At 62.7% G+C, this 55,580-nt stretch carries 54 protein-coding genes (2 of these 54 running past the window's edge); 33 read left to right on the forward strand and 21 right to left on the reverse strand.

The genetic code is table 11. The features are described 5' to 3' along the window. Positions 1–277, forward strand: partial view of an aldo/keto reductase gene (locus Tal182_RS04250; RefSeq protein WP_085858186.1) — the end only. 773 nt of this gene lie to the left of the window's left edge; the window shows 277 of its 1,050 coding nt (coding positions 774–1,050); the start codon falls outside the window, past its left edge; the stop codon is at positions 275–277. Between the two features lie 240 nt (positions 278–517). Here Tal182_RS04250 and Tal182_RS04255 read toward each other — a convergent pair whose 3' ends face one another. The 3 genes from Tal182_RS04255 to Tal182_RS04265 form a co-directional block, all read right to left on the reverse strand. Beyond that, positions 518–877 (reverse strand): DUF305 domain-containing protein, encoded by a 360-nt coding sequence (locus tag Tal182_RS04255; protein WP_085858188.1) that lies wholly within the window; start codon positions 875–877, stop codon positions 518–520. 76 nt (positions 878–953) lie between these two features. Beyond that, positions 954–1,322, reverse strand: coding sequence for a hypothetical protein (locus Tal182_RS04260; protein ID WP_064809670.1), 369 nt, complete (start codon positions 1,320–1,322; stop codon positions 954–956). A gap of 60 nt (positions 1,323–1,382) precedes the next feature. Beyond that, entirely contained in the window at positions 1,383–2,147 is a 765-nt protein-coding gene (locus Tal182_RS04265) for a hypothetical protein (RefSeq protein ID WP_085860816.1), read from the reverse strand. A 129-nt stretch (positions 2,148–2,276) separates the two neighbouring features. Between Tal182_RS04265 and hisS the strand changes: the two genes are divergently transcribed. The 3 genes from hisS to hisG all read left to right on the forward strand — a co-directional run bounded on the left by hisS (position 2,277) and on the right by hisG (position 5,842). Then, positions 2,277–3,848 (forward strand): histidine--tRNA ligase, encoded by a 1,572-nt coding sequence (gene hisS / locus Tal182_RS04270; RefSeq protein ID WP_085858190.1) that lies wholly within the window; start codon positions 2,277–2,279, stop codon positions 3,846–3,848. 180 nt (positions 3,849–4,028) lie between these two features. After that, complete coding sequence (locus Tal182_RS04275; protein WP_085858192.1) at positions 4,029–5,150, forward strand: ATP phosphoribosyltransferase regulatory subunit; 1,122 nt, start codon at positions 4,029–4,031, stop codon at positions 5,148–5,150. Next, a complete protein-coding gene (gene hisG / locus Tal182_RS04280) occupies positions 5,147–5,842 on the forward strand; it encodes an ATP phosphoribosyltransferase (RefSeq protein WP_064800809.1) in 696 nt (231 codons plus the stop codon). Before Tal182_RS04275 ends, hisG begins: the two co-directional genes overlap by 4 nt. Before the next feature lie 77 nt (positions 5,843–5,919). On the opposite strand, the gene Tal182_RS04285 is transcribed toward hisG, so the two are convergent. Continuing rightward, on the reverse strand, positions 5,920–6,339 hold the full coding sequence (locus tag Tal182_RS04285; RefSeq protein ID WP_085858194.1) for a DoxX family protein: 420 nt from the start codon (positions 6,337–6,339) through the stop codon (positions 5,920–5,922). Positions 6,340–6,542: 203 nt separating this feature from the next. Here Tal182_RS04285 and Tal182_RS04290 point away from each other — a divergent pair, with 203 nt between their 5' ends. After that, positions 6,543–7,253: a glutathione binding-like protein gene (locus Tal182_RS04290; RefSeq protein ID WP_085858196.1), complete on the forward strand. Its 711-nt coding sequence runs from the start codon at positions 6,543–6,545 to the stop codon at positions 7,251–7,253. A gap of 214 nt (positions 7,254–7,467) precedes the next feature. On the opposite strand, the gene Tal182_RS04295 is transcribed toward Tal182_RS04290, so the two are convergent. From Tal182_RS04295 to groES, 3 genes are all read right to left on the reverse strand, one after another. Next, complete coding sequence (locus Tal182_RS04295) at positions 7,468–7,914, reverse strand: hypothetical protein (RefSeq protein WP_085858198.1); 447 nt, start codon at positions 7,912–7,914, stop codon at positions 7,468–7,470. A gap of 608 nt (positions 7,915–8,522) precedes the next feature. Then, positions 8,523–10,160 (reverse strand): chaperonin GroEL, encoded by a 1,638-nt coding sequence (gene groL / locus Tal182_RS04300; protein ID WP_016734675.1) that lies wholly within the window; start codon positions 10,158–10,160, stop codon positions 8,523–8,525. A 70-nt stretch (positions 10,161–10,230) separates the two neighbouring features. Continuing rightward, on the reverse strand, positions 10,231–10,527 hold the full coding sequence (gene groES / locus Tal182_RS04305; protein ID WP_004675403.1) for a co-chaperone GroES: 297 nt from the start codon (positions 10,525–10,527) through the stop codon (positions 10,231–10,233). 343 nt (positions 10,528–10,870) lie between these two features. Here groES and Tal182_RS04310 point away from each other — a divergent pair, with 343 nt between their 5' ends. The 4 genes from Tal182_RS04310 (at position 10,871) to Tal182_RS04330 (ending at position 16,668) form a co-directional block, all read left to right on the forward strand. Then, positions 10,871–11,719 (forward strand): TIGR01459 family HAD-type hydrolase, encoded by an 849-nt coding sequence (locus tag Tal182_RS04310; protein WP_064800814.1) that lies wholly within the window; start codon positions 10,871–10,873, stop codon positions 11,717–11,719. Between the two features lie 14 nt (positions 11,720–11,733). Then, positions 11,734–12,717, forward strand: a complete 984-nt coding sequence (locus Tal182_RS04315; protein ID WP_085860817.1) for a bifunctional riboflavin kinase/FAD synthetase — start codon at positions 11,734–11,736, stop codon at positions 12,715–12,717. A gap of 283 nt (positions 12,718–13,000) precedes the next feature. Then, positions 13,001–15,907 (forward strand): isoleucine--tRNA ligase, encoded by a 2,907-nt coding sequence (ileS, locus tag Tal182_RS04325; RefSeq protein ID WP_085858201.1) that lies wholly within the window; start codon positions 13,001–13,003, stop codon positions 15,905–15,907. A gap of 131 nt (positions 15,908–16,038) precedes the next feature. Then, complete coding sequence (locus Tal182_RS04330) at positions 16,039–16,668, forward strand: hypothetical protein (protein WP_064800815.1); 630 nt, start codon at positions 16,039–16,041, stop codon at positions 16,666–16,668. A 273-nt stretch (positions 16,669–16,941) separates the two neighbouring features. Here Tal182_RS04330 and Tal182_RS04340 read toward each other — a convergent pair whose 3' ends face one another. After that, positions 16,942–17,379: a nucleoside deaminase gene (locus Tal182_RS04340; protein ID WP_064809677.1), complete on the reverse strand. Its 438-nt coding sequence runs from the start codon at positions 17,377–17,379 to the stop codon at positions 16,942–16,944. A gap of 90 nt (positions 17,380–17,469) precedes the next feature. Between Tal182_RS04340 and Tal182_RS04345 the strand changes: the two genes are divergently transcribed. Genes Tal182_RS04345 through Tal182_RS04355 form a run of 3 tightly spaced genes read left to right on the forward strand, consistent with a single transcriptional unit; the run spans position 17,470 to position 20,845 of the window. Then, positions 17,470–19,407, forward strand: coding sequence for a pseudouridine synthase (locus tag Tal182_RS04345; RefSeq protein ID WP_085858205.1), 1,938 nt, complete (start codon positions 17,470–17,472; stop codon positions 19,405–19,407). Then, complete coding sequence (gene rsmD, locus Tal182_RS04350) at positions 19,388–19,948, forward strand: 16S rRNA (guanine(966)-N(2))-methyltransferase RsmD (protein ID WP_085858207.1); 561 nt, start codon at positions 19,388–19,390, stop codon at positions 19,946–19,948. Before Tal182_RS04345 ends, rsmD begins: the two co-directional genes overlap by 20 nt. 15 nt (positions 19,949–19,963) lie before the next feature. Next, positions 19,964–20,845, forward strand: coding sequence for a patatin-like phospholipase family protein (locus Tal182_RS04355; protein WP_085858209.1), 882 nt, complete (start codon positions 19,964–19,966; stop codon positions 20,843–20,845). Here Tal182_RS04355 and Tal182_RS04360 read toward each other — a convergent pair. The 3 genes from Tal182_RS04360 to Tal182_RS04370 form a co-directional block, all read right to left on the reverse strand. Then, positions 20,834–21,313: an EVE domain-containing protein gene (locus Tal182_RS04360; RefSeq protein ID WP_064800820.1), complete on the reverse strand. Its 480-nt coding sequence runs from the start codon at positions 21,311–21,313 to the stop codon at positions 20,834–20,836. The two genes, Tal182_RS04355 and Tal182_RS04360, sit on opposite strands and share 12 nt — an antisense overlap. Positions 21,314–21,316: 3 nt before the next feature. Then, positions 21,317–21,688 carry a VOC family protein gene (locus Tal182_RS04365; protein WP_064800821.1) on the reverse strand — a complete coding sequence of 124 codons (372 nt, stop codon included), beginning with the start codon at positions 21,686–21,688 and terminating at the stop codon, positions 21,317–21,319. Between the two features lie 121 nt (positions 21,689–21,809). Then, entirely contained in the window at positions 21,810–23,624 is a 1,815-nt protein-coding gene (locus Tal182_RS04370; protein ID WP_085858211.1) for a monovalent cation:proton antiporter-2 (CPA2) family protein, read from the reverse strand. A 119-nt stretch (positions 23,625–23,743) separates the two neighbouring features. Between Tal182_RS04370 and Tal182_RS04375 the strand changes: the two genes are divergently transcribed. The 6 genes from Tal182_RS04375 (at position 23,744) to lpxK (ending at position 29,579) form a co-directional block, all read left to right on the forward strand. Beyond that, positions 23,744–25,090, forward strand: coding sequence for a TldD/PmbA family protein (locus tag Tal182_RS04375; protein WP_085858212.1), 1,347 nt, complete (start codon positions 23,744–23,746; stop codon positions 25,088–25,090). A gap of 29 nt (positions 25,091–25,119) precedes the next feature. After that, a complete protein-coding gene (locus tag Tal182_RS04380) occupies positions 25,120–25,929 on the forward strand; it encodes a 3'(2'),5'-bisphosphate nucleotidase CysQ (RefSeq protein ID WP_085858213.1) in 810 nt (269 codons plus the stop codon). A 62-nt stretch (positions 25,930–25,991) separates the two neighbouring features. Then, the gene (locus Tal182_RS04385) at positions 25,992–26,240 is read left to right on the forward strand and encodes a DUF4170 domain-containing protein (protein WP_064800825.1); all 249 of its coding nucleotides are present in this window, start codon (positions 25,992–25,994) and stop codon (positions 26,238–26,240) included. Positions 26,241–26,399: 159 nt separating this feature from the next. After that, the gene (waaA, locus tag Tal182_RS04390; RefSeq protein ID WP_064800826.1) at positions 26,400–27,719 is read left to right on the forward strand and encodes a lipid IV(A) 3-deoxy-D-manno-octulosonic acid transferase; all 1,320 of its coding nucleotides are present in this window, start codon (positions 26,400–26,402) and stop codon (positions 27,717–27,719) included. A 9-nt stretch (positions 27,720–27,728) separates the two neighbouring features. After that, complete coding sequence (locus Tal182_RS04395) at positions 27,729–28,451, forward strand: HAD family hydrolase (RefSeq protein WP_085858215.1); 723 nt, start codon at positions 27,729–27,731, stop codon at positions 28,449–28,451. Between the two features lie 90 nt (positions 28,452–28,541). Continuing rightward, positions 28,542–29,579: a tetraacyldisaccharide 4'-kinase gene (lpxK, locus tag Tal182_RS04400; protein ID WP_085858217.1), complete on the forward strand. Its 1,038-nt coding sequence runs from the start codon at positions 28,542–28,544 to the stop codon at positions 29,577–29,579. Here lpxK and Tal182_RS04405 read toward each other — a convergent pair. The 3 genes from Tal182_RS04405 to mutL all read right to left on the reverse strand — a co-directional run bounded on the left by Tal182_RS04405 (position 29,569) and on the right by mutL (position 32,762). Beyond that, positions 29,569–30,517 (reverse strand): IS630 family transposase gene (locus Tal182_RS04405; protein ID WP_094299087.1). Its coding sequence is split into 2 segments (ribosomal slippage): positions 29,569–30,180 and positions 30,182–30,517, totalling 948 coding nucleotides; the frame shifts between segments, so codons are not numbered across the junction. The two genes, lpxK and Tal182_RS04405, sit on opposite strands and share 11 nt — an antisense overlap. Before the next feature lie 114 nt (positions 30,518–30,631). Continuing rightward, positions 30,632–30,862 (reverse strand): DUF2093 domain-containing protein, encoded by a 231-nt coding sequence (locus Tal182_RS04410; RefSeq protein ID WP_010010632.1) that lies wholly within the window; start codon positions 30,860–30,862, stop codon positions 30,632–30,634. A gap of 67 nt (positions 30,863–30,929) precedes the next feature. Next, a complete protein-coding gene (mutL, locus tag Tal182_RS04415) occupies positions 30,930–32,762 on the reverse strand; it encodes a DNA mismatch repair endonuclease MutL (RefSeq protein WP_085858219.1) in 1,833 nt (610 codons plus the stop codon). A 183-nt stretch (positions 32,763–32,945) separates the two neighbouring features. Here mutL and Tal182_RS04420 point away from each other — a divergent pair, with 183 nt between their 5' ends. After that, positions 32,946–34,673, forward strand: a complete 1,728-nt coding sequence (locus Tal182_RS04420) for a response regulator (RefSeq protein ID WP_085858221.1) — start codon at positions 32,946–32,948, stop codon at positions 34,671–34,673. A 145-nt stretch (positions 34,674–34,818) separates the two neighbouring features. Further along, complete coding sequence (locus tag Tal182_RS04425; RefSeq protein WP_085858223.1) at positions 34,819–36,183, forward strand: EAL domain-containing protein; 1,365 nt, start codon at positions 34,819–34,821, stop codon at positions 36,181–36,183. A 117-nt stretch (positions 36,184–36,300) separates the two neighbouring features. On the opposite strand, the gene Tal182_RS04430 is transcribed toward Tal182_RS04425, so the two are convergent. The 5 genes from Tal182_RS04430 to Tal182_RS04450 form a co-directional block, all read right to left on the reverse strand. Further along, positions 36,301–36,906, reverse strand: coding sequence for a PRC-barrel domain-containing protein (locus tag Tal182_RS04430; RefSeq protein ID WP_085858225.1), 606 nt, complete (start codon positions 36,904–36,906; stop codon positions 36,301–36,303). Between the two features lie 219 nt (positions 36,907–37,125). Beyond that, positions 37,126–38,013 carry an SMP-30/gluconolactonase/LRE family protein gene (locus Tal182_RS04435; protein ID WP_064800833.1) on the reverse strand — a complete coding sequence of 296 codons (888 nt, stop codon included), beginning with the start codon at positions 38,011–38,013 and terminating at the stop codon, positions 37,126–37,128. 4 nt (positions 38,014–38,017) lie between these two features. After that, positions 38,018–38,650, reverse strand: a complete 633-nt coding sequence (locus Tal182_RS04440) for a 2-dehydro-3-deoxy-6-phosphogalactonate aldolase (RefSeq protein WP_064809688.1) — start codon at positions 38,648–38,650, stop codon at positions 38,018–38,020. Positions 38,651–38,663: 13 nt separating this feature from the next. Next, positions 38,664–39,578, reverse strand: coding sequence for a 2-dehydro-3-deoxygalactonokinase (locus tag Tal182_RS04445; RefSeq protein ID WP_064809689.1), 915 nt, complete (start codon positions 39,576–39,578; stop codon positions 38,664–38,666). Then, positions 39,578–40,375 carry an SDR family oxidoreductase gene (locus Tal182_RS04450; RefSeq protein ID WP_064809690.1) on the reverse strand — a complete coding sequence of 266 codons (798 nt, stop codon included), beginning with the start codon at positions 40,373–40,375 and terminating at the stop codon, positions 39,578–39,580. The genes Tal182_RS04445 and Tal182_RS04450 overlap by 1 nt, the downstream gene beginning before the upstream one ends. 103 nt (positions 40,376–40,478) lie before the next feature. On the opposite strand from Tal182_RS04450, the gene Tal182_RS04455 reads away from it, so the two are divergent. From Tal182_RS04455 to Tal182_RS04510, 11 genes are all read left to right on the forward strand, one after another. Then, complete coding sequence (locus Tal182_RS04455) at positions 40,479–41,273, forward strand: IclR family transcriptional regulator (RefSeq protein ID WP_064809691.1); 795 nt, start codon at positions 40,479–40,481, stop codon at positions 41,271–41,273. A gap of 216 nt (positions 41,274–41,489) precedes the next feature. Further along, positions 41,490–42,224, forward strand: a complete 735-nt coding sequence (locus Tal182_RS04460) for a LuxR family transcriptional regulator (RefSeq protein WP_064809692.1) — start codon at positions 41,490–41,492, stop codon at positions 42,222–42,224. Positions 42,225–42,839: 615 nt separating this feature from the next. Beyond that, entirely contained in the window at positions 42,840–44,006 is a 1,167-nt protein-coding gene (locus tag Tal182_RS04465; RefSeq protein WP_064800838.1) for an Mrp/NBP35 family ATP-binding protein, read from the forward strand. A 454-nt stretch (positions 44,007–44,460) separates the two neighbouring features. Then, the gene (locus Tal182_RS04475; protein ID WP_064809693.1) at positions 44,461–45,435 is read left to right on the forward strand and encodes a magnesium transporter CorA family protein; all 975 of its coding nucleotides are present in this window, start codon (positions 44,461–44,463) and stop codon (positions 45,433–45,435) included. An 18-nt stretch (positions 45,436–45,453) separates the two neighbouring features. Next, complete coding sequence (locus Tal182_RS04480; RefSeq protein WP_064800841.1) at positions 45,454–47,355, forward strand: potassium transporter Kup; 1,902 nt, start codon at positions 45,454–45,456, stop codon at positions 47,353–47,355. Positions 47,356–47,636: 281 nt separating this feature from the next. Further along, positions 47,637–48,848: a cell wall hydrolase gene (locus tag Tal182_RS04485; RefSeq protein WP_064809694.1), complete on the forward strand. Its 1,212-nt coding sequence runs from the start codon at positions 47,637–47,639 to the stop codon at positions 48,846–48,848. A gap of 272 nt (positions 48,849–49,120) precedes the next feature. Further along, positions 49,121–49,459, forward strand: a complete 339-nt coding sequence (locus tag Tal182_RS04490) for an AtpZ/AtpI family protein (protein ID WP_064800843.1) — start codon at positions 49,121–49,123, stop codon at positions 49,457–49,459. A 62-nt stretch (positions 49,460–49,521) separates the two neighbouring features. Then, positions 49,522–50,274, forward strand: coding sequence for a F0F1 ATP synthase subunit A (locus Tal182_RS04495; RefSeq protein ID WP_064800844.1), 753 nt, complete (start codon positions 49,522–49,524; stop codon positions 50,272–50,274). A gap of 68 nt (positions 50,275–50,342) precedes the next feature. After that, positions 50,343–50,570 (forward strand): F0F1 ATP synthase subunit C, encoded by a 228-nt coding sequence (locus Tal182_RS04500; RefSeq protein WP_003588243.1) that lies wholly within the window; start codon positions 50,343–50,345, stop codon positions 50,568–50,570. 77 nt (positions 50,571–50,647) lie between these two features. Then, positions 50,648–51,271: a F0F1 ATP synthase subunit B gene (locus Tal182_RS04505; RefSeq protein WP_064800845.1), complete on the forward strand. Its 624-nt coding sequence runs from the start codon at positions 50,648–50,650 to the stop codon at positions 51,269–51,271. A gap of 3 nt (positions 51,272–51,274) precedes the next feature. Then, a complete protein-coding gene (locus Tal182_RS04510; protein ID WP_011424215.1) occupies positions 51,275–51,766 on the forward strand; it encodes a F0F1 ATP synthase subunit B in 492 nt (163 codons plus the stop codon). 447 nt (positions 51,767–52,213) lie between these two features. On the opposite strand, the gene Tal182_RS04515 is transcribed toward Tal182_RS04510, so the two are convergent. Both Tal182_RS04515 and Tal182_RS04520 read right to left on the reverse strand, forming a co-directional pair. Continuing rightward, the gene (locus tag Tal182_RS04515) at positions 52,214–52,903 is read right to left on the reverse strand and encodes a ribonuclease HII (RefSeq protein WP_064809695.1); all 690 of its coding nucleotides are present in this window, start codon (positions 52,901–52,903) and stop codon (positions 52,214–52,216) included. A gap of 167 nt (positions 52,904–53,070) precedes the next feature. After that, entirely contained in the window at positions 53,071–54,228 is a 1,158-nt protein-coding gene (locus Tal182_RS04520; protein ID WP_064800848.1) for a PA0069 family radical SAM protein, read from the reverse strand. 139 nt (positions 54,229–54,367) lie between these two features. On the opposite strand from Tal182_RS04520, the gene Tal182_RS04525 reads away from it, so the two are divergent. Further along, positions 54,368–54,886 carry a glycosyltransferase family A protein gene (locus Tal182_RS04525; RefSeq protein ID WP_064809696.1) on the forward strand — a complete coding sequence of 173 codons (519 nt, stop codon included), beginning with the start codon at positions 54,368–54,370 and terminating at the stop codon, positions 54,884–54,886. A gap of 408 nt (positions 54,887–55,294) precedes the next feature. Next, positions 55,295–55,580, forward strand: partial view of a hypothetical protein gene (locus Tal182_RS04530; protein ID WP_064800850.1) — the 5' portion only. It continues 50 nt past the right edge of the window; 286 of the gene's 336 nt are visible here — the first part of the coding sequence; the start codon lies at positions 55,295–55,297; the stop codon falls past the right edge of the window.

The raw sequence follows: 55,580 nt of genomic DNA on the forward strand, positions 1-55,580 counted from the left end.
CGCCGTCATGCGCGAGATCGCCGAAAAGCACGGCGTCAGCGTCGCGACCGTGGCGCTCGCCTATATTCTCGCCAAGCCTTTCGTCACGACGGTGATCATCGGCGCCAAGCGCGTCGACCAGCTCGACCAGAACCTCGCTGCCGTCAAGCTGAAGCTCGATGAAGACGATTTGAAAAAGCTCGACGAGGTGAGTGCCCTTGCTCCGGAGTATCCTGGCTGGATGCTGTCGCGGCAGGGCGCGGGCCGCCGGCCGGCGGATTTCGAGGCGAAGGACTGAGGTCGCTCGAACCAGTAGGGAACGCCTGATATAAGGCGTTCCCTAGTTTGTTGACTACTTCTCCTCCGTCATGCCCGGCCTTGTGCCGAGCATCTGAGCACAGCAATTATTTGACGGGAAAACAAATATTTTCCAATCGCTTAATTCGATCGCAGCAGATCCTCGGCACAAGGCTGCACAAGGCCGAGGATGACGTCGTGGGTGTTGCAGTGGTTGTTAGCAGCCTCTGGCAGCGATCGTTTACTTGCCGTGGGCCTTGAGCCAGGCGTTCATCTCGGCGATCTCGGCTTCCTGCGCCTTGATGACCGTTTCGGCGAGCTTGCGGATTTTAGGATCCTTGCCGTATTGGAGCTCGACCTTGGCCATGTCGATCGCGCCCTGATGGTGCGGGATCATGCCGCGCACGAAATCGACATCGGCATCGCCGCTATACTCGATCATCATATTCTTGTGCATTTTGTCGTTCGCCTCGCTGAAGGCGTGGCTCGCCGCGTCGTGGCTGCCCATTGGCTTGCTCATATCCATGGGCTTGTCTTCGGCAAAAACGGGGGCGGCAAAAGCGGCAAGCATTGCGGTAAGCGTGATGATTTTCAAAGACATGAGAGTTCCTTCCTCTGTCTGACAATAGAGTTTTCCGGGCAGCCGAAGCCGCCCATTCTGCATGGAAAATCCGGGATCAGACCAGTCGGGGAGGGGGCGCCTGTGGAGCAGGCCTGTTGTCATCGAGGGCGCGGGCAAGCGGCGGCGCGGGATAGCCGAAATCGGCTTTTCCGCCGGCGACGGCCATTGCTCCCGGCGGCAGCAGAAGACAGGCGGCGCAAAGCGGCATATGTGCGGAGTTTCCGCTGGCGCAGGGGTCTTTCAAGGGAGCGGCCTGGCCCGCTTCTTTCGGCTTATGCATGCCAGCCATTTCGTGGTGCATGCTGCCGCTGTCGACGGCAACCGGCGCATTCATCGACGCGCATGTCGGACAGCCCGCCCATGCCGACATGGCGCCGTAGACCAGCCAGCCGAGAAACATCGTGATGAGGGCGAGCATGCGCATGGCGTCTGATATAGGTGAATGCCGGCTGCAAGCCAAGTACCGCCGGGGGTCACATCCCGATCACCAGCCGGCAATGACCTTGTGTTCGATCCGGTAATCCCTGCTCTCCTCGCCGAGCGGAGCGACCGGCCATGTCCAGACCGCTTTCGCCGGCGGCGGGGCGACGCCGTGCAGCAGGTCGGCCTCCTCATGTGTTTTACCGTTGCGATCGATGACGGCATAGGCGATGTCGGTCACGAGGCAGTGCCGGCAGGAAAGTCCGGAAAGGCCGCTGAGATGCGCCGCGATCAGCCTCTCCACCGTGTCTTCAGGCATTCGACCGGCCGCCTCGGCTTCATGGCGCCGCTTCACGCCGCGGCCGATCTGGGACAGGAGATTGGCGGAAACCACGAAATCGAGATAGGGCACGTTGCGCAGAAAGCCGAGCGGTTCGGGCTCCTGACCGGCGGCGAGATCGTCGTAGCCGGAGAGATCGCGCTCGATCAGCCGGACGTTGCGATAGCTCTTGGCCGCAAGCCAGAGCCGCACCGAGGCGAGATGAACGAGATCGACAAGCACGACGGTATCGAAGCTTTTCGCCAGTTCCTCGATCGGCACGTCCCGCAACAGGCCGGAGCCGAGCACGACGGCCGTCCGCTTCTGCCTGAGGCCGGCCGCCGCTGCACGGATAGCGTTACGGCTCTGCTCCTCGTGGTCGGCCCAATCCCCGGCGCAACGCCCGGCCCGCGACCAGAGATTGACGGAATAGCGGATGAACTTCCGGTGGGGCTTGCCGGTCAGCGGCAATGTCGCGGCATAGAGGAGCGCCTCGGTGATCATGAGCATATCCGCATTCTGAACAAGGCCGCATTGTTCAATCGATTCTGGTAGCGCCATCAAGGCCCTTCGCCCTTGCCGCTCCCCGCCCAATCCGCTAGGACACCGCCACTGTCACAGTCAGCGGAATTCCCGGAAATGAACGACAAGCAGAAGAAACCGCAAAAGCTCAAGGCCCGCCTGCCGCGCGGCTTCGTCGACCGCTCGGCCGACGATATCCGCGCCGTCAACGAGATGACGGCAAAGATCCGGGAAGTCTATGAGCATTATGGTTTCGATCCTGTGGAAACGCCGCTGTTCGAATATACCGATGCGCTCGGCAAGTTTCTGCCCGACAGCGATCGGCCGAACGAGGGCGTCTTCTCGCTGCAGGATGATGACGAGCAGTGGATGTCGCTGCGTTACGACCTGACGGCGCCGCTCGCCCGCCATGTCGCCGAGAACTTCAACGAGATCCAGCTTCCCTACCGCACCTATCGCGCCGGTTACGTCTTCCGCAACGAGAAGCCGGGCCCGGGCCGTTTCCGTCAGTTCATGCAGTTCGATGCCGATACGGTCGGCGCGCCAGGTGTTCAGGCGGACGCGGAAATGTGCATGATGATGGCCGATACGCTGGAAGCTCTCGGCATCAAGCGCGGCGACTACGTCATCCGCGTCAACAACCGCAAAGTTCTGGACGGCGTGCTGGAGGCGATTGGCCTCGGTGGCGACGACAAGGCTGGCCAGCGGTTAGCGGTGCTGCGCGCCATCGACAAGCTCGACAAGTTCGGCCCGGAAGGTGTCTCGCTGCTGCTCGGTCCCGGTCGCAAGGATGAATCCGGCGATTTCACCAAGGGCGCCGGGCTCAACCAGGAGCAGATCGACAAGGTTCTGTTCTTCGTAGGCATCAAGGATTACACCGAAAGCGCCGGCCGCCTCGCCGAACTCGTCGCGGGAACCTCGAAGGGCGGCGAAGGCGTCGAGGAGCTGAATTTCATCGGTGCGCTCGTTTCAAGCGCCGGCTATGGCGCCGATCGCATCAAGATCGATCCCTCCGTCGTGCGCGGCCTCGAATATTATACCGGCCCGGTCTATGAGGCGGAGCTTCTTTTCGACGTCACCAACGAGAAGGGCGAGAAGGTCGTCTTCGGTTCCGTCGCCGGCGGCGGCCGTTATGACGGCCTGGTTTCCCGTTTCATGGGTCAGCCGGTGCCGGCGACCGGCTTTTCGATCGGCGTCTCCCGCCTGATGACGGCGCTGAAGAACCTTGGCAAGCTCGGAGCCAACGCGGTGATCGAGCCGGTGCTGGTGACCGTCATGGACGGTGATGTCGAGGCGATGGGCCGTTATCAGAAGATGACGCAGCAACTGCGCGCCGCCGGCATTCGTGCCGAGATGTTCCAGGGCAACTGGAAGAAATTCGGCAACCAGCTGAAATATGCCGATCGCCGCGGTTGCCCCATCGCCATCATCCAGGGCGGCGACGAACGCGCCGACGGTGTCGTGCAGATCAAGGATCTGATCGAGGGCAAACGGCTTTCCGGCGGGATCGAGGACAATGCCAGCTGGCGCGAAGCCCGCGTGGCCCAGGAGACTGTGCCGGAAGCCGACTTGGTCGCCAAGGTGAGGGAGATCCTTGCGGCGCAAGCGGAGGATCGGAAGAGGGCTGCCCTCGGCCTCGAAATTCCCTATGATCCCACCCAAGCCGGTGACACCGATGACGACATTTGAGAAGGATCTCCCCTTCTCCCCTCGGGGAGAAGGTGGCCCGAAGGATCGGATGAGGGGGCGACATAGCAGAAGCTGTCCTTCGCTCGCCGCTCAGGACATTCGTCGTTTCCACTCCTCATCCCCCTCATCTGCCCTGTCGGGCATCTTCTCCCCGCTGGGGAGAAGAGGGAAGTTCAGCCTATGCCCCTGATCAATCTCCCCGAATTCTCCACGGACCTGCTCTCCGAATTTGACGCCCGCAACGCCGAGCGCATCGATACGCCTGTCATTCAGCCGGCCGAGCCGTTCCTCGACATCGCCGGCGAGGATCTGCGCCGCCGCATCTTCATGACCGAGAGCGAAACCGGCGCCAGCCTCTGCCTGCGTCCGGAATTCACCATCCCTGTCTGCCTGCGCCACATCGAGACGGCAACCGGCACGCCGAAGCGTTACGCCTATCTCGGCGAGGTCTTCCGCCAGCGGCGCGATGGCGCCAATGAATTCTACCAGGCAGGCATCGAGGATCTCGGCGACATCAACATACCGGGCGCCGATGCGCGCGCCATCGGTGACGCCACAGGCATTCTCGGCCGCCTGCTGCCGGGCCGGCGCTTAGCCGTGACGTTGGGCGATCAGGCGGTGTTCGAGGCAGTCGTCCAGGCGCTCGGCCTGCCGCTCGGGTGGCAGAAGCGGCTGATCCACGCTTTCGGCAACATGACGCAGCTGGAGGCGCTGCTGGCCGGCCTCGTCAGCCCGCAATTCGTCACCGGCCTCGACGACGATATCGCCAGGCTTGTTGCCTCAGGCAACGAGCCGGCGCTGGTCGCCCATATCGAGCACGAGATGCAGGCGACTGGTTATTCGACGAATGCCAGCCGCTCGCCGCTGGAAATCGCCCGACGCCTCAAGGAAAAGCTCGTCCTGTCCGAGACGCGTCTCGACAATGCCGCCTTCCATGTGCTGGAAGAGTTCCTGTCGCTGCATGTGCCGCTCGTCAATGCGTCCGCAGCCCTTGCCGGCTTTGCCGACGCTGCCGGCCTGAAGCTCGGTAATGCGCTGTCGCGCTTCAACGGTCGCGTCGCCGCCCTTGCCGATACCGGCGTCGATCTGTCCTGCCTGGACTACCGCGCCGCTTTCGGACGTCCGCTCGACTATTACACCGGCCTTGTCTTCGAGGTGACGGTGGAAGGCTCGAGCGCGGTTCTGGCCGGCGGCGGCCGCTTCGACCGGCTGTTGACCTTCCTCGGCGCGACGGACCGCATTCCGGCCGTCGGCTTCTCCTTCTGGCTCGACCGCATCGAAACCGAAAGGGCAGCCGCATGACCATAACCATCGCGCTTCCCTCCAAGGGCCGGATGAAGGACGACGCTTCGGCCATCTTCGAACGGGCCGGCATGCCGATATCGGCTGTCGGCAACGACCGCTCCTATCGCGGCCGCGTCGAAGGCTGGGACGATGTCGAGGTTGCCTTCCTGTCGGCGTCGGAAATCTCCCGCGAGCTCGGCAACGGCACCGTCGATTTCGGCGTCACCGGCGAGGATCTGATGCGGGAAGGTTTTGCCGAAGTCGACAAGCGTGTCGAATTCTGCGCCCGGCTCGGCTTCGGCCACGCCGATGTCGTCGTCGCGGTGCCCGAGATCTGGCTCGATGTCGAGACCATGGCCGATCTCGGCGATGTCGCCGCCGATTTCCGCGCCCGCCACTCCAGGCGCCTTGCCATCGCCACCAAATACTGGCGCCTGACCCAGCAGTTCTTTTCGAGCCAGCACGGCATTCAGCTTTATCGCATCGTTGAAAGCCTGGGCGCAACCGAGGGCGCTCCGGCGTCCGGTTCGGCCGATATCATCGTCGATATCACCTCCACCGGTTCGACCCTGCGCGCCAATCATCTGAAGGTGCTCCAGGACGGCGTCATCCTGCATTCAGAGGCTTGCCTCGTGCGCGCCCGCAAGGAGAGCCATGCAGATCAACCCGTGGTGCAGGCGATCGTCGACGCGGTACGCGCGGCCCTCTGATCTCCACTGTCAACGCGTAAGAAAACCCGCCGTCAGTTCAATGACGGCGGGTTTTGCATGCTTGGGAGGAGATGGAATTAGCGGGCAGCGACGGCCTGCAGACCACGCCGCGCGTCAATCGAATAGGCACCGGCACCGACGGTGGCGAGCAAGATGTACGCGCCGGCCAGCGTGATGTTCTTCATGACCATGATCTGGTTGAGAATGTTCACGAGTTCCGTGCCACTTGCGTAGGGCAGATGGAAGGCAACGCCCGTAAAGACGCAGAAGGCGGCGAGCAGCCAGCCGGCAATGCGGACCTGGAAGCCGGTGAGAACCGCAAGGCCGGCGAGCAGTTCGAAAAGGCCTGCGACATAGGCCAGCAGGGTTGCTGCCGGCAGGCCGGCACCGGCGATCATACCCGCAGTACCGGCAGGATCGGTTAGCTTCATGAAGCCGGAAAGGATGAACATGAAAGACAGAAGAATGCGGGCAATCAGGATGATGGCGTTCGACATGGATGTTGTCTCCGTTTGAAGGGCTCTGGAGATCTTGGTGCCCCCGGCACGCTGTGGATCTCTGATACCCCTATCTCGCCTATTTCTTCCGTCATGGAAAGATAAACAGAAGGGGACGCTTCGTTCAATAATCTGGAACGATACCCTCGCTTGCTTTTCCGGAGCCTCGTCTCCTATGGTCGGCTGTTAATATGGAGTCTCTTATGGCAGATCTTTCCGCATTTCCGATCACCACACGCTGGCCGGCGAAAAACCCCGACATCATCCAGCTCTATTCCCTTCAGACGCCGAACGGGGTGAAGGTATCGGTCGCCCTCGAAGAGCTCGGGCTCCCCTATGAGCCGCACTATATTTCCTTTGCCGCCAACGAGCAGAAGTCGCCGGAATTCGAATCTCTCAATCCGAACGGCCGCATTCCGGCGATCATCGATCCGAACGGGCCTGGGGGAAGGCCGATCGGCCTGTTCGAATCCGGCGCCATCCTGCTCTATCTTGCCGAAAAGACCGGCAAGCTCATCCCCGCCGATGCCGCCGGCCGCTATGAATGTATCCAATGGGTGTTTTTCCAGATGGCCGGCATCGGCCCGATGCTCGGTCAGTTCGGCCATTTCCACAAATTCGCCGCCGACAAGGTGGCCAACAATTCCTATCCGGTGGAGCGCTACCGCGATGAATCCAAACGCCTGCTCGGCGTGCTCGAAGGCCGGCTGCAGGGTCGTCAATGGATCATGGGCGATCAATATACGATCGCCGATATCACCACTTTCACCTGGGTTCGCGGCGCCGACATCTTCTATGGCGGCCGCGAGGTGCTCGAATATGCGAAATTCCCCGCGGTTTCCGATTGGCTGGAACGCTGCATCGCCCGTCCGGCCAGCGAAAGGGGTCTGAATATTCCGGTCAAGCCGGAGTAACGGAAAGCACAAAGCCGCCCTTGCCGCAGGCGGCTGCCATGAGGCTGCCCCTCACCTTAGCCTCGTAAACCGGGCGAGGGGACGTGCCCAGCACGAGGTTGGTGGGAAACGGAGAGGTCGCGGCATGGTCCCGCAAGCGGGGAGAAGATGGCGGCAGCCGGATGAGGGGCTGATCCGCCCTCGGGAGCGGCCTTTTCATCTTGTACTGGCGGTCTTATTGCCGGCGTGTGATCTGCCTTGCGCCTTCCAGCTTGAAGCGGGGAAAGATGAAGACGCCGGTCATGCTGCCGCTGTATTTCTCCTCGAGCCCGTTCGACTCGCCCATGCAGAACAGCGGCTGGCGCAAGCCGTTCGGCATGATGATCGTCGTCGAAAAGCAGAAGGAGGAGCAGTGCGTCGCCGCCTGCTCGAACAATTCCAGCACGCGGGAGCGATCCTTGCTATCGTAGCAGCGGATCAGGTTCAGCAGCCCGCATTCCTCGGCGGTGAGGCCGTGCAGCATCGCGCTCCATTTGCCGAGACGGATCAGGCCGCTCGAAAAATCTCCGGTCCAGCTTTCGGAAACCGACAACTGCGCCAGCATCTGGTGATTTTGATGGTTGTCGTTCAGCGAGCCAGTCATCAAGGGCACGGCTGCATTGGCTTTGGCGATCTTAAACAAGGCGTTCCCCAGTTCGGATGCGGCTCCTCCGCCGCACGCACGTCAAACACAAGAAACAGGATCATGTAGCAGCGGACATTATGTCCGCGCCGGCATTCGCCGCTCATCGCCACAGCCATCGGGCTTCCGAAACGGAACCTTCAAACCGAACGTTCTGGCGTCGCTTTTTCGCGCTCCGGCCTCGTTTGAGGCGAAAATTATCGCCGGGGCGCACGTCAGTTGCTGCGCGGATTTATAGGAGCTTTTAAACAAACGGCAACGCCTTTTTCAGAGACGGTGCGGCGGCTATTTTCTAGAGGCTCCCGCATTCCCCCGGCCGGTTTCGTCAGAAAAGTAGCAAAAAATTGCTGTTTTTGGCACTTTAAAGGCGTTTTCACCCGATGGTGCACAGCAGACGACGGCAAGATACCGACCTCCTCCTCCCGTTTCGTGGGATCGAAAATAGGCGGTGACGCAAGCCTGACGAAAGCTTCGAGGTCGGCTGACGCGCTGCACGGCATAAAATAGTGCGCAACGGATCGAATCGCCGCGGCCAAAAGAAAAGGGCGACCCGAGGGCCGCCCTTCCTGTCCAGTTTCATGGATGATGTGCGAAAGGCCTTTGGCCTATCACATCATGTCCATTCCACCCATGCCGCCCATGCCGCCCGGCATAGCCGGAGCGTCCTTCTTCGGCAGCTCGGCGATCATGGCTTCGGTGGTGATCAGCAGCGATGCGACGGAAGCCGCGTCCTGCAGGGCGGTGCGAACGACCTTGACCGGGTCGATGATGCCCATGCCGATCATGTCGCCATATTCGCCGGTCTGGGCGTTGTAGCCGTAGTTGTCCTGATCCTTGTCGAGGATCTTGCCGACGACGATCGAAGCTTCGTCACCAGCGTTTTCAGCGATCTGGCGGGCCGGAGCCTGCAGAGCGCGGCGAACGATGTTGATGCCGGCTTCCTGGTCGTCGTTGACACCCTTGGAGGTGATCTTGACGGAAGAACGCAGCAGGGCAACGCCGCCGCCCGGTACGATGCCTTCCTGAACGGCAGCGCGCGTCGCGTTGAGGGCGTCGTCGATGCGGTCCTTCTTTTCCTTCACTTCGACTTCCGTCGAACCGCCGACGCGGATGACGGCAACGCCGCCGGCGAGCTTGGCAAGGCGTTCCTGCAGCTTTTCGCGGTCGTAGTCGGAGGTGGTTTCTTCGATCTGGGCCTTGATCTGGGCAACACGGCCTTCGATGTCGGACTTGGCGCCCGAACCGTCGACGATCGTGGTGTTTTCCTTGGAGATCGAAACCTTCTTCGCACGGCCGAGCATGTCGAGCGTGACGCTCTCGAGCTTGATGCCGAGGTCTTCGGAGATCACGGTGCCGCCCGTCAGGATGGCGATATCTTCGAGCATGGCCTTGCGGCGGTCGCCGAAGCCAGGCGCCTTGACGGCAGCGATCTTCAGGCCGCCGCGCAGCTTGTTGACGACGAGCGTTGCAAGGGCTTCGCCTTCGACGTCTTCAGCGATGATGAGGAGCGGCTTGCCGGTCTGGACGACGGCTTCGAGAACCGGGAGCATCGACTGCAGGTTCGAGAGCTTCTTCTCGTGGAGGAGAATGAAGACGTCTTCGAGGTCGGCGACCATCTTTTCCGGGTTGGTGACGAAGTAGGGGCTGAGGTAGCCGCGGTCGAACTGCATGCCTTCGACGACTTCGAGTTCGGTCTCGGCGGTCTTGGCTTCTTCAACCGTGATGACGCCTTCGTTGCCGACCTTCTGCATGGCTTCGGCAATGTCGAGGCCAACCTGGCGCTCGCCGTTTGCCGAGATCGTGCCGACCTGAGCGACTTCTTCCGAGGTGTTGATCTTCTTGGCCTTGGCCTGGAGATCCTTGACGACTTCGGCGACGGCGAGATCGATGCCGCGCTTCAGGTCCATCGGGTTCATGCCGGCGGCAACGGCCTTCGCGCCTTCGCGAACGATCGCCTGGGCAAGAACGGTTGCAGTGGTCGTGCCGTCGCCGGCGATGTCGTTGGTCTTCGAAGCAACTTCGCGGACCATCTGGGCGCCCATGTTTTCGAACTTGTCTTCGAGTTCGATTTCCTTGGCGACCGAAACACCGTCCTTGGTGATGCGCGGCGCGCCGAAGGACTTGTCGATGATGACGTTACGACCCTTCGGGCCGAGCGTGACCTTGACTGCGTCGGCGAGAATGTCGACGCCGCGCAGCATCTTTTCGCGCGCGGTGCGGCCAAACTTGATTTCTTTAGCTGCCATGTTTGTGACTCCTGAATTCGATTTGTTCGGGCAAAAGCCCGTCAGTCATTTCGGGAAAGCGGATCGGCAATCAGCCGATGATGCCCATGATGTCGGCTTCCTTCATGATCAGAAGGTCTTCGCCGTTGATCTTGACTTCGGTGCCGGACCACTTGCCGAACAGCACGCGGTCGCCAGCCTTGACGTCGAGAGCGACGACCTTGCCGGACTCGTCACGAGCGCCGGAACCGACGGCGACGATTTCGCCTTCCTGCGGCTTTTCCTTGGCGGTGTCGGGAATGATGATCCCGCCCTTGGTCTTCTCTTCGGACTCGACGCGACGAACGACGACGCGGTCGTGAAGCGGACGGAAATTGGTGCTTGCCATTGTCTAATCCCTCGATCGAATGACATTCGCGGACCGGAGCGGTCCACATGGATAAGTGTTAGCACTCCTCTAAGGTGAGTGCTAGCGCTCGAGCATTTAGGGATGGCTCCGAGAGGAGTCAATGAGAGCAATCACGAATTTTTGTGCCGGAATTGTGAAGAGGCGGCGAATTATCGGAGATTGCCGTTGAAATGTTCTCTAACCGTTGCGTTTGGCAACGTCGCCGGACCTTGCCGTCCGCTCTCACGGGATTGCCGGCGATCTTGTGTGTGAAGAAAATGCCTTGCCATCGCGTTGCGCCTTTGCAATGTCACCGGTGACTGAAGCAAATCGGGAAATCGGAATGGCCAGGCGGATAGAAAACTTCTCGCAGATATCAGCTCACTATGATGTGGTGCTCTGCGACGTCTGGGGCGTGGTTCACAACGGCGTCGATCCGTTTCCAAAGGCTGCAGCCGCCCTTCAAGCCGCGCGTGAGAGCGGCCTTGCCGTCGTCCTCATTACCAATTCGCCGCGCCTTTCCTGGCAGGTGGTCGAGCAGTTGCGCCATATCGGCGTTCCCGACGGCGCCTATGATCGAATAGTCACCTCGGGCGATGTCACCCGCGGGCTGATTTCTGAGGGGCCGAAGACGGTTTTTCTGCTTGGCCCCGAGCGCGACAAGGCGCTTCTCGAAGGCATTGGCGTCGAGCGTCGGCCGGCGGGCGAAGCGCAATCGCTTGTCTGCACCGGCTTTTTCGACGACGAGACTGAGAAGCCCGAGGATTACACCGACATGCTTCTGGATTTCCAGGCGCGCGATGTGCCGATGATCTGCGCCAATCCCGACCTCGTCGTCGAGCGCGGCCATCGCATCATCCCGTGCGCCGGCGCCATGGCCGCCTATTACGAGCAGCTCGGCGGCAAGACCCGCATCGCCGGCAAGCCGCACCGGCCGATCTACGAGGCGACGCTTGCGGCTGCCCGGGAGCTTCGCGGCGATTTCCCCACCGAGCGGGTGCTCGCGATCGGCGACGGCATGCCGACCGATGTACGCGGCGCCTTGAATTTCGGCCTCGACCTTCTCTACATCAGCGGCGGTATCCACGCCAAGGAATATACCCTGAACGGCGAGACCGACGAGGCGATCCTCAATGCCTATCTCGAACGGGAAAAGGCGGCGCCGAAATGGTGGATGCCGCGCCTTGCATGAAGAGAAGCCAGCCGATGACCGTCTTCCACCGCAATGAAACCCGGGAACCCTTGCCCGCCCATCTGAAGGGCGGGGTGATTGCCATCGGCAATTTCGACGGCGTCCATCGCGGCCATCAGTCGGTGCTGAACCGCGCGCTCGAGATCGCCAAGGCGCGCGGCATTCCTGCCCTGGTGCTGACCTTCGAACCGCATCCGCGCACGGTGTTCCGGCCGCAGGCGCCGGTCTTCCGCCTGACGCCCGCGCCGCTCAAGGCCCGCATCCTGGAAACGCTTGGTTTCAATGCGGTCATCGAATATCCCTTCGACTACGAATTTTCACAGCGCTCGGCCGACGATTTCATCCATTCGATCCTGAAGGATTGGCTCGGCGCCTCCGAAGTCGTCACGGGCTTCGATTTCCATTTCGGCCGCGGCCGCGAAGGCGGTCCTGCCTTCTTGATGAATGCCGGCCAGACCTATGGTTTCGGCGTCACCCTGATCGATGCCTTCCGCGACGAGAACGCCGACGTCGTCTCTTCGAGCCACATCCGGGCGCTGCTGAAGGACGGCAATGTCAGCGAAGCCGCGGGCATGCTGGGCTACCGCTATACGGCGGAGGCCGAGGTGATCGACGGCGAAAAACTCGGCCGCCAGCTCGGTTTTCCCACCGCCAACATGCGCCTGCCGCCCGAGGCCGAACTTGCCGCCGGCATCTACGCCGTCCGCTTCCGCCGCCAGGACGGAACGCTCCACGATGCGGTGGCCAGCTATGGCCGCCGGCCGACGGTGACGGAAAACGGCGCGCCGCTGCTTGAAACCTATCTCTTCGATTTCAGTGGCGATCTCTATGGCCAGCTCTGCGCCGTCTCGTTCTTCGGTTTTCTCCGACCCGAACTGAAATTCGATGGTCTCGATCCGCTGGTCGCCCAGATCAGACGCGACGAGGAAGAGGCGAGGGCGCTGCTGGCGGGTGTCGTGCCGCTCGGCGAACTCGATCAGAAACTTTGCTTTTCCTGAGGCCGTGATCAGCGCAGCGTCCTTCGAGCGCAAAAACTGCGGGCGCCGCGGCGATCGCATCGCAGAATTCTTCTCTTCCTTTTCCGGCGAAAAACGCCTATGAACCGGCCCGATGAGAAAATTTCGGCTGGCGATCAAGATACGAATTATCGGCCCGGCCTTCCGCGCGCGCTAAGCGGCCGGGAGGTCCGGGTTTTCGGCGCTTGGATACAAGCGCTTCCGTCACCAGCTTTTTCATACCCGTTGCGCCCCTTTCTGGGCCGCCAGAAACGATTGTCCCGATATGACCGACACAGCCGAAAAGATCGATTACTCGAAGACCCTCTATCTGCCTGAAACCGATTTCCCGATGCGCGCCGGTCTGCCGCAGAAGGAGCCGGAACTCGTTGCCCGCTGGCAGCAGATGGACCTCTACAAGAAACTGCGCGCCTCCGCCGCCGGCCGCGAGAAATTCGTCCTGCATGACGGCCCGCCCTATGCCAATGGCAACATCCACATCGGCCATGCGCTGAACAAGATCCTCAAGGACGTCATCAATCGCTCGTTCCAGATGCGCGGCTACGACGCCAACTACGTGCCCGGCTGGGATTGCCACGGCCTGCCGATCGAATGGAAGATCGAGGAGGAGAACTATCGCGCCAAGGGCAAGGCTAAGCCTGACCTGACCGAGCCGGCTGCAATGATCGAATTCCGCCGCGAGTGCCGCGCCTATGCCGAAAAGTGGATCAAGGTCCAGGGCGACGAGTTCCAGCGCCTCGGCATCGTCGGCGACTTCGAAAACCCCTACCTGACGATGAACTTTCATGCGGAAAGCCGCATCGCCGGCGAGCTCCTGAAGATCGCCGCAAGCGGCCAGCTCTACCGCGGCTCCAAGCCGATCATGTGGTCGGTGGTCGAGCGCACCGCGCTGGCCGAGGCCGAGGTCGAGTACCACGACTACGAGAGCGACACGATCTGGGTGAAATTCCCCGTCGCGAAAGGCCCCGATGGCGTCAACGATGCCTTCGTCGTCATCTGGACGACCACGCCATGGACGATCCCCGGCAACCGCGCGATCGCCTATTCCTCGCGTGTTGCGTACGGCCTCTACGAAGTCACGGCTGCCGAGAATGATTTTGGCCCGCGCCCGGGCGAGAAGCTGATCTTCGCCGACAAACTGGCGGAAGAGTCCTTCGCCAAGGCGAAGCTGCAGTACAGGCGCTTAGCCGATGTCACGGCTGCCGATCTCGCCGGCATGGCCTGCGCACATCCGCTCAAGGGCCTGGAAGGCGGTTACGAATTTGTCGTGCCGCTGCTCGAGGGCGACCATGTCACCGATGATGCCGGTACCGGTTTCGTGCACACCGCACCCAGCCACGGCCGCGAAGACTTTGACGTCTGGATGGCGCATGCCCGTGAGATCGAGGCGCGCGGCATCGAGACCAAAATCCCGTTCCCGGTCGACGACGGCGGCTTCTACACAGCTGATGCGCCGGGCCTCGAAGGCGCCCGCGTCATCGACGATAACGGCAAGAAGGGCGATGCCAACGACCGCGTCATCAAGGCGCTGATCGAATGCCGCGCGCTCTTTGCCCGCGGCCGCCTGAAGCACCAGTATCCGCATTCCTGGCGCTCGAAAAAGCCGGTGATCTTCCGCAACACGCCGCAGTGGTTCGTCTATATGGACAAGACACTGCCGGATGGAACGACGCTGCGCACCCGTGCGCTCGGCGCGATCGACGATACCCGTTTCGTGCCGGCTGCCGGCCAGAACCGCCTGCGCGCCATGATCGAGCAGCGCCCGGACTGGGTGCTTTCTCGTCAGCGCGCCTGGGGCGTGCCGATCTGCGTCTTCGTCGATGAGCATGGCGCCGTGCTGCAGGACGAGGCCGTCAACGCCCGCATCCTCGAGGCATTCGACGCCGAGGGCGCTGACGCCTGGTTTGCCGAAGGCGCCAAGGAACGCTTCCTCGGCAATGAGCATGACCCGGCCAAGTGGTCGCAGGTCATGGATATCCTCGACGTCTGGTTCGACTCGGGCTCGACGCACACCTTCACGCTGGAAGACCGCCCAGACCTGAAATGGCCGGCCGACCTTTATCTCGAGGGCTCCGACCAGCATCGCGGCTGGTTCCATTCCTCGCTGTTGGAATCTGCTGCCACCCGCGGCCGCGCGCCCTACGACGCCGTCCTCACCCATGGTTTCACCATGGACGAGAAGGGCGAGAAGATGTCGAAGTCGAAGGGCAACGTCACCGCCCCGCAGGAGGTGATGAAGGACGCCGGCGCCGACATTCTGCGCCTCTGGGTGATGACCTCGGACTATGCCGACGACCTGCGCGTCGGCAAGACGATCATCCAGACCAATGTCGATGCCTATCGCAAGCTGCGCAACACCATCCGCTGGATGCTCGGCACGCTTGCCCATGACAAGGGCGAGGAGATCGCGCTTGCCGATCTGCCCGAGCTGGAGCAGCTGATGCTGCATCGGCTGGCCGAGCTCGATCAGCTGGTGCGCGAAAACTACGACGCGTTCGACTTCAAGAAGATTGCCCGCGCATTGATCGACTTTGCCAATGTCGAGCTCTCGGCCTTCTACTTCGACGTTCGCAAGGATGCGCTCTATTGCGACGCGCCCTCCAGCCTTCGGCGTCGCTCGGCGCTCTATGTCATCCGCATGATCTTCGATTGCGTCGTGACCTGGCTTGCGCCGATGCTGCCCTTTACGACGGAAGAGGCATGGCTCTCGCGCAATCCCTCGGCCGTCTCGGTGCATCTGGAGCAGTTCGCTCCGGTCGCAAAGGAATGGCGCAACGATGCGCTGGCCGAAAAATGGAGGAAGATCCGCGCGATCCGCAGCGTCGTGACCGGCGCGCTTGAAATCGAGCGCAAGGACAAGCGCATCGGTTCCTCGCTCGAGGCGGCTCCGGTCGTGCATGTCGCCGACGCGGCGCTTCGCAAGGCGCTCGAGGGCCAGGATTTCAGCGAAGTCTGCATCACCTCTGGCATCACGATCAAGACGGACGCCGGCCCGGTCGACGCCTTCCGCCTGGCCGAGGTGCCCGATGTCGCCGTCGTGCCAAGGCTTGCCGAAGGCGTCAAATGCGCCCGTTCCTGGCGCATCACCACCGATGTCGGTTCCGATCCGGATTATCCCGACGTCTCGGCGCGCGACGCTGCCGCCTTGCGCGAACTCGGCATCCGCGGCTGAAGATATTTGCCGGGTGAATTGCCTTTGCGGCGTTCATCCGGTAAAAGCTGCCTGAAAATGGCCGGATTTTTGCGTCAGGGGGACGGTTGTCCGGTAGGGCGACGATTGCACCGGTGGCTGGAAGGGTTTTCATGTTCGCAACGCATTGGTTCCGTGTAGGCGCCTGCCTGTCTGTTGTCATGGCGGGATGCTCCCTTGTGTCCGGCTGCGCCAGCAGCCCGACCTACGGCACCGACAAGACCGCCATGGAGCAGCTGACCGACGATCTCGGCCAGTCCGTGTCGCTGACCGGACCGGAACCGAAGAACAAGGGCGTCAAATATACGCCGCGTCCGACACTGGTGCTGCCGGCTGAGGGCCAGCGCGAAACCCTCATCGCGCCGCAGCCGACGGTGGCCAACAAGGACAATCCGCAATGGCTTGAATCGCCGGAGGAGACGCGCGCCCGCCTCGTTTCCGAGGCTGACGCCAATTCGGACAATCCGAATTACCGCTCGCCGCTGGCGAGCTCCGCCATCGAAGGCGGCCGGCGCACGACCGAAGCCCAGACCCAGGCCTATCGCGAGGCCCGCGCCCTGCAGAAGGGCTCCTATGTCGATCAGCGCCGCTATATTTCCGATCCGCCGCCCGGCTACCGCACCGTCGACGACCCGGCAAAGCTCGACGACGTCGGCGAGCCCGAGCTCAAGAAGCAGAAGAAGCGCAAGAAGGATGCGGCGATCGCCAATTCCGGCAAGCAGTGGTGGAACTTCCTGCAGTAGCGGTCGTTCTCGCCACGCGGATTTGCCGCTCACCCTAACCCTCTCCCCGCTCGTGGGGCGAGGGGACGAGGCAAACGGAGCGTCAGGATTGAGGACGCCGGTGCGGCATATCCCCTTCGCCCCGTTTACGGGCAGAAGGTGGCGGCAGCCGGATGAGGGGCTTGTATCGGTGATCTCCTGCCGGGATATCTCAAGATTACATTGAATCTGTTGCTCATCAGCCGGACAGTGCCAGCGCGCGACCAATGATCACGGCATGCACGGACGCGGGGACTATGGCGCCTCTCTCCGTTCCGCAAAAAATCTCCGCAATATCTCGGCCGACTGGACCTCGTTGATGCCGGAATAGACCTCGGGTACGTGGTGGCAGGTCGGTTGCGCATAGAATCGCACGCCATTGTCGACGCCGCCGCCCTTCGGGTCCTCGGCGCCGTAGTAGAGCCTGCGGACACGCGCAAACGAGATGGCTGCCGCGCACATGGTGCAAGGCTCGAGCGTCACATAGAGATCGGCGCCGACAAGGCGTTCCTGCCCAAGCGCCTCGCAGGCGAGCCGGATTGCGGCGATTTCGGCGTGCGCGGTGACGTCTTTGAGCTCGCGCGTGCGATTTCCCGAGCGTGAAACGGCAATATCGTCGACAACGACGACCGCGCCGATCGGCACTTCGCCGCGTTCTCCGGCGGCGCGCGCTTCTTCAAGCGCCATCTCCATGAAACGATTTGTCTTCACGATCGCACGAATTTCCACTTAACCGCAGATGCGTGACCTGATAGACAGGCCCAAAAGGCAGGCAAACAGCAAATGACACCCAAAGACAAGCCAAAACGCCCGGGCGCAAAGCCCCTTTCACGGGATATCAGGCCGAAGGCCGGTCCGAAGGCGGGCGGCGCGAAGCCGGCGAAGGCCGCAGCCGCGCGTCCGGCGGCGGCCGAAGCCGACAGCGACACCAAGGCCGAACGCATTTCCAAGGTGATGGCGCGCGCAGGCGTCGCCTCCCGCCGCGACATCGAACGCATGATCATGGAAGGCCGTGTGACGCTGAACGGCACGGTTCTCGAAACCCCCGTCGTCAACGTCACGCTTGCCGACCGCATCGAGGTCGATGGCGTGCCGATCCGCGGCATAGAGCGCACCAGGCTCTGGCTCTATCACAAGCCGGCGGGTCTGGTGACCACCAATGCCGACCCGGAAGGCCGGCCGACCGTTTTCGACAATCTGCCGGAAGAACTGCCGCGCGTCATGTCGATCGGCCGGCTCGACATCAACACCGAAGGCCTGCTGCTGCTCACCAATGACGGCGGCCTCGCCCGCGCCCTCGAACTGCCGGCGACCGGTTGGCTGAGGCGCTACCGCGTCCGCGCCCATGGCGAGATCGATCAGGAAGCGCTCGACAAGCTCAAGGACGGCATCGCCGTCGACGGCGTGCTCTATGGATCGATCGAGGCGACGCTCGATCGCACCCAGGGCTCGAACGTCTGGATAACCATGGGCCTGCGCGAAGGCAAGAACCGCGAAATCAAGAACGTGCTCGGCGCTCTCGGCCTCGACGTCAACCGTCTGATCCGCATATCCTACGGCCCGTTCCAGCTCGGCGACTTGCCGGAAGGCCATGTCGTCGAGGTGCGCGGCCGCACGCTTCGCGACCAGCTCGGACCGCGCCTGATTGAGGAAGCCAAGGCGAATTTCGACGCGCCGATATACAATGCGCCCGCCGTTGCCGCCGAGGAAGAAGCTGAACCCGCAGCCCCGGAAAAGCGCGAACAGCGTCCACGCCGCGAGGAGGACAAGCGCGAACGGGCGCTGAGCCGCCTTGACACCAAGCGCGACGACCGTCGCGGTGGCGGGCGTCGAGATGACGACCGCCGCGATGGCGGCCGCTTCGACGACGACAAGCCGAAGCGTCCCCAACCGCTCGGCCAGCGCCGCAGCGCCAATGTCTGGATGGCGCCGGGCGCCCGACCGCTCGGCGAAAAGGCTGCGGCGAAAGCCGCCAAGAATGAGCAGACCGCGCGCCGGCGCGGCGAGCAGACGCCGGCAAAGGGCACCGGTTTCCACCATATCGAGGATCGCCCGCGCACGCAGATCAATCGCGTGCGCGAGGAGGACGGCGAATGGATCCGCTCGAGCGAGCAGCCCCACCGCAAGGATGAGGGCGAAGGCCGCGGCCGCAAGCGCTCGTTCGGGGATCGCCCAGCCCGCGAAGACCGCGGTTATGGCGACCGCCCGGCGCGTGGCGAAGGCCGTGCGGAGCGTTCGCGTGGCGACCGGCCTTTCGGCGACAAGCCGCGCGGCGACCGCAGGCCGCGTGCCGATGGTGATGAGCGTCCTCGCGCCGCCAGAGCCTCCACCGGCGAGGGCCGTTCTGAGCGTCCGCGCAGCGACCGTCCCTTTGGCGATCGTCCTTCGCGTGGCGACCGACCTTTCGCCGGCAAGCCGCGTGGCGATCGAAAGCCGCGCGAGGAGGGTGACGAGCGCCCGCGGACAGCCAGAAGCTTTGCCGGCGAGGGGCGCTCCGAGCGTCCACGCGGCGAACGGTCGTTCGGGGACAAGGCCCCGGGCGAGAAGCCGCGCGGCAAGAGCTTCGGCGCCAAGCCCGGTGGGGCCAAGAATTTTTCCGGCAAGCCGAAGAGTGGCAAGCCGGGCGGTGACAGGCCGGGCGGTGACAAGCCCGCGGGCGGTCCGTCCAGAGGTGGTGCGAGAGGGAAGGGAATGACGCGCGGTGCGGATCGTCGGCGGTGAGTTTCGCGGACGGCCTCTCGCCGTGCCAAAATCCAACGACATCCGGCCGACTGCCGACCGGACGCGCGAGAGCCTGTTCAATATATTGAGCCACGCCTATCCGGAATGCGTCGACGGCACCCGGATCCTCGATCTTTTTGCCGGAACCGGCGCCGTTGGCCTGGAAGCCGTGTCGCGCGGCTGTCGCCACGCGCTCTTCGTCGAGAACAGCGTCGAGGGCAGGGCGCTGCTCTGGGAAAATATCGATGCGCTCGGCCTGCACGGCCGCACCCGCATCCTGCGCCGCGATGCGGCCGATCTCGGCAGCCTCGGCAATCTCGAGCCTTTCGACGTGCTCTTTGCCGACCCGCCATATGGCAAGGGCCTCGGCGAAAAGGCGATGGCTGCGGCCGCCGTTGGCGGCTGGCTCCGGCCGGGGGCGATCGCGGTGCTCGAAGAACGCGCCGACATTGTCGTTTCGGTCCATCCTTCCTATGTTTTCCTCGAAAGCCGTATCTTTGGCGATACGAGGGTGCATTTCTTCCGATATCAGCCGCAATAGGCGCAGGGGCGGGGCGTGCAGCAGGCAGAGATCATCAGTCCGAAACTGCCTGCGATCAGCGATATGCCGACCGTCGCTGTCGCCTTCGGCGGTGGCGGCGCGCGCGGCCTTTCCCATATCCATATCATCGAAACCCTCGACGAGCTCGGCATCCGCCCGGTAGCGATTGCGGGTTCGTCGATCGGCGCCATCATGGGGGCCGGCATGGCCGCCGGCATGTCCGGCGCCGAAATCCGCGAACATGCGCTGGCAACCGTCGGCAACAAGACGGCTGTCGTCGCCCGCATCTGGGGCATGCGGCCGGCAACGGTGCGCGATGCGGTGGCCAAGGGCATCCGCATCGGCCAATTCAATCTGGAGCGGATCCTGAAAGCCTTCCTGCCGTCCGAGCTGCCGGCCCGATTTGAAGATCTGTTGGTGCCAACGAAGGTCATCACCACGGATTATTACGGACAGAACGAGGTCATCATCGAAGAGGGCGAGCTGTTTCCGGCACTCGCCGCCTCGTCCTCCATCCCCGCCGTGTTCATGCCGGTGCGCCTGCGCGGCCGCGTTATGATCGATGGCGGCATCAGCAATCCGGTGCCCTATGAACCCCTGATGGATCTTGCCGACATCGTCATCGGCATCGATGTGGTCGGCGCCCCGGAAGGCGACGGCACCCATATCCCGAACCGCATGGAAAGCATCTTCGGTTCCGGTCAGCTGATGATGCAGACGGCGATCTCGCTGAAGCTGAAGCTTTGCCAGCCGCACATCTTCCTGCGCCCGACGGTCGGCCGCACCGGCGTCATGGATTTCCTCAAGGCCCGCGAAGTGCTGGCCATGTCCGTCGGCGTCAAGGACGATCTGAAATTCGCTCTCGACCGCGAGATCGAAGCGCGGCTAAAACGCTAAAGAACCTTGCATGGGCACCGTTGTCTGCGTCCGCGCGGCATGCACGAGCGGTTCAGCGAACATCGCTTCGGCTATGAGCTCGGCATCCTCATTGTCGATTTCGAAGAGCCCAAAGCGCAACCGATAGCCCCAGCCGGTCCGATCGCTCGTGAAAGATAATCGACCGAGCAGTGGTCGGATCGGCGTTTCCATGGCCCGCCACCACGCGACATCCCGTCGCCAGGGGCGGAAGCCGAGGTGAGCCTCCACTTGATATGCCGCCGTTTCTTCGATCACGCCAATGGCCGTGAACGCCTGCAGGCGATCCTTGCCGCCAAACGTTTCAGTCGGCGAATAGTAAATCACGCGGTCGCCTGGCGCACTCCGCTTAAGCGGAGCGGCCTTGCCGTGACAGACTTGCATGAACCCGGCTGCGCGCCCGATGCGCACGTGGTTTGCTGATGCGACGGCAATCCAGCTGCGGGACATGGTTCAGTCCTCCGCCACGTTGTAGACGCGCAAGCGATGCCCGTCGGGATCGGCAGCAACAAAGCTACGGCCGAAATCGAGGTCGGTCGGCGGCAGAAGGATCGCCGCGCTCTTGCCCTGCCATTCGGTGTGGAGCCTATCGACCATGTCTGCTGTCGCGACCTTGAAACCGACCTCGCAGCCGCCGCCCTCAGCCGCCGGCGCCGGCTCGACGCCCGCCTTGCCCCACAGTCCGAGCGCCAGGCCCGAAGGCAGAATGAACATTGCGAAGGTCGGGCTGGCCTCCACGGGATCCTGCCCGAGCAGCCGCGCATAAAAGCTGGCGCTCTTCGACGCGTCGGTTACGAAAAGTAGAATGCTGTTGCTGTCGATCACGATAAGCCTCCTGTGTGTTGGGCAGGAGAATATCTAGAGAGACATGCTGACAGATTCTGGCAGCAGCCTCCGTCCCTTCCGCTTGTCGATCCGCTCGGGCGTCGCGCTTGCCGGATCTGATTTATGCGTCCGCCGTCGCATCCGCGATTCCCGCCAGCGGATCGTCCTCGAAGGGATCAGCGGCGCGCTTCGGCTTGACCAGCGGTTCGGGACGCACCGGATGGGAAAACAGCATGTCGCGCCCCGCCTGCAGCCCTTCGGAGACCTGCAGGGCGAGCCGCGCCTCGTCGCGCTTGCGGATGTCCTCGCCGATTTCATAAGCGTCGGTTTCGGAGACACCGAGCGCCTCCAGCGTCCGTCTTCCGAACAGCAGGCCCGATTCCAGCGTCTCGCGCAGCTCGTAATCGATCCCCTTGTTGCGCAGTTCGATCGAATGGATGCGGTCGTAGGAGCGGACGTAGAGGCGGGTGTGCGGATAGTCGGCCTGCACCAGCTCCACCACTTTGTCGGTGATTTCCTTCTTCTGCGTGCAGACGAGCACGATTTTCGCCCGGTCGATGCCGGCCGAGCGCAGCACGTCCTTGCGGGTGCCGTCGCCGAAATAGATGCGGAAGCCGAATGAGGAGGCCTGGCGGATGCGGTCGGCGGAAAAATCGATGACGGTGACGCTGCGCCCGCCGGCCAGCAGGATTTGGGCGGCGATCTGGCCGAAACGGGAGAAGCCGACCATCAGCACGTCGGCGCCGGCACCTTCGAAATCCTCGTCCAGCTCCTCCTGTTCATCGCCATTGAGCAGCCGCTTCGACAGCGCCGCGCCGATCGGCGTCAGCGCCATCGACAGCGTGACGATTGCGACCAGCAACGATGCCGTGCTCGTCGACATCAACCCGACGACGCCCGCCGTGGTGAACAGCACGAAGCCGAATTCGCCGCCCTGCGGCAGCAGGAAGGCGATGCGGATCGCATCGTTGTGCGGAGATCCTGATATCCGGCAGAGGCCGTAGATGATGATCGCCTTGACGGCCATGACGATCGGCACCGTGACGATGACGAAGAGCGCATTGTCGAGGAGGACGCCGAGCTCCAGCGACAGGCCGACGGCGATGAAAAAGATAGCGAGCAGCACGCCGCGGAAAGGCTCGATATCGGCCTCAAGCTCGTGCCGATAGGAGGATTCGGCGAGCATCACCCCGGACAGGAAGGCGCCCATCGCCATCGACAGTCCGGCAAGCTGCATCAGGCTGGCCGACCCCATGACGACGAAGAGCGCCGCCGCGATCATCGCCTCGCGCGCGCCGGTGCGGGCGATGATCTGGAAGAGCGGCGTCAGCAGATAGCGCCCCATGACGATCATCGCCGCCACGGCGCCGAAGGCCACGGCAAAATCGGAAAGCGGCGCATTGCTGCCCTTGCCGCTGCCGTCGAGAACGGTGATCAGCGCCAGGAGTGGCACGATCGCCAGATCCTGGAACAGCAGCATCGAGAAGGAACGCTGGCCATATCGCGTGTTGACGTCGCCGTCGCCCTCGAGGATCTGCATGGCGAAGGCGGTAGAGGACAGCGCCAGGCCGAAGCCGGCGACGATGCTGCCGCGCCAATCGAGGACGTGGGAAAACCAGGCGAGCCCGGTCAGCACCAACCCGGTCACCACCACCTGCGCCGTGCCGAGTCCGAAAATGTCGCGCCGCATCTGCCAGAGGCGGCTGGGTTTCAACTCCAGTCCGATGATGAAGAGCAGGAAGACGACGCCGAGCTCGGCGACGGCAAGGATCTGTTCGCCATCGGTGATGCCGTGGAAGACCGGCCCGATGACGATGCCGGCGGCGAGGTAACCGAGCACCGTGCCGAGCCCGAGCTTCTTGAAGATCGGTGCCGCCACAACCGCGCCGCCGAGCAGCAGGATCGTTTCGGAAAAAAGGTCGTTGGGCGCTGACATGCTGACAATTTCTTTCGACGGCGGGAAACATCCTGGCAGCCCTGACGAAGAATCGGCGGCGGCGGCCTTGATGCCAGGGAGAGTGCACAATAAATGGAAGCCGAAGGAAAGGCCAAATCATGTCCTCTGAAATCGATTCCTCGACACTTCTTTCCCGCGCAAGTCAATTGATCGATCTGGCAAGGAAGGCAGGAGCCGACGCTGCCGACGCCGTCGTCGTCCGCTCTCGCTCGCAATCGGTCAGCGTCCGGCTTGGCAAGGTCGAGGGAACGGAATCGTCGGAAAGCGACGATTTTTCGCTCCGCGTCTTCATCGGCAAGCGCGTCGCCAGCGTTTCGGCCAATCCGGGCTTCGATCTCCAGGCGCTGGCCGAACGTGCCGTCGCCATGGCCAAGGTTTCGCCGGAAGACCCATACGCGTGCCTGGCGGACGAGGCGAACCTTGCCAAGTCCTATCCCGACCTGCAATTGCTCGATGCCACGGAAGTGTCCTCCGAGATGCTGCGCGAGGCCGCTCTTGCCGCCGAGACGGCAGCCCTTGCGGTCACGGGCGTCACCAATTCCTCCGGCGCCGGCGCGTCGGCCGGCATGGGCGGCCTCGTTCTCGCCACATCGCACGGTTTCCAAGGCAGCTACATGGCCTCCCGTTTCGGCACCTCCGTCAGCGTCATCGCAGGCGAAGGCACCGGCATGGAGCGTGACTATGATTTCGACAGCCGGCTTTATTACGCCGAGCTCGACGATCCTTCCGAAATCGGCCGCCGCGCCGGCGAACGGGTGGTCAAGCGCGTCAATCCGCGCCAGGTGCCGACCGGCAAGAACGTCACCGTCGTCTTCGATCCGCGCGTCGCCCGCGGTTTTGTCGGCCATATCGCCGGTGCGATCAACGGTGCTGCCGTCGCCCGAAAGACCAGCTTCCTGCGTGACAGGATGGGTCAGCAGGTGCTGAAGTCAGGCCTGTCGATCACCGACGATCCGCTGATCGTGCGCGGGCCTTCCTCGCGTCCTTTCGACGGTGAGGGCGTGTCCGGCGAGCGGCTTGTCATGATCGAAGACGGTGTCCTGAAGCACTGGTTCCTCTCGACCTCGACGGCCCGCGAACTCGGCCTTGAGACCAATGGCCGCGGCGTGCGCGGTGGCAGCGCCGTCACGCCGTCTTCCACCAATCTTGCGCTGGAGCCGGGCGACATCTCGCCGGAGGAGCTGCTCCGCAGCATCGGCAACGGTTTTTACGTCACCGAACTGATCGGCCACGGTGTCAATATGATCACTGGCGAATACAGCCGTGGCGCCACCGGCTTCTGGATCGAGAACGGCGAACTCACTTTCCCGGTGTCCGAGGTGACGATCGCCTCGAACCTCAAGGACATGTTCATGCGCCTGACGCCGGCAAATGACATCGACCGCAAGTTCGGCGTCGCGGCTCCGACCTTCGCGATCGAAGGCATGACGCTCGCCGGGCAGTAAAAAAGGGGCAGCAGGAATGGAATGACGGGATGAGCGTTAGGGAAAAGCTCCGCTGGCAGAGCGATCTCGCCTTGATCGCCGATGCTGCGAAGGAGGCCGGGGCGGTCGCCTACGGCTTCTTCAACCAGTCTCCCGAGGTCTGGTGGAAGAACGGCGACCGCTCTCCGGTCAGCGCCGCCGATTTCGCCGCCAACAAGACGCTTGAAACGATCCTGCGCAAGGCGCGGCCGGATTATGGCTGGCTGTCGGAGGAAACCGAGGACGATGAAGAGCGCCTCTCGCGCGAGACGCTGTTCATCGTCGATCCGATCGACGGCACCCGCGCCTTCCTCGGCGGACAGAAGGTCTGGTGCGTCAGCGTCGCCGTCGTGCATCGCGGCCGCCCCGTCGCCGGCGTGCTCTATGCGCCGGCGCTCGAGGAGCTCTATGAGGCCGTCGATGGCGGCGTGGCGCTGAAGAACGGCATGCCTTTCACCGTTTCGGCCGCCGGGCCGGACGAGATGAGCCGGCTTGCGATCGGCGAAGACCTGTTGAAGACATTTCCGCCGGCCTTCCGCGGCCGGGTGAGACGCGAGAAATATGTCCCGTCGCTTGCCTATCGCATCGCCATGGTGGCGGACGGCCGTCTCGAAGGCACCTTCGTCAAGGGCAATTCGCATGACTGGGACCTTGCCGCCGCCGATCTCGTTCTGGCCTGCGCCGGCGGCGGCCTCGTCGACCTCGACGGCAAGCCGATCGTCTATAACAGGGCGGACGTCACCCATAAGGTCCTCTGTGCGGCCCCGGTGCCCCGCATCGATGAATTCCTCGCGGCCTTTGCCGGGCGAGGAGACGGTTGACGTTTCCGTCAAAATCCCGCAGATGAGGTGGCGGAGGAACTAGGCAGAAAGAGAACAAGAAAATGACTGACTCCGGTGACAAGAAGCAGCTTTTGCACCTCGTTTTTGGCGGCGAACTGAAAAGCCTCGAAGATGTCCAGTTCCGTGATCTGAACGGCCTCGATATCGTCGGCATCTTTCCCGACTATGCCACGGCGCTGACGGCCTGGAAGGCGAAGGCGCAGCAGACGGTCGACAATGCGCATATGCGCTATTTCATCGTCCACATGCACCGTCTGCTCGATCCGCAGCAAAAGGCTGGGGGCAACTGACCTCGGCAGCCGCCGCCAGCCGAGCGGGCCTTTGTGCATCGGGCGCCCGTCGATCCGGATCGTTTGACGCATTCTGAACAAATTGATCGGCCATTCCGGCCGCAACGATAATAAGGGAATGGGTTTGATGTCGATCGTCTTGGGTCGGAGGCTGGCGCGATGAGCTCCCGCATGGCGCGGCTCGGTCTGAGCACATACCGTCTGGCGGGAACCATCGCTTCTCCGGTCGTCGGCCTCTATCTGACCTACCGCACGGCCAAGGGCAAGGAAGACCGGGCGCGCCGCCTGGAGCGCTTCGGCTATCCAAGCGCCAATCGGCCGCAGGGCCCGCTCGTCTGGTTCCATGCCGCAAGTGTGGGCGAAACCAATGCCGTCATTCCGCTGATCCGCGAAATCCGCCGCCGCGATATCCATGTCATCCTGACCACCGGCACCATCACCTCCGCCAGGCTCGCCGCCGAGCGCCTCGGCCAGGAGGCGATCCATCAATATGTGCCGCTGGATCTGAAACCCTCCGTCAGCCGCTTCCTCGATTATTGGCAGCCCGATTGCGCCATCATCGCCGAATCCGAGATCTGGCCGGCGACCGTGCTGGAACTCGGCCGTCGCCGCATCCCGCAGATCCTGGTCAATGCCCGCATGTCGGACCGCTCCTTTGCCCGCTGGCGCCGCCGCCCGTCGATTGCGGAGGCCTTGTTCGAGAACCTCGCCCTCGTCATCGCCCAATCCGATGTCGATGCCGAGCGATTCCGCGATCTCGGTGCCGTTCCCGTCATCACCTCGGGCAATCTGAAGGTCGATACCGACGCGCCGCCTTATGACAGCGCTGTCTTCGCCCGCTACAAGAAGCAGATCGGCGATCGCAAAACCTGGGCGGCGATCTCCACCTTCGACGGCGAGGAGAATGCTGCCGGCATCGTCCATCGCGCCCTGAAGGAGCGCGATCGTCAATTGACCATCATCGTGCCCCGCCATCCCGAGCGCAGCGACGAGATTGAGGCAGCGCTCGTCAAGCAGGGGTTGAAAGTCGCCCGCCGCACCCGCGACGATGTCCTCTCCGCCGATGTCGATATCTTTCTCGGCGATACGATCGGCGAAATGGGGCTTTATCTCCGTCTGACTGAAATTGCTTTCGTCGGCCGTTCGCTCTTTGCCGAAGGCGGTCAGAACCCGTTGGAGCCTGCCATGCTCGGCTGCGCCATCCTCTCCGGCGGCAATGTGCAGAATTTCCGCGAGGCCTATCAGAAGCTCGCCCGCAGCGGCAGCGCCCGCATGGTGCGCGATACCGAAATGCTGGCCAAGGGCGTGCATTACCTGCTGACCAACGATGGCGCCCGCCGTAACATGATTGAGGCCGGCGTCGCCACCGTGCACGAGATGCGCGGCGCGCTGTCGGCGACGGTGAAGGGGCTCGAACCCTATATCAATCCGCTGACGGTCAAGGCGCGTTTGTTGCCCAAGGCCGCGGCCCAGGTCTGAGGAGACGCGATGTCGGGCCCGGCGCACATCAAAGGCATCCTCTTCGACAAGGACGGCACGCTGCTCGACTATGATGAGAGCTGGCTGCCGGTCAATCGCGAGCTTGCCCGCATCGCCGCTGAAGGCGACCCGCTTCTGGCCGACCGGCTGCTGTCCGCCTGCGGCATGGATCCGGTCAGCGGCCATATCGTTCCCGACAGCCTGCTCGCCGCCGGCAATACAAGGCAGATCGCCGAGGGTCTCGTCGCCGCCGGATCGATGGTCGATATCGGGGAGTTGACGATCCGTCTCGACGACCTCTTTTCCGGCGCCGCTGAATTTTCCGTGCCGGTGACCGACCTTGCCGGCTTTTTCGCAAGGCTGCATCGGCGCGGTTTCAAGCTAGGTGTTGCCTCCAGCGACAATGAGCGCTCCATCCGCCAGACGGCGGAGCGCTTCGGTTTCGCCCGCTATGTCGATTATATCGCCGGCTACGACAGCGGCTTCGGCGTCAAGCCGGAGCCGGGCATGGTGCTCGGCTTCTGCGCTGCGACCGGTCTTTTGCCTGAAGAGGTCGCAATGGTCGGCGACAACAATCACGATCTGCACATGGGCCTGAATGCCGGTACGGGACTGAGGATCGCCGTGTTGACGGGAACCGGCTCGCGCGATTCCCTTGCTGCGGCGGCCGATCATGTGCTCGACGACATCACCGCCCTTGAGACGCTGCTGCCCGATCTGCAGCCGGCCTGATCGGTAAAGGCTTGCATTTTCATCGATTTTAACTTCTCAATCCGGCCGGAAAACGAAATTCTCTGGCCGGGCGGGGAGCGGGACGGCAAAATGATTTCAGAAGCGCCGCCGTTCTGGTGGAGGAAAGCCGATTGGCGGGCTTGGCTGCTGGCGCCGCTGTCCTTTCTTTACGGCCGTATCGCCGGCCATCGCATGGCCCATGCGCGCCGTGCCTCGGTTTCCGTTCCCGTCATCTGCGTCGGCAATTTCACCGTCGGCGGCGCCGGCAAGACGCCCACGGCGCTGACGCTCGCCCGCGCCGCCAAGGCGAAAGGCCTGAAGCCCGGCTTTCTCAGCAGAGGTTACGGCGGCTCGCTCGACGTGACGACGGTGGTCGATCCCCATCATCACCGGGCGGTCGCCGTCGGCGATGAACCGCTGTTGCTCGCCCAGGAGGCGCTGACGGTGATTTCCCGCCGGCGCGTCGACGGTGCTCGGCGTCTGGTCGCGGAAGGCGCCGATCTCATCATCATGGATGATGGGTTTCAGAGCGCCCGGCTGGCGATCGACTATGCGCTGCTCGTCATCGATGCGACCCGCGGCCTTGGCAACGGCCATATCGTCCCGGCCGGCCCGGTCCGCGCGCCGATCCGCCAGCAGCTGCGGTCGGCGACGGCGCTGCTGAAGGTCGGCGGCGGCAATGCCGCCGACGGCATCGTCCGCATGGCGGCACGCGCCGCAAAGCCCTATTTCACCGCTTCGCTCAAGGTGCGCGGCGACGACCGGCTTTCCGGCATCAAGGTGCTTGCTTTCGCCGGTATCGCCGATCCCGCCAAATTCTTCCGCACCGTCGAATCGCGCGGCGCCGAAATCGTGGTCGCCAAGACCTTCGGCGACCACGAGCACCTGACCGAGGAGGAGATCGACGATATCCTGACGACCGCCGAGCGCCAGGACCTCCTGATCGTCACCACGTCGAAGGATTTCGTTCGCCTCTCCGGCCATCACGGCAAGGCGGAGCAACTGGCGCAAAAATGCCGGGTGATCGAAGTCGACATGATCTTCGAAGATCACCTCGCCCCGAGCCTGATCATCGATCGGGCGATCGTCGCCTGTCGCGAGCGACGTCTAGAGCATTTCAGCTTTTAACGGAAGCATAGCCTGCGTTTCGGAAGTAGTTTGAGCATTCGTCTGGTGCAATGGCTCTGGTGAGGAATCCGATGTGCCTCCAGGTGTCCTCGATTGTTCGCTTTTGGGCGTGGCGCATCCAGTGCTTTACCTTTGAGAAGGCCTGCTCGATCGGATTGAGGTCCGGAGAATATGGCGGCAGATACCAGAGGCGCGCACCGGCGGCTCGGATCATCTGTCGGATAGCGTCGGACTTGTGGGAGCCAAGGTTGTCCATGATGACGATATCGCCAGGCTTGAGGACCGGCACAAGCAGTTGTTCGACATAGGCGCGGAAGCATTGCCCGTTGATCGGCCCGTCGAAGACGCAAGGGGCGGTCAAACGATCGTACCTGAGAGCCCCGAGGAAGGTTAGAGTGCGCCAATGGCCGTGAGGGGCAAAGCCACGCAAGCGCTTTCCTTTCTCTCCCCAGCCATAGAGTGGTGCCATATTGGTCTTGATCCAGGTTTCATCGATGAAGACCAATCGTTTGGGATCGAGACGATCTTGCAAGCCGCGCCAGCGTTGCCTGCGGCGAGCGATGTCAGCGCGGGCCTGCTCAAGGGCAAACAGCGTTTTTTTTGAAGCGCAGTCCTTCGCGGCGTAGATACTTCCAGATCGTGTCGTGGGAGACCTTTACACCCTTCGATGCCAACTCCGCCTTCAGTCCATGCAGCGACAGATTCGGGGTCTGGTGGAGCCGCTCGAGGATGAAAGCGCGATGTGGCGCAAGAACGAACTTGCGATGACCGCCCATCTTTGAGGGCGCAACCGAGCCGCTCGACCGATAGCGTTGCGACCATTTCACAGCCGAAGACACGGCAATCCCGAACCGCGCAGCGACGGATCGGCAGCTCTCACCGGCGACAATTGCCATCACAACGCGCTCGCGCAGATCATTCGAAAGAGGTGCTGTCATCCGATGCTGGCCTCCTTTTCCAGCCAGCATCTTGAATCACAAATCCGAAGCCTTGGGAATCCCACGGGATTCAACAAAAAACGGAAACGCTCTAAGGGAATTGAAAGGTAAGAGCTAACGTCGCTGGTTCGGCAGCACGCCGGCGCGTTTGTCGGCTTCGATCGCCGAGATTACGTCGGCATAGGGCTCCTGCCGGGCGACGCTCCAGTAGCGCAGCTCGTCGAGCGGGATGTTTTTTCCGGTCATCGCGCAGACGACGTAGGAGCCGGGCGAGAGAATCTGGAAATCGCCGTCGAGATAGCGGATCTTCGCCTCGCGGTTTCCGTGCCCTTCGAACAAATTCATGCGCTCCGTTCCCTGCAACTTGTCATCCGTCTGCCATACTCCCGCATGAAGGGCTTTGCCAGCTTTTTCAGCTTCTGCCGAAAAGCCGCTCGATATCGCTGAGCTTCAATTCGATATAGGTCGGCCGGCCGTGATTGCACTGACCGGAGCCGGGTGTTACTTCCATTTCCCTCAGCAGCGCGTTCATTTCCTCCGGCCGCAGCCGCCGGCCGGAGCGAACCGATCCATGGCAGGCCATGGTCGCCGCCACATATTCGAGCTTGGCCGACAGGCCCGACGCCGTATCCCATTCGGCGATCTCGTCGGCAAGCTGGCGGATCAGGCCATGGGCGTCGACCTCGCCGAGCATGGCCGGCGTTTCGCGCACCGCGATCGCCCCGGGACCGAAGCGCTCGATCGCCAGACCGAGTTCGGCAAACTCTGCCGCATGCAGCATCAGCCGGTCGCAATCTTCTTCCGGAATGTCGACGATCTCTGGAATGAGCAGCACCTGCGAGGCCAGCCGCTTCGAATGCAGCGCCTTGCGCATCGCCTCGAACACCAGCCGCTCATGCGCCGCATGCTGATCGACGATGACGAGCCCGTCCTCTGTCTGGGCGACGATATAATTGGCGTGGATCTGCGCCCGTGCCGCGCCGAGCGGATAACGCCCGACGGGTTCCGGCGCGGCCGGGCGAGGAGAGGCCAGGCCGGGAGACACGGGGTCGGGAGAAAATTGCGGCTCGGCCCGTGCGGTCGGCATCGACAGACCGTCGAAGGATGCCTGCGGCCGTTCGGAAAAAGCCGGTGCCGGCTGGTAGGGGCGGGAAGGGGAGGTCTCCGCCGACCACGGCGCCTGTGGCCGCTGCCCATAGGGCGGGAAACCGGGGCGGAAGGCGCGCAGCATATCACTCGCGCCGGTCGTTGCCGCCCGGCTGCCGTCGCGCGCGAGCGCCTCGCGGATGGCGCCGACGATCAGGCCGCGCACCAGCCCGGGATCGCGGAAGCGCACGTCGGACTTGGCCGGATGCACGTTGACGTCGACGAGGGCCGGATCGAGAGCGATCGACAGCACTGCCACCGGATAGCGCCCGGACGGGATCGTCTCGGCATAGGCGCCGCGGATCGCCGAGAGGATCAGCTTGTCCTGCACTGGGCGGCCGTTGACGAAGGCATATTGATGGGCGGAGTTGCCGCGATTGAAGGTCGGCACGCCGGCAAAGCCGGTCAGCGCGATGTCCTCGCGTACGGCGTCGAGCGCAATGGCGTTGTCGCTGAATTCCTTGCCGAGAACCTGCGCCATGCGCGCCAGATGATCGTCGCCCGTCGCCGGAAATTCCAGCGTTGCGCGGTCAGAGCCGGACAGCACGAAGCGCACGGCGGGAAAGGCGATCGCCATGCGTTTGACGATCTCGGTAATGGCGCCGGCTTCGGCCTTCTCCGTCTTCAGGAATTTGAGCCGCGCCGGCGTGGCGAAGAACAGGTCGCGGACTTCGACGATCGTGCCGGGATTGGCGGCGGCCGGCCTCAGATGCAGGACCTTGCCGCCGGCAACGGCGATCTCGTGGCCGCCGGCGCTGTCGCGCTTGCGGCTTGCGATGCTGAGCCTGGCCACGGACCCGATCGAAGGCAGCGCCTCGCCGCGGAAGCCGAGCGTTCTGATATCCTCGAGCGTCTCGGAGATCTTCGAGGTGCAGTGGCGCCTGATTGCCAGCTCCAGATCGCCGGCGTCCATGCCGGAGCCGTTGTCGCTGACCCGCAGCAGCGCCTTGCCGCCGCCTGCCGTGGCGATCTCGATGCGCTTCGCCCCCGCATCGAGCGCGTTTTCGATCAATTCCTTGGCAGCGCTCGCCGGCCGTTCAATGACTTCGCCGGCGGCGATCTGGTTGATGAGCGTTTCGGAAAGCTGTCTGATGGCCATGGGCTATTTTCGGGGATTCGCGGCCTGGAGGGAAGGGCTTTCCGATCGCTTGGCAAAACTGTGATCCGCGGCTGCCCCGAATTCGGGGATTGGCAGTGTTAAGCCGGTTTTAACAGAAAAATGGCATTTCTAATCAATACCCTCCGGAAGCCGCGAAATCAAACAGATGTGGGACGAAATGGAATGAGTGCCGGCTTCGAAAAGGCGGACACATCATCAGAGACCGACGGGACTCTCGCCGGAGCCGATCTGCAGACGGCGCTCTTCGATGCGGTATGCGACAGCCTTTCGGCAGCGTTCATCATCTACGACAAGAACGATCATCTGATCTTCGCAAGCCGCCAGATTCTCGAATTCTTCCCCTTGCCGTCCGAGATGCTGAAGCCAGGCATCCGGCTGCGCGATTTCCTGGGCGCGATCTACGATACCGGCGTTCGCCAGCAATATATCAGGCAGAGCGGCTCGCTCAGCCGCGAGGACTGGCTGTCGCAGAAAATCGCCTCGCATTGGCGCGAACGCTTCGAATCCGTCGAGCGACATGGCGCCGACAGCTGGGTCCGCTTCGTCAAGCGCAGGCTGCCGGGCGGTTACGGCGTCACCGTCGTCTCCGACATTTCCGAGGACAAGAAGCGCGAGGAGCAGTGGCGCTCGGACATGGAGCGGGTGCAACTCACCGAAGACATTCTCGATAACCTGCCGTTCCCGCTTTTCGTCAAGGATCGCAACCTCACCTATGTCGCGGTGAACCTCGCCTTTTGTGAGAAATACCAGAGGAGCGCCGACGAGGTGCTCGGGCGCAAGAGCGGCGATCTCTTCTCACCCGAGATCGCCAAGCGCTTCGAAGAAAGCGATCGTCACGTGCTGGAAACCGGCGAGATGTCGATCTCCCGCCAGCGGCAGATCTCCCGCGACGGCATCGAGCGCGACATCGTCAGCCGCAAGCATCGCATCGGCAAGCCCGGCCGCTATTTCCTGGTGTCGACCATGCAGGACCTGCCGCGCGACGGCGCCGATCTCGAGGAGTTCGACCGCGCCTCGGCGATCACCGCCTCCACCAACCAGAGTTATCGCCGCGCCTATGTGCCGGTGCCGAGCGCGGTGGAGCGCCGCGAGCCGGCGGCGATGGAGGCGATCGTTCCGGAGAATTTCTCCGGCCGCAAGATTCTCGTCGTCACCGCCGACCTTGCCGCCGAGACCGCCGCTCTGCGGACGCTGACGAAATACGGTTTCGAATCCTGCTCGGTGCGCGGCGAGGATGAAGAGGAGCGGTTCCTGGAAATCGCCACCTCCTCCGGCATTTCGCTCGATCTGCTGATCATCGACAATCAGATGGGCATGCGCTGCCTCGAGCTCGCCGAGCAATACGGAATTCCGGCGCTCGTCATGGACGGCTTTCAGATCGCCAACGAGCTCACCTTCCAGATCGCCCGCCATTTCAATCGCAACAGCCGCAACAACGGCAGCGGGGCGGACGCGGATTGGGAAATCAGCACTTCCGACGATACTGCCGGCCTGCAGGTTCTCGTCGCCGAAGACAACGATATCAATCAGATCGTGTTTTCACAGATCCTCGAGGGCCTCGGCTATCGTCATATGATCGCTGCGACCGGCGACGAGGTCGTGCGCCTCTGGGCCGAACACCGGCCCGGCGTGGTGCTGATGGACATTTCGCTGCCGGGCTTCAACGGCTTCGAGGCGGCGCGCCTGATCCGACAGATGGAGGAAGCCGGCCGCGCAGCCCGCACGCCGATCATCGGCGTGCTGACCCAGGCCTTCGAGCGCGATCGCGCCGAATGCGCCAAATCGGGCATGGACGACGTCATCATGAAGCCCGTCAGTCCCGACATGCTGGAGACGATATTTCAGAAATACCTGACGGAAGGGGCTGCGCCGGTTCGAGCGAGCGGATGAGACGGAAGTCCGGTCGCCGTCTCCCGTATACCGCAATCTCCCCAAATCTGGGTAGATCAGCCCGTCAAGGCAGCTGATTTACTAGCGAATTGTTAAGAAATGCCGGTCATTCTCTCCTCGGCTGCGGAGGGAAGCTCGGGTTTGGATGATGAAATCGGCGGAAACAGCTTCCTTGACCGTGAGTCACAATGAGCTTCAGGCGATGGCTTATACCGATCCGCTGACCGGGTTGGGAAACCGCAATCGCATGCGCGACAAGGTGCTGCAGATCTCTGCCGAGCGCGTCAGCGATCCCGCTCCCTTCACGATCGGCATCGCCAATCTCGACAGCTTCAAGCCGATCAACGATCTTTTTGGCTCCTCGGCCGGCGATGAGATCCTTTGCCAGGTCGCCCATCGGCTCAGGGCCTGCATTCCGGACGGGGCGCTGGTCACCCGTCACGATGGTGACGAATTCGCCTTCGTGCTGCCGTTGATCTTCGAGCGGGCGAGCGCCGAAAAATTCGGCCAGATGATCCGCGAGGTGCTGTCGGCGCCCTATGACCTCGGCGACCGCAATGTCCGTCTCTCCGCCTCCTTCGGCTTCGCCATCTACCCGTTCGCCGGAGAGGATTGCGAGGAACTGTTGAAGAGCGCCGAAACCGCCCTCTATCGTTCCAAGCGTCGCGGCCGCGGCCAGATCACCGTCTATTCGCGTGAAATCGCCCAGGAGATGAAGCGCGCGACACAGCTGGAGCAGGCGCTCAGAAATGCGATCATCTCCGACGCGATCGACGTTCATTTCCAGCCGATCGTCTCGCTCGGCAACAATCAGGTCGTCGGCTTCGAGGCGCTCGCCCGCTGGAACGATCCCGATCTCGGTTTCGTGTCCCCCGGCGTCTTCGTGCCGCTCGCCGAAGAGCGCGGTTTCATCGACGCCCTGTCGGAGGCCCTGCTTCGCAAGGCCGCCGAAGCAGCCTTGTCCTGGCCGCGCGAACTCTTCCTGTCCTTCAACCTCTCTTCGGCGCAGCTGATGGATCCCGGCACGAGCGGCAGCATCCTGTCGATCCTCGGCCGGGTTGGTTTCGATCCGCACCGCCTGGAACTGGAAATCACCGAGACGGCGGTGATGGGTTCGGCCGATACCGCCCATCGCATCATCGCCGATCTGCGCGCCGCCGGCGTTCGCATCTCCCTCGACGATTTCGGCACGGGCCAGTCGAGCCTCGGGCGTCTGCGCGACTTCATCTTCGACAAGATCAAGATCGACCGCGCCTTCGTCTCGCGCATCAATTCCGACCGCGCCTCCGAACACATCATCAAGGCGATCCTTTCCATGTGCGAAGGCTTGGAGCTGGAAGTCGTGGCCGAAGGCATCGAGGATTATGCCGAGGCGGTGAAGCTGCGCACACTCGGCTGCGGCATGGGCCAGGGCTACCATTTCGGCCGCCCGGCCGATGGCATCGCCACGCTGCGCTTCCTGCACGAGAACTATTACGATATGGCGCCCGCCGAACGCGTCAGCGCATAAGCTATCCCAGCAAAAGTGCGCAGCGGTTTTGCGTCCGGGATTGCGTCAAGCGATCACCAAACAGCGATGGCGCCCCCAGGAGCGCCATCACCTACGCTATACTACCGCGCGCGCGGTTTACTTAGGCGTGGTCGAACCGGTTGCCGTCGTATCGGTGCCGGTTGCGGCCGGGGCCTTCTCTGCAGACTGCATTGCCAGCGTCTTGAACTCGGGCGCAGCCTTCAGCGATTCAGCGGTCTCGCTGGTTGTCAGCTTGAGACTGCCATCCTGGGTATTCTGGGCGATGGTGATTTTCTCCATCGGAACGGCGACATCCTTTTCGCCGATGCCGAGGAAGCCGCCGACGCCGACGATCGCAGCAACGATGCCGCCATCCTTTTTCATGATCAGGTCGTTGATGCTACCGATGCTTTCATTGTTGGCGTTGTAGACCGACTGACCGATATAGGTGTTGGCGCTGACCTGGTCCGGAGCCTGCTCCGTCAGATAGGTACCTTGAGCGACATCCGTGCTCGGTTTTGCAGCCGGAGCCTGTGCAGCGTCGCCTGCGGGCTTGGTGACATCAGGGGTGACCGGCTTGGGGGCAGCCGGATCGGCTGGCGCTGCCTGATTGGTCGCGGCGGGATCGGCAGGCTGCGGCGCCGTCTGCGAGAATGCCGCCGGTGCGAAAGCCGTGGCAAACAGCGCGCCAGCGGCAACGGTCGTCAAAAGTTTGCTTGTCATTTCGAACCTACTTTCATTTCCCTAGAGTGATCGCTGACTCGGCAATGCATCATCCTTGCCGCGCCGGTTCGAAGGGAAAATGAGCGGTGCGCCGATTGGTTCCGGTTGAAAACACGGAAAATTTCTCGATTATCACGGAACTTTTATTGGCGAACGGCCCGAAACGAAAAAGGCGCCCCACTCGGGAGCGCCTTGAATGGTGGCTGGCCGATACGGCAGTCACAGCACATAGACGGGATCGAACACGCCCTTGACCTCGATGCCGAGTTCCAGAAGCGCGCCGGCACTCGGTTGAGCCGAACGGGCATCCTCGTCAAGCCCTTCCCAGGCCGTCGTCACCGCCAGCCGGTCTGCATTGGCGCCGATGAAGGCCGGGCAGGAGGGCTGGACGGCGGGAACCTTGTAGCGCGAGATACGCAAGCCATCGGGATTGTAGCGATCGACGACGCCGGCGCCCCAGCGGGCATTCCAGATATAGCCGTCGGCATCGACCACCGAACCGTCGATGCCGCCGGGCTCGTTCATGCTGTCGACGAGCACGATCGGCTCGCCCGAGGGCAGGCCGGTCTGCGGATCGACCATGACGCGCATCAGCCGGTTGATGCGGGAATCCGTGTAGTATCCGACCGTGCCGTCCGGGGAAAAGCAGATTGAATTCGGGATGCTGATGCCGCTGAAGATCTTTGTCACCTTGCCGCCGGCAACATGATAGATGGCGCCGGCCTGGTTCTCCGCCCGCTTGCTCATCGTGCCGATCCAGAGTGAGCCCGACGGATGGGTGCGGCCGTCATTCGAGCGGTTCTCCGGTCTGTCGTTTTCGAGCGCCGCATAGAAGGTGAGGTTGCCGCTGGCCAAGTCGCGCACGAAAAGCCCTTCTTCGGTCGCGATCAGCTGCCGTCCGGCGTCGATGCGGGCCAGCACGCTTGCCATGACCGGCAGCGAATGGACCTTTTTGGCGCGCGTCGAAAGGTTGAGCTCGTGCAGCTCCTTGCCGAGGATGTTGAACCACCAGACGGTATCGCTGTCCGGATCATAGGTCGGACCTTCGCCGAGAACGGAATTGGTGTTGCAAAGGGTCTTGCCTTCGAACTCGTAAATGTCGGTCATACGTTCACGCTCCCATGGCTGCATCATAGGCGTAAATGGTCGTCTTGGCGCGCTCGGCAACCTCTGCCGCGGTCATTCCGGGCTTGTAGAGGCTGGTGCCGAGGCCGAAGGCTGAGATGCCGGCCTTGGTGTAATCGGCGAAGTTCTTCTCCGACACGCCGCCGACGGCGGCAATCGTCAGTTCCGGCGGCAGGATCGCCCGGATCGCCGTGATGCCGGAGGGGCCAAGAACGCTCGCCGGGAAGAATTTGAGACCGGTGGCGCCGGCCCGCGCTGCGGCGAGCGCCTCGGTCGGCGTAAAGACGCCGGGCATCGTCACCATACCATGTTCGCCCGCCCGGATGATCACCTCCGGTTCGACATTCGGGGTCACCAGCAGCTTGCCGCCGGCCGCATTCAGACTGTCGACAGCCTCCACCGTCAGCACCGTGCCGGCGCCGATCAGCACCTCGGCCGGCGCCATCTTCGCGGCAATCTCGATGGATTTGAACGGCTCCGGCGAATTGAGTGGGATCTCGATCGCCGTCAGGCCGTTTTCGATCAAGGCGCCGACGACGCTCTCGGTCTCGTCGGGCCGGATGCCGCGCAGGATGGCGATCAGCGGGCGCTTCATGTCGGGGAAGGGGATACGGTTCATCGTGTCAGCTTTCTCAATTCGGCCAGATGGCTTCGGCGGCTGCCGATAGGCCGCGGCGCACGGCCGCGTCGGCGTCGATGGCGGTGAAGGCAAGGGAGAGGGTGTTGAAAGCCTGCTCGTAGAGCGCCTGCAGGCGTCCGGAGGCGACGAGGGTGATGCCTGAGTTGGCGGCATCCTGCAGCGCGCCGGCAATTTCGAGGCCGATCAGTGTGCCGGAAAGCCGGGCCTGCGCTGATGCGGCGGAGATCCCGTGCAGCAGCTGGCCCGAACGGGCGGTAAACAGCAGATTGGAGGCAAGTGCCGGATGCGCAAAGGCCGCCGATACCGCCGCCTCGAAGGCAGCCGTATCCGCCGGCTGTTGTTCGGCACCCGACACGGCATGCGACAGGATCGTACTTTTACTGATCGCGTCGAAAAGTTCGCCGGTCATGAAGGTCGAAAAGCCGGTGACCTTGCCGTCCACGACATGCACCCATTTCGAATGCGTGCCGGGCATGCAGACTGCCTGCGCCGCGGAATTCGCGCGGCCGAGCGCGCCGAGAAGCTGGGTTTCCTCGCCGCGCATGACATCGGGCCTCGCCACATCCCGCTGGGCAAGGCCCGGCAGGATGCGGATGTCACGGCTTTCACCCGGCACGCGGACCGCCGCAGTGAGGATCGAGGCGAGCGGCGCGGGCACGTCGATATAACCGGCCTCGACCCAGCCCTGCCTTGCGCCGGCCATGCCGCAGACGATGACAGGCAGGCCTTCCGGCGCTTCGACAGCTGTAAGATGGCCCGACAGCACGGCGGAAAAGCCGGTCTTTGCCGCGCTGGTCATGCCTTCGCCGCTGCGGCGTTCGGCAAGGATGCTGCCGTCCCTGCCGATCAGCCAGAGCCGGAAACTGCTGGTGCCCCAGTCCACCGCGACATAAGCGGGATTAGCCATTACAAAACGCCTCCATCGACGATCAGGGACTGGGCGGTCATCGCCGCCGCGCAGTCGGATGCAAGAAACAGGCAGGGACCGACGATCGCATCGGCCTTGAGCGCGACTTTCAGGCATTGCTGCTCGACCGAGCGCGCGATGCTTTCCTCGGTGAGCCACAGCTGCATCTGCCGTTCGGTCACCACCATGCCGGGCAGGATGCAGTTGACCCGGATATTCTCCGGCCCGAGCCGGCCCGCCATGCTCTTCGTCAGTCCGACGACCGCCGCCTTCGCTGCCGCATAGGCGGGAAATCCGCCCATGTTCAGCTTGAAGGCGATCGACGACATATTGACGATCGCGCCGCCGCCGGCCGACCGCATCGACGGCGCCACCGCCTGCGAGGTGAAGAACACGTGCCGCAGATTGACCGCCTGATTGTTGTCCCAATAGGCCTCGGTCACATCATCAAATTCATGGCGGTCGTCCCAGGCGGCGTTGTTGACAAGCACGCGGATCGGCCCGGATGTCTGAACGACGGCATCGACCGTGCGCCGGATCGCCTCGATGTCGCGCAGATCGGCATGGTAGAAGAGCACCGGATGCGCCGTTTCCCGCGACAGTCTTTCGGCGAGTTCCCTGCCGGCCGTCTCGGCAATGTCGATGAAGGAGACCTTGGCGCCCTGGCGTGCGAAACCTTCGACGATCGCCGCGCCGATGCCGGATCCGCCGCCGGTCACGAGCACGGCGCGATCCTTGAACTCGGGAAATTGTGCTGCCACTGCGCTCACCGTCTCCTCCGGCCGCTGATGTTCCATTATTTGGAACTTAATTTGACTATGTGGAATTATCGGATTATGCTGGGCTTTCTGTCAAGGGCGCAGGCTTGCAAGCGCGAACCGATTGAATGGCACATAGACAATGACTTCAAGCGACGGCATGGCTCAGGCACGCGAGACCGGCACCCTCGGCAAATTGATGGTTCTCCTCGATCTCGTCACCCATGCGGATACGCCATTGCGCTTCACCGATATTCTGGCGCGGGCCGGCCAGCCGCGCGGCACGCTGCATCGCCAGCTCAGCCACCTGGTGGAGGAGGGGTTGCTCGAGCTTGATGGCGACGGCCGTTATGCGCCGGGCCTGCGCCTGCTCGATTTTGCCGCGCGCAGCTGGGCGCGCAACGAATTCCGCCTGGTTGCCGAACCGCACCTGAGCGAACTCCAGCAGGCGACCGGCGAGACGGTGCATCTCGGCGTTCTCCGGGGACAGTCGATCATTTATCTCGACAAGGTTGAAGGCCGTCAGCCGGTGCGCATGTATTCGCAGATCGGTAACGCGTCGCCCTGCTACTGCACTGGGGTCGGCAAGGCCGCTCTTTCGCTGCTTTCGCGAGAAACTCTTGTCGACCTCCTCGCCGGTCTGAGCTTCACCAGCTTTACCGCCTCGACCCATGCTTCGGCCGAGACGCTTACCGCCGAAATCCGCGAGATTGCCGAACAGGGCTATGCTTTCGACCGCGAGGAGCACGAGGCCGGCATCCGCTGCGTCGCCGCGCCCGTCTGGTCGGAGGATCGCACCTTCATCGGCGGCATTTCGGTCACCGGCCCGGCCTATCGGCTGTCGATGGAACTTCTGCGTCAGTGGGCCGTTCCCGTGCAGCTGGCGGCTGCAAGGATTATGGAGGGCATGCGCGTTCGCCTCGGCCCGCGCCGTTGACGGTCATCCCTTGCTCGACCCCCTTGCTGAGCATGCTTATGATGAGCGCGATATTGAGATTTACGGTCGAATCACGCCAAGTGGAATGGCCCGCGAAATCTGCAACCACGCATTGGCCGAAGCCTGTCCGCCGAGGCCGGCTCCACGTGATCCAACTCACGCTCCTCACGCCTCGATGCAACCAAACCGGCCGCGGCGCCGAAGATGAAAACTGTGATGGTACCCTTGTCGCAAACATCCACGGAAGAAGACGATTACATCAATGAAATCGCCGGCCTGAAGACGCAGTTCGATATTTTCCGTTTCTTGAAACGCGTCACGGAAGCTTATCGCAGCCGCGCCTTCATGGTTCTCAATCTGCCGCCGATCACCTCTCTCGACCTGCAGGGCAGCACCGTCATCACCAGTTGGCCGGCCGAGCTTCTGGCGCTCTACGACCAGGAAGCGCTGATGGTGAACAGCCCGGTTCTGAGGCGGCTGAGAACATCGACGCGGCCGTTCTTTTACGACATGTCGCGTGAGACCTGGTCGCGGGACGACGGCAAGTCCGCGCTGGTCACCGGGTTGTTCGAGCGTTTCAGGATGATGCGCGGCGCCTATTTCCCAACCCATGAGGCCTCCGGCCTGCGCGGCGCCGTCTCCTTCTCGGGCGATCGTGAACCGTTCAGCGCCGCCGAGATGCGCGAGCTTTGCTATATCGCCATCCATGTCTTCGACAGGCTTGCCGAAATCCGCAACCTTGACACGCGCATGACGGACTCGCTGACCGACCGCGAAATCGACTGCCTCAACTGGACGGCGGCCGGCAAGACCAGCGCCGAAATCGCGGAAATCCTGGCGCTGTCCGAGCATACGGTCAATCATTACCTCAACCGCGCCACCAAGAAGCTGGACACGGTCAACCGCACCCAGGCGGTCGCCAAGGCGCTGCGGATCGGCCTGATCAAATAAGTCGCAAAGATGGCGGCGCGCTGCGGGCGGCCGCTCAGTGCTTAGGCAGAAACGGGACGCGCCGCCGGCACTTCTGCGCGCTTTTCCCGATTTTTTCATCTGGCACGCTTTCTGCATCTCCTTTGCCAGAGGTCCAGAGGGGACTTTGATGACCAGCGCCAGGAAATGGCGCGGCCGACACACCGCTGCCCGACGCCGACGCCGCTTCTCTCCCGGCCCTCGGCGTCGGTGGCGGTTGTTGCCTTTTGGCACCGCTTCTTTCGCAGCTGTTGACGAATTCCTCTTCCCGATCACTTTTCTCTGGCCTTTTTTTCGGCTTGCGCTAGTTCGCCCCGCATTGCGCCGGTTCTCGGGGAGAGAGACCGTTGCGGCCATCAGGGCGAAAAGCCCGGCGGACTTGATGGCCGCAACGGCTTCGCGGGGTCCCCGCCGGCGTTTTCGACGCCGGCAAATCGAATTTTCCTCCCGATGATTTTGTTTGGCGAAGGCGTGCGGCTCCACTATCTCTACCGCATGATTTCATGTCTTGGTCGGAATCGGCCGAGACTAAAATCATGCGCGCGTCTTGAAAGGCGCGCGGCGCCGTAGTCTGCGAGAAGAAGCAATGAGGGTGGAATGACTGACGTCACGAAGGAACAGGTTCTCGAAACGCTGAAGACCGTGCGCGGACCGGATCTTGAACACGACATCGTCGCGCTCGGCATGGTCTCCGATATCTTCATTTCCGACGGCAAGGTCTATTTCTCCATCACCGTTCCGGCCGAGCGCGCCAAGGAACTGGAGCCGATGCGGCTCGCCGCCGAGCGCGTCATCAAGGAGATCCCGGGTGTCAAGGGTGCTCTCGTCACGCTGACTGCGGACAAGAAGGCGGCCGCCGCGCCCGCTGCCCGCCCGGCGTCGAATCCGCCCCACGGTCATCCCGGTCATGATCATGGGCAACACGCGCATGCGCCGCAGCAACAGCCGCCCCGAACCGGCAAGATCGGCGTCCCCGGTGTCGGCGCCATCATTGCCGTCGCCTCCGGCAAGGGCGGGGTCGGCAAGTCCACCACCGCCGTCAACCTGGCGCTCGGTCTGCTCGCCAACGGTCTTCGCGTCGGCATTCTCGATGCCGATATCTACGGCCCCTCGATGCCGCGGCTCTTGAAAATCTCCGGCCGCCCGACGCAGATCGATGGCCGCATCATCAATCCGATGGAGAATTACGGCCTCAAGGTGATGTCGATGGGTTTCCTCGTCGACGAGGAGACGGCGATGATCTGGCGCGGGCCGATGGTCCAGTCGGCGCTGTTGCAGATGCTGCGCGAAGTGGCATGGGGCGAGCTCGACGTCCTGGTCGTCGACATGCCGCCCGGCACCGGCGATGCGCAATTGACGATGGCCCAGCAAGTGCCGCTTGCCGGCGCCGTCATCGTTTCCACGCCGCAGGACCTTGCCCTGATCGATGCCCGCAAGGGCCTCAACATGTTCCGCAAAGTCGAGGTGCCGGTTCTCGGCATCGTCGAAAACATGAGCTATTTCATAGCGCCCGACACCGGTACCCGCTACGACATCTTCGGTCATGGCGGCGCCCGCAAGGAGGCCGAGCGCATCGGCGTGCCCTTCCTCGGCGAAGTGCCGCTGACGATGAACATCCGCGAAACGTCAGATGCCGGCACGCCGCTCGTCGCCTCCGATCCGAACGGCGTCGTCGCCGGCATCTATCGCGGCATCGCCGCCAAGGTGTGGCAGCAGCTCGGCGGCCAGCCCCAGCGCCCGGCGCCGGCGATCGTTTTTGAATGACGTCTCCGTTTATGGGCAGACTTCCAGGCCAGGGCGCGCGCATGACAGCAGAGCGCTGAGCCGCCGAATCACCGTTGCGATCACCCCGAATTGTGCAGGAAATGTGGTGAAAAGCCGCGCTTCACGGAAGATGTCTTGATTATTTCACGGCTTTGCTTCATATGCCGCGGCGCCATGATGGCATTGCTGCAGATGCTCAACGACGGCCGTCTTCGTTTCGAAGGTCCGGCCCGCCTGCAAGGTCGAAGGATGGGTACTGCGATGCGGTGGAGCACAATGGGCATGCTGGCTTTTGCGGCCGGATGCAGCCGGAGTTGTATGAACTTTCTTGATCTGCTTCCGTTTGGACCTGGGACGTGCCAGCCTCGCATTGCCGCGATGGCGGACGGATGGAAAGGCTTGCGATGAAGATGGCGATGACCACGAAGTGTCGTGAGCATCGGAGACGCTGCCGGTGATCACCGCTTACCGTTCCAATTGCAAATCGGTCGAGATCCGCGATCTCGGGCAGCCGGCATCCTTTCCCGAGGATGTCGTCTGGATCGACATGATCGAGCCGAGCCGCGAGGAGGAGCTTTATGTCGAGAAGGTTCTCGGCATCGAGGTTCCGACCCGTGACGATCTCAAGGACATCGAACCTTCGGCTCGCCTTTATATCGAAAACGACGCCGTCTTCATGACCGCTTCGCTGGTCTGGAAGGCCGATACCGACGCGCCGACGCTGACTGATGTCGCCTTCATCCTGGCCAAAAACCGCCTGGTCACCATCCGCTACGCCCAACCGAAATCCTTTGCGCTGTTTATCGCCGCCCTGCACCGGCTGCCGGAAAACTGGCGCAGCGGCGCGGCCCTTCTTGCCAAGCTGCTGGAGACGATCGTCGACCGGACTGCCGAAATCCTCGAAATCTCCGTCTCGCGCATCGACATCTTGTCGACGCATGTCTTCGGCAGGGCGAAAAAGGTCCGCAAGCCTTCAAACTACCTCGAGCAGAAATTGCGCGATATCGCCGGTCATCACCGCATGATCAGCAAGCTGCGAGACAGTCTCGGCTCGCTTTCCCGGCTTCTGACGTTCTTCTACACGATCCCGGCGATCCAGCAGGATCACGAGGCGAAGGAGCTCTGCCGCACCGTCTCACGCGATATTCAGTCGCTGTCGGAGCATGCCTCCTTCGTTGCCGCCAACATCACCTTCCTGCTCGATGCCTCGCTCGGCCTCATCAACATCGAACAGAACTCGATCATCAAGATTTTCTCGATCGCCTCGGTCGTGTTCCTGCCGCCGACATTGGTCGCCTCCATCTATGGCATGAATTTTCAGGTCATGCCGGAACTGGCCTGGACGGGGGGTTATCCCTATTCGCTGGCCTTGATGGTAATATCGGCCGTCATTCCTTTTTTCTTTTTTCGCTGGAAAGGCTGGCTCTGAGGAGCTTGTTGAAATTTCATGTCCGAAGAGAGCCATCCTCCGCACGAACGCCATATGACGCCACGCAAGCTGTTCTATCTCGCGCTCGGTTCCGTCGGTGTCGTCTATGGCGATATCGGCACGAGCCCGCTCTACGCTTTTCGCGAAGCGCTGAAGCCCGTCGCCCATGACGGCGTCACCCGTTTCGAGGTCATCAGTCTGATTTCGCTGATGATCTGGGCGCTGACCATCATCGTCACCATCAAATACGTTCTGTTCCTGCTGCGCGCCGACAACGACGGGGAGGGCGGCACGCTGTCGCTGCTCGCCCTTCTGATGAAGACCGCCAACGGTCATACCGCACTGCTGATGCTGCTCGGACTGATGGGCGCTGCCCTGTTCCTCGGCGATGCGATGATCACGCCGGCGCTTTCGGTGCTGTCGGCCGTCGAGGGTCTGAAGCTCGTCACGCCCAGCCTGGCGGAATACATCGTGCCGATCTCGGTGGCGATCCTGGTGCTGCTCTTCGTCGTGCAGTCGCGCGGCACCGGGGCCGTCGCCAAATTCTTCGGCCCGATCACCGCCGTCTGGTTCCTCGTCATCGCCGCCGCCGGCATTTCCCACATCTCCGACGATTTCGGCATTCTGGCCGCCTTCAACCCCTATTATGCGGTCAGCTTCCTGCTGCATGAGGGTTTTTACGGTGTCGTCGTGCTTGGTGCCGTCTTCCTGACGGTGACAGGCGCCGAGGCGCTTTATGCCGATCTCGGCCATTTCGGCCGTCGCCCGATCCAATGGGCCTGGTTCGCGCTGGTGTTTCCGGCGTTGACGCTGAACTATCTCGGGCAGGGCGCGCTCGTGCTCGGCAGACCGGAGACGATGTCCGACCCCTTCTATCTGATGTTTCCGCAATGGGCGCTGCTGCCGGTCGTCATCCTCGCCACCGCCGCAACAATCATCGCCAGCCAGGCCGTCATAACGGGGGCCTTTTCGCTGGTGCGCCAGGGCATCAACCTCGGCTTCCTGCCGCGCATGGAAATCCTCTTCACCTCGGAAACCAACACGGGACAGATCTTCTTGCCGTCGGTCAACGCCGTGCTGTTCTTTGGCGTCATTTTCCTGGTGCTGAGCTTCAAGACGTCGGACGCATTGGCGACCGCCTACGGCATCTCCGTCACGGGCGCCATGGTCGTCACCTCTATCATGGCCTTCGAATTCGTCCGCGCCCGCTGGAATTGGTCGCTGCCGGTCGCGGTGATCGCGCTCGCGCCGCTCGTCGTGCTCGAAATGATCTTCCTCGGCGCCAACCTTCTGAAGATCCACGATGGCGGCTATATCCCGATCCTGATCGCTACTGCCTTTACCGTCGTCATGTGGACCTGGCGCCGCGGCACCGCGATCCTGATGGAGAAGACCCGGCACACCGATATTCCGCTCGCCTCCTTCGTCAGTTCCATCGAGCGTAAGAGCGAGCATTCGCCGGCCCAGGTTCCGGGCACGGCGATCTTCCTGACCAGTGATCCGGAATCGGCCCCCGCCGCCCTGCTGCACAATCTCAAGCACAACCACGTGCTTCACGATCGCAACGTCATCCTGACGATCCGCACGGTCAACAAGCCGCGTGTACCGAGCCACGACCGCTACAAGGTCGAGCCGATTTCCGAACGCTTCTCGCGCGTCGAGCTGCTCTTCGGCTTCATGGAATCGCAGAACGTCTCGCAGGCGCTGGCAACGTTGCGCAAGACCGGTCTGAAGTTCGACATCATGTCGACCTCCTTCTATCTCGGCCGCCGCAAGCTGGTGCCGGATGCCAAGTCGGGCATGCCCTACTGGCAGGACCGGCTGTACATCGCGCTGGCCAACGCCGCCGCCAACCCCTCGGACTACTTCCGCCTGCCGGCCAACCGCGTCGTGGAGCTGGGCTCGCACGTTATTATTTGATGCGTGGGCAAAGACCCGCCCCAACCCCTGCCCACAAGGGGGAGGGGCTTAACTTGCCGCGACGACTTAACATATTTTCAACGTGTCGGAGGACCCGAGGCGGAACCCCCGGGTTAGTCCCTCCCCCTTGTGTGCAGGGGTTGGGGAGGGGTCTTTCACAAGGCTGCGACACACACCTCGTCCTATGAACTTATCAGCCATATTAGAACATCCAAAAACTCCCACTGCTACTTTCCGGCACGCCTCGTTAACCGGACGTCAAGGTTAATGAGAGATTTTCGATGGCATGTTCCCGCGTTCCATGCCCGGAGTTCGTGTTGCGTCGAAAGAGCCCTTCCCGTAGCAAGCTGCGTCTTCTTCCCGAGAACTGGGTGTCGCCCGCCATCTTCGGGCTTGCCGGCTGGCTGATCTTCCCGAGCGTTGCCTCCCACGCCGATCTCGCCACGATGCTCGCCGGTCTCGATCGTGAGGGGGAGAGCTGGCGCATGGTGCTGACCAATTCGCCGGCCGGCTCCATCCACCAGGCCGAGCTCGCCTTCGCCGATCCGGCAGCGACCGGCTCGATCGCCTCAGACGCCGGCATGGTGCTGCCCGATGGCCGCAAGGTGGCTTTTACGGCCAAGGACAAGGGTCACGAGGACACGCCGGACGAGGACCGCGTCATTCGCGGCACGAAGAAAGGCCGCGTTGTCGCCGTCGAGAAGATGCAGCCGCCGAAGGATTTTTCCGCCGGCTCGATTCTCGAGCGCACCAAGATGCTGTTCACCCCGAATTTCGATCTCAAGGACCGGTCGGCTTTCGTCAAGCCGAAGATCCAGGGCAGGGAAATCGAGATCGCCACCTCTTTCTATAAGAAGCAGCCGGTGATGCCCGAGGTCGGCGTGCCGGCGATGCTCGCAAGCCTCGTCACCAGCAACAAGGCCGACGTGCTTGCCACCGCCTATGCGCCGGCCGCACCGGATTATGCCCGCCAGTCGCCCTTCGATTCGATCCTGACCGAACCGGACAGCGGCCGCTTCGTGCCCCAGATCGGTCCGGGCGACCACGCCTGGGCCGCAAGCGTGCTGCCGCCGAGCGTCTTCTCCGCCCGCGAGCAGCAATGCCTTGCCTCCGGCATCTATTTCGAGGCGCGCGGGGAATCGGTGAAGGGCCAGGCGGCCGTCGCCCAGGTCATCCTCAACCGTGTCCGCAACCCCGCCTATCCCAAGAGCATTTGCGGCGTCGTCTATCAGAACGAGGATTGGCGCAACCGCTGCCAGTTTTCCTTCGCCTGCGACAGCATCAAGGACCGGGTGAATTCACAATATCACTGGCGGGTGGCCCGCGACGTGGCCATGGCGGTGACATCAGGCAAGATCTGGCTGCCGCAGGTAGGTTCGGCAACACACTACCATGCCGTCTATGTCCGCCCGAAATGGGCAAAGACCATGGAAAAGGTGGGGCGCATCGGTCTCCACGTCTTCTACCGCACCTATGGCGGCGGCTGGAGCTAAGAGAATCCGCCAGGGCGGCAGTGATTTCCGGCCCGCAAAAGCGGATTCTTTCCGTTGAATTTGCCCACACGGCTGAATATCGATATATCTCCTTGATTTTACACCATTATTTTCTGGCTGGACAGAAGCCGTCTACGCCTTGACTATACCAATCCCTAAAACTATGTTGCGCGCGACTTCAGAACGGGCCGGAAGGGTCTCAACCTTCGCGTCCGGGGTCCGAATGACCGGGGTAGCGGGAGTGCGGGCGACGGGCAGGCGAGGAGAGATCCATGGCGGACGACCGCGAGGAAAGTCTTGAGAAGCGCCGTGCGCAACTGGGAGCGGAACTCGCGACCAAGCGCGCTGAGGCGGGAGTGGAAAAAGCAAGCGAGGCCCAAGCCGAGGTAAGCCGCAAAGGTTATGCCCAGGCGATGAAGCTTTCCAGCGAGTTCATTGCCGCAATCGTCGTCGGTGCCGTCCTTGGCTATCTTCTCGACCGTTTTGTTGGCACGGCGCCTTGGGGGTTGATTGTTCTTCTGCTTCTCGGATTCTGTGCCGGCGTTCTGAACGTATTGCGTTCTGCGGGGGTGGTTGCTCATCCGCTGGACGACCAGGACGACAAGAAATAGGGGCCGGTCCCGGTCCAGTGCAATGACCCCGCGTCCTGCGGGCCAAAGAGAGAGAACAAGCGGTGTCTAACGATCCGACTCATCAGTTCCTGATCCAGAAGATTGTCCCGATCGAAATCGGCGGAATTGATTTTTCGTTCACCAACGCATCGCTCTTCATGGTCGCTTCGGCAGCCGTTGCCGCCGGCTTCCTGTATTTCTCGACCTCGAACCGCGCCATCGTGCCCGGCCGTTCGCAGTCGGTCGCCGAAATGTCCTATGAATTCATCGCCAACATGCTGAAGGAAGGCGCGGGCAAGCAGGGGCTGAAGTTCTTCCCGCTGGTCTTCTCGCTCTTCATGTTCGTGCTGACGGCGAACCTGCTCGGCATGTTCCCCTATTTCTTCACGATCACCAGCCAGATCATCGTCACCTTCGCGCTGGCGATCCTCGTTATCAGCACGGTTCTGATCTACGGCTTCTATAAGCACGGTTTCCACTTCCTGAATGTCTTCGTGCCCTCGGGCGTGCCGGGCATATTGCTGCCGCTGGTCGTCGCGATCGAAATCATTTCCTTCCTGTCCCGTCCGATTTCGCTCTCCGTTCGTCTTTTCGCCAACATGCTCGCCGGTCACATCACGCTGAAGGTGTTCGCAGGCTTCGTCGCCTCGCTTGGAACCCTCGGTGCCGTTGGTATCGGCGGCGCCGTTCTTCCCCTCATCATGACCGTCGCCCTGACCGGTCTCGAGTTCCTCGTCGCCTTCCTTCAGGCTTACGTCTTCGCGGTGCTGACTTGCATGTACCTCAACGACGCAATCCATCCGGGCGGGCACTAAGGATAACGACAACGACGTCTCCAGGGCGTCAGTCATTCGCCGCAACAACCATTTCAAAGGAGTTCAACATGGAAGCGGAAGCAGCAAAGTTCATCGGTGCAGGCCTGGCTTGCTTTGGTATGGCCGGTACGGCTCTCGGCCTCGGCAATATCTTCGGCAGCTACCTCTCCGGCGCTCTGCGCAATCCGTCTGCCGCTGACAGCCAGTTCGGCCGTCTGGTATTCGGCTTCGCCGTTACGGAAGCTCTGGGCATCTTCTCGCTGCTCGTCGCTCTCCTCCTCCTCTTCGCTGTCTGATATCGGCGAATAGATGGATCACGGCCTGCGACCGCAAGCCGTGATCCTTTGCATTTGCAGTCCACCTGGAGGTGAGCATGTTTTTTGTGACCCCGGCTTACGCTGAAGAAGCACCGGCGGCAGCGACCGGCACGGATGCGCATGCCGCTCCGGCCGCAGGCGAGGTCCATACCGAGACCGGCGTTGCCGAAGGCGAACACGCCCGCGGCCCGTTCCCGCCTTTCGATTCGACGACCTACGCATCCCAGCTGCTCTGGCTGGTGATTACGTTCGGCGTCTTCTACCTCCTTATGCAAAAGGTCATCGCGCCGCGCATCGGGGCCATCCTCGATCAGCGCCACACGCGCATCTCCCAGGACCTGGAAGAAGCAGGCCGCCTGAAGGCGGAGGCCGACGCCGCCGTCCAGACCTATGAAGGCGAACTGGCCGCTGCCCGCGCCAAGTCCCACGCGATCGGCTCCGCCGCCCGTGACGCCGCCAAGGTCAAGGCCGAAGAGGATCGCCGCACCGTCGAGGCCAGCCTGTCGGAAAAGATCAAGGCTGCCGAAGCCCGCATCGCTGACATCAAGGCCAAGGCTTTCGCCGACGTCGGCACCATTGCCGAGGAAACGGCAGCCGCGGTCGTCGAACAGCTGATCGGCAGCACCGCTGCGCAGGCAGACGTCGCCGCCGCCGTCGCGGCCGCCAAGAAGGAGGCTTGATCGATGGAATTTCATTTCGACGCGACTTTCTTCGCTTTTGTCGGTCTCATCCTCTTCCTGGCGCTGGTCGTTTACCTCAAGGTTCCGGGCATGATGGCGCGCTCGCTCGACGACCGCGCCGACCAGATCCGCAACGAACTGGCTGAAGCCAAGCGCCTGCGCGAGGAAGCCCAGCATCTGCTCGCCGAATACCAGCGTAAGCGCAAGGAAGCGGAAGCAGAGGCCGCCCATATTGTTGCCGCCGCTGAGCGCGAAGCCGAGATGCTGACCGCCGAGGCGAAGAAGAAGACGGAAGAATTCGTCGCTAACCGCACGGCGCTCTCCGAGCAGAAGATCAAGCAGGCCGAGGCCGATGCGATGAAGGCGGTGCGTTCCGCCGCCGTCGATCTGGCGATCGCAGCCGCCGAAACGGTGCTCGCCAAGAAGGCCGACGGCAAAGTCCAGTCCGAGCTCTTCGGCAACGCCGTTGGCCAGGTCAAGACACGGCTCAACTGAGCGGTAGCGTATAGAATGAGGAAAAGGCCGGGCATGTCCCGGCCTTTTTTGTTGTTGAATACTCGATCTCGGGTCGAGGGCATACCGCTCCCTCTCGATTCCCTCTTCTCCCCTCGGGGGTCCGAAGGACGGGTCGAGACACGTGGCTCGACCCAGGTCGGTGCCCGTAGGGCGGATGAGGGAGCCGGGGAAGCCGTCTTTCCGAATGAAACCGATGCGGGTTTCGACCGTTCAAGCCTGTGTCGACGGTGTTCAGGGCGGTGGCGCGCGGCGTTACCGCTGGCGTGGCGGATAGGTTTTCCGTGAGGGTGTGCCGGCGGCCCCTCATCCGCCTGCCGGCACCTTCTCCCCGCCGGGGAGAAGAGGACATGCCGTGGCCTCTCTTTTCCTCGCGCGCCTCTTACGGTGCTAGTCCGGCTTCTCATTGCCAGGTTTTCTTTGGGTGAGCTATTCGGAAATCAGCTCGTCCATTTCAGGACCGTCCTCGCCCTTGCGCAGCGGTCTAAAGCTCATCCGGTGCAGCGAACACGGCCCATGTTTCTCGATGCCGGCGCGGTGCTGCGCCGTGCCGTAGCCGACATGGGCGGCAAACCCGTAATCCGGAAAAACATTATGCGCCCTTGCCATCATCCGGTCGCGCGTCACCTTGGCGACGATCGAGGCGGCGGCGATCGAGACGGATCGGGCATCGCCCTTGACCACCGCCTGTCCGGGGCAATCGAGGCCAGGCGGCACATCAAGCCCATCCGTCAGCACGTAGCTTGCGGGAACGGCGAGGCTGCAGATGGCGCGGCGCATCGCGTCCAGGCTCGCCTTGCGAATGTCGGTCTCGTCGATGCGGGTCGAGCTGGAAGAGGCGATGGAAACCGTCGCAGTCGCCAGGATTTGCACGAAGAGTTCCTCGCGTCGCTGCGCCGAGAGCTGCTTGGAATCGTTGAGGCCTTCAGGGATGCGCTTCGGATCGAGGATGACCGCAGCGGCCACCACAGGCCCCGCCAGCGGCCCGCGGCCTGCCTCGTCGGCGCCGGCGACCGGCCAGTGGCCGGCCTTGCGGGCTTTGAGCTCGAGCTTGAAATCCGGCACGAGAGGGACCGTGTCGAAAAGCAGGGGAGAATCGGGTGGCGTGCGACGTTTCATGCGGCTGAACCTCGCACGCCAACCCGATTTCCCGCAAGTCCCCGGATCAGGGCGGCGGCCGGGGACGGTCCGGCGGATGGTGGCGGTCAAAGCCATCCGCGGGAATTGCGCTCGGGGCTCGAAAACAGGGCGGTTTTTCTGAGCAGCCGATGCGCAAGCTTAAAAAATCAGAGCAGCGACAGCTGTACGCCGCTGCCATCCGGCGGCACGAACAGATCGTCGCGCAGCGGCACACTGCGCCGCGTCAGCTCGAAGCGTTTCGCCGCCATTTCGAAACGCCGGGCGATCTGCCAGGCATAGGGGCCGGCGCCCTTCATGCGCTTGCCGAATTCGGCGTCGTAATCCTTGCCGCCGCGCATCGAGCGCACCAGAGACATCACGTGCCGGTAACGATCGGGATAGTGCTGCAGCAGCCAGTCGCGAAAGAGCGGGCTGACTTCGAGCGGCAGCCTGAGAATGACATAACTCGCCTCGGCCGCGCCGGCAGCCTTGGCCGATTCGAGGATGCGCTCCAATTCGTGATCGTTCAGCGCCGGGATCAGCGGAGCGGCCATGACGGCAGTCTGGATGCCTGCCTCCGAGAGCGCATGAATGGTCTCCAGCCGTCGCGGCGGTGTGGCGGCGCGCGGCTCCATCGCTCGGGCGAGCTTGCGGTCGAGCGTGGTGACCGAGATGCCGACGCGCACCAGGTTCTTGCCGGCCATCTCCTGGAGAATATCGAGATCGCGCAGGATCATTGCCGATTTGGTGACGATCGACACCGGATGGTTCGCCTTGTTCAGCACCTCGAGGATGCCGCGCATGATGCGCCATTCCTTCTCGATCGGCTGATAGGGGTCGGTATTGGTGCCGATCGCGATCACCCGTACCTTGTAGCCTGGCTTGGCGAGCTCCCGCTCCAAGAGCTTCGCCGCATCGGGCTTGGCGAAGAGCTTCGTTTCGAAATCGAGCCCTGCCGAAAGCCCCATATAGGCGTGGGTCGGCCGGGCAAAACAATAGATGCAGCCGTGCTCGCAGCCGCGATAGGGATTGATCGAGCGGTCGAAGGAAAGATCCGGCGATTCGTTGCGGGTAATCGCGGTGCGCGGCTTTTCGATCTGCACCTCGGTCTTGAACGGCGGCAGCTCTTCCAGCGTCTGCCAACCGTCGTCGAAGGTCTCCCGCTGCAGCGCTTCGAACCGTCCTGTTGGATTCAATCCGGCTCCGCGCCCGCGCCGGCGGTCGCCTTCGACCCTGAGACCGGAGGACACGATCATCGCATCGGCAATATCTGCCGTATTGGCAGGCGCGAATGCGGCCTGCCCTGCCAGGGACTGCTCTCTCATCGGATTCTCCCGCGGCGGAAAGCCGTTGCCTCCACCCGTTTTGATGATTAAATTCCTATCGACAAAATGAGAACAATGCAAGAACAAAATGCGCAAAAGGGTGCTGGCAAAAAATTGTGCGGCGCATTATGAATAATCGATGTTGACGGTTGTTCTCGAATGCCAGGATCAGGAATCCGAACTGGCGCAGACCTTATCGGTATTGGTGGCAGGCGCGGTGGAAGGGCTCGTCAGCGATGTGATCGTGCTTGATCACGGCTCGCGCGACGGCACCTCGCGGGTCGCCGACGCCGCCGGCTGCCGTTTCCATTCACAGTGGGATATCAAAGACATCGTTCGCTCCGCCCGCGGCGAATGGCTGCTCTTCGTCGAGCCGGGCGCCAGGCCGCAGGCCGGCTGGATCGATGAGATCGCCGAATACGTGGCGCTGAACAAGACGCCGGCGCGCTTTACCGCGTCGCGCGGCTATCGGCGCCCCTTCTTCCAGCGCGTCGCCCGCGCCCGGCCGCCGCTGGAGCTCGGGCTGTTGATGCCGAAGAACCTGGCGCTCGCCGCCGCCAGAAGCGGTATGCCTGTTTCCGACTTCGCCAAGGGGCAGAAGCCGCGCAAGCTCTCAAGTGAATTGATTCCCTCCTGGGTGGCGCGCGCTGCGCGGTAGAATGCCCATCCCTGCATCGACGCTGTCCGAGATGCCCATCACTCTAACCCTCTCCCGTTAAAAACGGGGCGAGGGGGCGTGCCCAACGCAACGTCGAGATGGAGGAAGCCGGCGCGGCAAATCCCCGTCGCCCTGCAAGCGGGGGTCCGAAGGACGGGTCGAGACCCGTGGCTCGACCCCGGTCGGTGGCGGCAGCCGGATTAGGGGCTAGTCTCGCCGTAAGTGCGCTTTGTGATTACGTCCCGCCATCGCGCAAAGATGGCGCCCAATCGGATTTCGCGCTATAATTTGCGCATGGCGCCGCCGAAGCGCCGCGCTTCGCAACGGATGCCGTGAAATGCCGGTGAACGGCAGAACAGGTCGGCAAATCTCCTCTTCTGCCGGGTTTCCGGCGAAAGGAGGTGCGTCATGACACGCGGTAAGATCGACGGCGTACGCAGTATGATCTGCGGGCTGCTGGCGGTCATATTGCCGACATTGGTGATCGCGCATCCGCATTCGGCAGCATCGCAGACGATGCTCAGTTGCGCAGGCCGATCCGACGTCGTCAGTTTCCTCGACAGGAATTTCGGTGAGAAGCTCACCGCGGTCGGGCTGGTCAACCAGAACGCCGTTCTCGAGGTCTATGCCGCCAAAAGCGGCACCTGGACGCTCGTGGTCACGGATGTTCACGGCATAAGCTGCATCTTGCTGT

The organism is Rhizobium sp. TAL182 (assembly GCF_002117725.1).
Classification (GTDB): domain Bacteria; phylum Pseudomonadota; class Alphaproteobacteria; order Rhizobiales; family Rhizobiaceae; genus Rhizobium; species Rhizobium esperanzae.

What these genes read in the sequence shown, in the direction of transcription:
- Tal182_RS04505 (WP_064800845.1), top strand. Translation starts at nt 50,648, where the DNA reads ATGTTTTTTGTGACCCCGGCTTACGCTGAAGAAGCACCGGCGGCAGCG.
- Tal182_RS04260 (WP_064809670.1), bottom strand. Translation starts at nt 1,322, where the DNA reads ATGCGCATGCTCGCCCTCATCACGATGTTTCTCGGCTGGCTGGTCTAC.
- Tal182_RS04510 (WP_011424215.1), top strand. Translation starts at nt 51,275, where the DNA reads ATGGAATTTCATTTCGACGCGACTTTCTTCGCTTTTGTCGGTCTCATC.
- Tal182_RS04310 (WP_064800814.1), top strand. Translation starts at nt 10,871, where the DNA reads ATGGCCAGGCGGATAGAAAACTTCTCGCAGATATCAGCTCACTATGAT.
- Tal182_RS04360 (WP_064800820.1), bottom strand. Translation starts at nt 21,313, where the DNA reads ATGTCCCGCAGCTGGATTGCCGTCGCATCAGCAAACCACGTGCGCATC.
- Tal182_RS04290 (WP_085858196.1), top strand. Translation starts at nt 6,543, where the DNA reads ATGGCAGATCTTTCCGCATTTCCGATCACCACACGCTGGCCGGCGAAA.
- Tal182_RS04345 (WP_085858205.1), top strand. Translation starts at nt 17,470, where the DNA reads ATGACACCCAAAGACAAGCCAAAACGCCCGGGCGCAAAGCCCCTTTCA.
- Tal182_RS04315 (WP_085860817.1), top strand. Translation starts at nt 11,734, where the DNA reads ATGACCGTCTTCCACCGCAATGAAACCCGGGAACCCTTGCCCGCCCAT.
- Tal182_RS04490 (WP_064800843.1), top strand. Translation starts at nt 49,121, where the DNA reads ATGGCGGACGACCGCGAGGAAAGTCTTGAGAAGCGCCGTGCGCAACTG.
- Tal182_RS04500 (WP_003588243.1), top strand. Translation starts at nt 50,343, where the DNA reads ATGGAAGCGGAAGCAGCAAAGTTCATCGGTGCAGGCCTGGCTTGCTTT.
- Tal182_RS04375 (WP_085858212.1), top strand. Translation starts at nt 23,744, where the DNA reads ATGTCCTCTGAAATCGATTCCTCGACACTTCTTTCCCGCGCAAGTCAA.
- mutL (WP_085858219.1), bottom strand. Translation starts at nt 32,762, where the DNA reads ATGGCCATCAGACAGCTTTCCGAAACGCTCATCAACCAGATCGCCGCC.
- Tal182_RS04485 (WP_064809694.1), top strand. Translation starts at nt 47,637, where the DNA reads ATGGCATGTTCCCGCGTTCCATGCCCGGAGTTCGTGTTGCGTCGAAAG.
- Tal182_RS04450 (WP_064809690.1), bottom strand. Translation starts at nt 40,375, where the DNA reads ATGGAACATCAGCGGCCGGAGGAGACGGTGAGCGCAGTGGCAGCACAA.
- Tal182_RS04420 (WP_085858221.1), top strand. Translation starts at nt 32,946, where the DNA reads ATGAGTGCCGGCTTCGAAAAGGCGGACACATCATCAGAGACCGACGGG.
- Tal182_RS04435 (WP_064800833.1), bottom strand. Translation starts at nt 38,013, where the DNA reads ATGACCGACATTTACGAGTTCGAAGGCAAGACCCTTTGCAACACCAAT.
- Tal182_RS04515 (WP_064809695.1), bottom strand. Translation starts at nt 52,903, where the DNA reads ATGAAACGTCGCACGCCACCCGATTCTCCCCTGCTTTTCGACACGGTC.
- Tal182_RS04455 (WP_064809691.1), top strand. Translation starts at nt 40,479, where the DNA reads ATGACTTCAAGCGACGGCATGGCTCAGGCACGCGAGACCGGCACCCTC.
- Tal182_RS04370 (WP_085858211.1), bottom strand. Translation starts at nt 23,624, where the DNA reads ATGTCAGCGCCCAACGACCTTTTTTCCGAAACGATCCTGCTGCTCGGC.
- Tal182_RS04440 (WP_064809688.1), bottom strand. Translation starts at nt 38,650, where the DNA reads ATGAACCGTATCCCCTTCCCCGACATGAAGCGCCCGCTGATCGCCATC.
- Tal182_RS04520 (WP_064800848.1), bottom strand. Translation starts at nt 54,228, where the DNA reads ATGAGAGAGCAGTCCCTGGCAGGGCAGGCCGCATTCGCGCCTGCCAAT.
- Tal182_RS04340 (WP_064809677.1), bottom strand. Translation starts at nt 17,379, where the DNA reads ATGGAGATGGCGCTTGAAGAAGCGCGCGCCGCCGGAGAACGCGGCGAA.
- Tal182_RS04395 (WP_085858215.1), top strand. Translation starts at nt 27,729, where the DNA reads ATGTCGGGCCCGGCGCACATCAAAGGCATCCTCTTCGACAAGGACGGC.
- Tal182_RS04380 (WP_085858213.1), top strand. Translation starts at nt 25,120, where the DNA reads ATGAGCGTTAGGGAAAAGCTCCGCTGGCAGAGCGATCTCGCCTTGATC.
- lpxK (WP_085858217.1), top strand. Translation starts at nt 28,542, where the DNA reads ATGATTTCAGAAGCGCCGCCGTTCTGGTGGAGGAAAGCCGATTGGCGG.
- Tal182_RS04275 (WP_085858192.1), top strand. Translation starts at nt 4,029, where the DNA reads ATGCCCCTGATCAATCTCCCCGAATTCTCCACGGACCTGCTCTCCGAA.
- Tal182_RS04285 (WP_085858194.1), bottom strand. Translation starts at nt 6,339, where the DNA reads ATGTCGAACGCCATCATCCTGATTGCCCGCATTCTTCTGTCTTTCATG.
- Tal182_RS04445 (WP_064809689.1), bottom strand. Translation starts at nt 39,578, where the DNA reads ATGGCTAATCCCGCTTATGTCGCGGTGGACTGGGGCACCAGCAGTTTC.
- Tal182_RS04430 (WP_085858225.1), bottom strand. Translation starts at nt 36,906, where the DNA reads ATGACAAGCAAACTTTTGACGACCGTTGCCGCTGGCGCGCTGTTTGCC.
- waaA (WP_064800826.1), top strand. Translation starts at nt 26,400, where the DNA reads ATGAGCTCCCGCATGGCGCGGCTCGGTCTGAGCACATACCGTCTGGCG.
- Tal182_RS04255 (WP_085858188.1), bottom strand. Translation starts at nt 877, where the DNA reads ATGTCTTTGAAAATCATCACGCTTACCGCAATGCTTGCCGCTTTTGCC.
- Tal182_RS04410 (WP_010010632.1), bottom strand. Translation starts at nt 30,862, where the DNA reads ATGAATTTGTTCGAAGGGCACGGAAACCGCGAGGCGAAGATCCGCTAT.
- Tal182_RS04480 (WP_064800841.1), top strand. Translation starts at nt 45,454, where the DNA reads ATGTCCGAAGAGAGCCATCCTCCGCACGAACGCCATATGACGCCACGC.
- Tal182_RS04525 (WP_064809696.1), top strand. Translation starts at nt 54,368, where the DNA reads ATGTTGACGGTTGTTCTCGAATGCCAGGATCAGGAATCCGAACTGGCG.
- hisG (WP_064800809.1), top strand. Translation starts at nt 5,147, where the DNA reads ATGACCATAACCATCGCGCTTCCCTCCAAGGGCCGGATGAAGGACGAC.
- Tal182_RS04465 (WP_064800838.1), top strand. Translation starts at nt 42,840, where the DNA reads ATGACTGACGTCACGAAGGAACAGGTTCTCGAAACGCTGAAGACCGTG.
- groL (WP_016734675.1), bottom strand. Translation starts at nt 10,160, where the DNA reads ATGGCAGCTAAAGAAATCAAGTTTGGCCGCACCGCGCGCGAAAAGATG.
- hisS (WP_085858190.1), top strand. Translation starts at nt 2,277, where the DNA reads ATGAACGACAAGCAGAAGAAACCGCAAAAGCTCAAGGCCCGCCTGCCG.
- Tal182_RS04330 (WP_064800815.1), top strand. Translation starts at nt 16,039, where the DNA reads ATGTTCGCAACGCATTGGTTCCGTGTAGGCGCCTGCCTGTCTGTTGTC.
- Tal182_RS04265 (WP_085860816.1), bottom strand. Translation starts at nt 2,147, where the DNA reads ATGCTCATGATCACCGAGGCGCTCCTCTATGCCGCGACATTGCCGCTG.
- Tal182_RS04385 (WP_064800825.1), top strand. Translation starts at nt 25,992, where the DNA reads ATGACTGACTCCGGTGACAAGAAGCAGCTTTTGCACCTCGTTTTTGGC.
- Tal182_RS04460 (WP_064809692.1), top strand. Translation starts at nt 41,490, where the DNA reads ATGGTACCCTTGTCGCAAACATCCACGGAAGAAGACGATTACATCAAT.
- Tal182_RS04425 (WP_085858223.1), top strand. Translation starts at nt 34,819, where the DNA reads ATGATGAAATCGGCGGAAACAGCTTCCTTGACCGTGAGTCACAATGAG.
- groES (WP_004675403.1), bottom strand. Translation starts at nt 10,527, where the DNA reads ATGGCAAGCACCAATTTCCGTCCGCTTCACGACCGCGTCGTCGTTCGT.
- ileS (WP_085858201.1), top strand. Translation starts at nt 13,001, where the DNA reads ATGACCGACACAGCCGAAAAGATCGATTACTCGAAGACCCTCTATCTG.